Genomic DNA, 57,671 nt, shown 5'->3' with positions numbered 1-57,671 from the left:
GCTTTTATCTGGGCTTGGATTATTCTTTTCCGGCTGGCTTGCAAGTATGGCTATGCTGCTTCCAGGTATTAGTGGCTCGTTTATATTATTGTTGCTCGGTGTTTATTCAACTGTTATTTCTGCTTTATCAGATTTAAACTTTACAATTATTATACTTGTAGGGGCTGGAGCAGTGGTTGGCTTTATTGTGAGCAGTAAAGCAATTAGCTTTTTACTGAGGGCATATCCACATATGACGTTTGCAGTCATAATGGGGTTGATTATTGGATCTATATTTGTAATCGTTCCTGGATTGCCAACAGGAATAGGTACTATACTGCTATGTTGTATAACTTTTGTGGCAGGTCTTTTGGTAACGAAAATTTTTACGAAGTAATAATTGACTAGAAAGTATAAGGATTGTCTCGGACAATCCTTTTTTATTTTGTTTCGACTGCACTGTTAAAACAATTATGTGGGATAGATAGGAAAAGGGCGTTTATGCTTAGAATATTAAGACATAAGCAAATGTATAGATTAACTACAATTTTACAATAAAAAGTATTGGAGGTTGAATCGTGCAAAAGGGACTGAGGTTTATATTTTTGGCATGTCTTATTTTAGGAGTATCAGCATGTGGAAGCGAAAAAGAAGAGACGATAAATAAGGATAATAAAAAGAATCAAACTACAGAAGATGTAAGTACGGATAATAAAGAAGGTACCGAAGATAAAGAAACAAAAAATGGCGTGGCATCAAAAGGAGAAGAGCCATCTGTATCCTCTGAGGTGTATCAAGATCGATTTACTTCTGGCAATATGGGTGTGAAAAAGATACTATATGAAAATTTAAAAATGAATGACACTAAAAATATTGAGGACGTAATCATTACGTTAGAAGGTATACAGTATGCTGAGATAACCCCATCAGAGGAAACTAAATCAAAGTTCAAAAATTTAAATGAAAGAGACCGTATCATACTTACCATGAAAATAAAGCTTGTGAACAATTTCAAACAACCATTAATATTTAAATCCATTCGTTCTTTTTTAAGAGGGAACGATAATCAAATAACCTATCTGCCAGAAACAAATCTGGAGCCGAGCCAACAAGGAGAAATTGCTGCCGGAACATCTAGTGAAAAGCTTCATGTCTTTTTAATAGACAAGGATTTGTTCTTAATTACACGAAATTTAAAATTGGAGTTTGGGCCATTCCTAAACAGTGAAGGTAAAGATTTATTTAATGGTAAAAAGACAGAATTTGAAATCCCATTACCGAAGTAATAGCTATAAAAAGAACCGTAATTCTGCTTGTCAGAATCACGGTTCTATCCCTGTGTTAAACATGTTGCAGATTGTTAAGAATTAATCAAATCTGGAGTCACTAAGAATGCGGCCAATCTCTTCCATATGGCCTGTTTCATCGGAGATAAGATCTTCTAGTTTGACAACTAATTCAGTTAAGCCTAATTCCTCAGCTTGTTTCTTGCGTGTTTCGTAGCGATCTATTGTATCTTTTTCTGCCTGATAGGCAGATTCAAGCATTACCTTAACATCAGTGGTTTGTTTAACTTCTGCTGGTGTTACAGTTGGTGTTCCACCCAATGTACTGATTTTTTCTGCAAGATATAAAGCATGTCCCTGTTCATCGGCTATTTCACCTTCAAAGAAAGGTTTCAGTGTTTGTCTGTATAAACCAGAAACCATTGCCGCATAGCTAGAATACATGATTGATGCAGCATATTCGTTTGCTAGATCTTCATTTAAACCATCTATTAATTCTTTTAATTTTTTTTCCATTCTATAATCCACTCCTTCTATATTCTATAATTCAAATGTACCCTACTTTACTACATATTAAGCATTTTTTTTGTGGCAGGATTTTGAAATGTTCAGGGAATATTTTTACATAATAAAAAGCCTGATCCGATAAAGGACCAAGCTTGGATTATTAAGTCAGATTAATTTTGAGAAATTAATACGTTTATTGAGAGCATACATAATTGGAGCACCAATTGTCATGACTGCTAATTCTCCAGCTGCGGTTGTTGCCCATGCAAACCAGAAAGGAAGTTTCAAAACAATATTTAACTCTATAGCAATTAAGAACATGGTAAAAGTAAAAACGAATGTATTAATAGCCATCCTTGCCCAAATATTGCGGACAAATCGGAAGGTTAGAATGGTGATTGTTAATGCTAGTATGGATTGGCCAACACCAAATATTAAATCATATGCACCCATTGATGAGAAAAAGAGGTTAGAGATAAATACTCCTATCACAATCCCATACATGTATTTTTTATTAAATACAATCAAGTGATTGAACATTTCAGGTACTCGAAACTGAATGTTCGAAAATGCGATTGGCTGTACGATTATAGTGACAGCAATATATAAGGCTGCCAAAACTCCATTTACAGCAAGCGTTCTAATATTCATTTTTTTCTCTCCCTTAGTTTTTTATCGTGGGATGGTTACGAACCACGTTTAGTATTTCCGAAGACACCAAATAATCATAAGCATAATAAGATGCCTAGTCAACAAAGGATTGTAGTTGGATCATGGCCAAAACATCATCGTATAGTTATGATCGACTGGCATAAATCAATAAAAGACGCCGAGAGAAATCTCGGCGTCGTCTCTTATTTAATCGTTAGTTTAATGACTTGGAGTTAATTTTTTTGTATTGATTGGTTTTATGTCATCCTTTTTGAAGATAGTTTTACGAATCCAGGGAAGAACGTAATAGTCTCCACCGAATCGGCCGGCATTTGCACCTGCTACAAGAATAACCATTCCCAGTATGATGTAGAGCGGGTTAGTAGATACTGTTCCGCCAAATAAAAACATAAAATTCATTAATAATCCAAAGAAGGCAGCTGTAGTTGTTAAGACACCAAGCAGTAACCCAAGCCCAACTAGAAATTCTCCCCATGGAATTAAGATGTTGATTAACCCTACGTTAGGAATCGCAAATTTTTCAATGAATGAACCATAAATCGGATACAGTGCCCCTCCGTCTGGCCCAGTTACAGGATTAGCAACAATATTTCCAAGGAATCCGGATGCATCAAATGCTCCGCCTTTAATTTTCTCAAATCCATGAATCATCCATTCATAACCAAGATACAGTCTTATAATCAATAATAGTCCGGAGGCATATTTATTAGTTCGTAACCAATTCATCATTTTAAATCACTCCCATATGGATTTAACTGGCTCTAATCCGCGGTTTTTAGTTCCAGTAACTTTCTATACCTTATTTATATACCATATGCTTGATAATGTGGTGCATTATCCCAGTGTTTCTTTTTTTGTACAAAAATATGTGAACCTTTTAAGTTAATACTAAAAACAACTTTACAAACGTGATATTGTTCGTTCCTTCACAAACTTTTACATAATGAACCAATTAGTGTTGTATTAGAATGAAAAATAACACTCTTAATTAAATGAGCTATTTAAAAATTTATATATAAGAGTAAAATATATTTAATGATAAAAGGTTAGAAAGAGAACATTTAAGGAAAATAATAGTATAGGTGTTTGAAGGAGGAATGGGAATGAGCTTACAATCAGTTATTATTGAAGCATTACATGTTAAACCGGAAATAAACCCTAAAGAAGAAATCAAAGACAGAGTTGGGTTCCTAAAAAGTTACTTAAAGAAGAGCGGAGCAAAAGGATTTGTTCTAGGAATCAGTGGCGGTCAGGATTCTACATTGGCAGGACGTCTGGCTCAGATGGCTGTGGAAGAACTGCGTGAGGAAGGGGTTGCGGCTAAATTTATTGCTGTCAGACTTCCATATGGAGTACAGCAAGATGAAGATGATGCTCAGCGTGCTCTGCAATTTATTAAACCAGATGAAAGTATTACTTTTAATGTCAAGTCTACTGTCGATGTCATTACAGATCAATACAAAGAAGCAACTAATGAAGCATTAACCGATTTTAATAAAGGGAATGTGAAAGCAAGGCTTCGTATGATTGCGCAATATGCCATTGGTGGACAAAATGGACTTCTGGTAATAGGTACAGACCATGCTGCTGAGGCAGTGACAGGTTTTTATACAAAATATGGAGACGGCGGAGCTGATGTTCTTCCTTTATCGGGTCTCTCTAAGCGCCAGGGCAGAGAATTGCTTAAAGAATTGGGAGCTGAGGAAAGACTTTATATGAAAGAGCCGACTGCCGATTTGCTGGATAATAAACCGCAGCAAGCTGATGAAACAGAGCTTGGCTTAAAATATGATACGATTGACGACTATTTGGAAGGCCGTAAAGTCGATGCTGAAGCTGCATTAAAAATTGAAAAACAATATTTAAAAACAGAACACAAACGTCAAATGCCTGCATCCATTCACGATAATTGGTGGAAATAACTAACCAAAAAGTAAGCCTGTGATTTTCATAATCATGGGCTTATTCTATTGTAAGGTGAAATGAATCGTGATTAAGATAACGATATACTGGTATAATTAATTGGAGAAAAATAAAAAACACGAATTGTTTTAGTTAATTTTCTGAGGGTATAGGATATAATCTATTAATATATTTATTTCAAATATGACAAATGTTCCATTTTGCTATCATATTGTATTGAAGATGAAACTTTACCGAAACCGTTTTGCAATCAAATTTTATTACACTATATAAGTTATAAACTATTCTATTGAACAAATTTGTGTGAGAGAACCAGGGAGGGGTCGTATGATGAATAATGAAAATAACTTGATTGAAAAGTCCTTATATAAAACCTTATTAACAAACGATAATGCGGCGAATCCGTTGCTTATAATAAGTGAAGAATTTTTGGCAGAACAACAAAAGGAATTGCCTGAGCTATCAACGCTTAGATTTGCTCAGGGAGAGCTTTATTTCCATTATAAAGACTATGAGACATCCATTTTTAAATGGGAAAAGGTTAGCAATGACCTGGCGCCTTGGGCTATAAAGAATATGGCGGATGCTTACTTTGCAATGGCTATGTATAAAAACGCTGAAGAGCTATATAAATCTATCGAATCAGACTCGATTATATTGAATACCGAAGTTGGATTGCAATTATTTGCTCTATATACGAAATTGGATAAAACTGAACTGGCTGATAAAACGATTAAAAAGGTAGTTAAGTTGAATCCAGATGACTCTCAAGTAACAGAAATAGCACGTTCATTCTTTGAAGAGCAACGTGATTGGAATAGTGCAGTTGAACTTGCAGTAAATGAATCCATCCGTACGGAGTCATTGCTTTGGTATGATGTTCTGCAGTCCTATATTGATCAGGGTGTAACGAAAAATATGGAACCTGGATATTTTTACCAAGTATTACATAAGCTCTATTCCATAGATAGCGGTCAATTTGAACAACTTGCAGTATCTCTTTGGAACAGCTATAAGGGAGAACCGGCATATTTGCAATGGGTTCAGGGATTTAATGATTTACTGCAGGATCTGGAACTTGTTCATCCCGAACCATGGTCAGATTTATCTTTCTTATTTAAAGAGGGTTACTTCGAATTAATTAATGGACATAAATTATTAAAAACATTAAAGGGTTTATTACCAAGTTTATTACGTAACTGGATTCGCATAACAGATAGGAAGCATGCTCTTTTAGCTTCTTCTGCTATATTGGCATGGAACGATAATTTTCCTGGTATGATAGGTCAAATAGATATTGATCATGCAGAGAGAGTATTAATGCAGGCTGAAAATAACCGGAATGGCTTGGAGGATAGCGTTCGATTATTTGAGGAAATTGATCAATGGGCAAATCAAAATAATTTATCTGTCAGCGAAAGACAAAAATGGATTATTGATGAATTATTAGATGTAAATGTACAGCATATTATGATTGCCGGAACTAGCGGTAGCGGTAAATCTGCCTTAATTCATTCTATTTTAGGAGAAGAGTTATTTGATAAACCAACTTCATCGGCTATCATGTTTAAAAATGCCGAAGAAGAAAGCATAATGGAAGTGACAGACTCTTCGATTAATCCACTAAATTTAGAGGAACTTGAAGATAAGGTTTCAAACAGAAACTTTGTTGATAACAAGCCAAGTATCATTGAATACCATCTTCCGAGTCAATTCTTGGCCGAAAATCAAATAGCAATCATCGATACTCCCGGATTCAGTATTGCAAATAATAAAATCCAGGAAGTACGCCGTTATTTGAATATGGCAGATGGTCTTTTACTTGTATTAGATGTAAATGATCCATTTACAAACAAAGAACGCGAAATTGTTATGGCCCTTCATGAACAAGTGCCAGATCTGCCAATTCATTTCTTATTAAATAAAATGGATCTTGTTCACAATGATCAGGAGGCTATTCGTATAGTGGATGAAGCTTGGTCCAGAATCAGTCCTTACCTGCCAAATGCTACAATTTTTGCTCATTCTGCTCATTATAGAAGCAATAGGCAGCTTTCAGATTTTGCTGAATTTATTAAAATGAATCTAACAAGCAAATATAAGGAAAGCGCTCGTACTGCTAAGCTGCTTCACTTTGTACGTGAGACTATATCAAGCTTGCTGGACCAACGATTGGAAAGGGAAGAAAGCTTGATTGAATCCATTCATTGGAATGAGGACCTTTTAGCAAAACTAAATGGTGCGAAGAATCAGATGGAGGATTTGGAGAAAGAAAAAGCAGTATTGTTGCGTAAGACGTTTAAACAAAGGAAGGAAGCCATTCGCCTTGATGTGGAGGCGGCGGTACCTAAAATTCTCCGAGCCAGCAAAGATTTAATTACAGAGGACAGTGATTTCCGCAAGATTCATATAGACTTAAATGAGAAAATGAATGTACGGATTCAGGAATACCTGGAGAATACGATTTTGCCTAAGTATTTTTATTCCTTAAAGGATTGGATTACCGAAGCGGAAGTAGAGTTAAAAGAGAGTCAGGCTTATTTAAAAGAAATGGCTGAAGGCTTCAATGCCATTTATCAGGAAGAACGAATGAAAATGGAATGTGATTTCAGAGTGCTGGATGACTGGCGCAGGGATGCAAACCGAATGACGAGCGGTGTACAAATGGAGACCATTAATATACTGCTTCGCCACACACCGCAACAATTATTATTGAAGAGTGCAGGCATGTTATTCGGATCGATTGCGAATAAAAGTGTTATGTACAATAAATATACAACGTTGATTGAAACACAGGATTATACAGAGGTTGCTCAATTGATTGCAGATAAATTCCTGCTGCAATTTGATATGTTTGAAAAATCGATTACTCGAGATGTTTCAATGTTCTTTGCAGATCCGACAGAAGTAATGAATGGTGCAATGTCAGATACGAATGAGAAAATTGCTGAACATAATGGCGTACTTGAGAAGATGCGTTCTCAGCCAGAATTGTATCGTGACCCATTAAAGCTATACGAATTGCGATTACGACAATACGAATGGATTTTAATTGGCCAAAAAGAAGTTCAAACTATTTCAAGGTAAAAAAAGGTGATTCAGGATGGTGGTTAAGCCATCCTGAATCACCTTTTTTATGTGAAGTTTAGGAGCTTTAAGATGTTCGCAGTTTATAGAATTTAATGAAATTTTTAACAATAACCTTTACTACTGAATAAGTAGGTATAGCTATGAGAATTCCTATAAATCCGTATAAGGAACCCGCTACAAGCAGCAATAATATGACCGTCAGCGGGTGGATATCCAGACGTTTTCCCATTACCTGAGGTGTAACGAGATGACCCTCAAGCTGCTGGACAATGACTAATAATATCAGAACTTTAAAGGCTGTAAATGGGCTGATTAATAGACCTGATATAATCGCAGGGATGGTTCCAAGGAACGGTCCAAGGAAAGGTACAACGGTCAGTAAAGTTGCAAAAATAGCTAAAATTAATGCGTTCTCAAGCCCAATAATTAGATATCCAATATACATAAGGATGCCATCGACTATTGCAACGATAAATTGACCGACGATATAAGTGGATAAGGTTTTATCAACATCCATTAAAATTCTGTTGCCCTCGTCCTCTACATTAGCAGGGATATGCTTTAATAAAAAGGGTCTGAGTTTATGCCCATCCTTAAGAAAATAAAAAACAATAAAGGGAACAATTAAAAGTACAGTGACTATGCTCGTAACTGTCGAAAATATGGTTACAGCATGATCGGATAATACTTTAGGAAAACTATCCGCATATTCTTTCCCGTATTGAGTGAGCTTGTCTACGGAAAAATAGGTTGAGGCGGCATTCTCATTTATAATTTCCTTTGACTGGGATGTGATTGTTTCTATTCTGTCCGGTATTTTATCGATGAGTTCTTCGCTCTGAGAAACAATGACGGGCCCCAAGAAATGGACACCAGCATAACCCATTCCGCCAATTACTGCATAAATGAGAAGTATACTGATAGTAATCGGCATATACTTACTCAAAAAATGAACGACCGGCCTCAATATATAATATAGAAGACCAGCTATTAAAATCGGAAAAAAGATGGTTATAATCAGTTTTTGGAATGGCCATATAAAGTAATCAATCTTCCCTAATAAATAGATAATGATTAGTATTAAAATAGTGCCGGTTGCATACTTATAAAAAGGTTTATTAAACCACATAGAGCACCCCCAAATGTTAAATTAATGTCTTCACATCTATACCCTTAATTGGTTTAGTTATACTCCAATGTCAGGTAAATAAATGGCACCGCATAACCTGAGAAAACAAACAGCGATTATCATAATAATAAAGTGATAATCGCTGTTTAATATTCTAATATATTAATTTGGTGAACCTTTCATCATCGATGATGACAAATTATTGTTCTTTAATTATAATACCTAATTTAGTAAATGCCTGATTTACGCTGCTTTCTGTTTGGATACATGAAAAATCAATTCCAAGCTGTATGCTTGTTTGTGCCACCTCGGCACGAATTCCTGTCATGATTACCTCTACACCGATTAATTTGAGTGCTTCTATCATTTGAAAAAGGCGGTGTGCTACCAAAGTATCAACGATAAAAACCCCTGATAAATCAATAATTAATTTGGAGATTTGATTGTCTGCACTTTGCTGAAGGGTACTTTCGTTTATAGCTCTGGCTCTGGTGGAATCAATATCACCCACTATCGGCAGTAATCCGATATTTTCAGTCAATTTAATCACAGGAGAACTTAACTCATTGATTAGGTTGGATTGTGAGTGGATTCGCTTTATCAATATGTTTGTATAGTTTTCTGTATAGCTATGTGTAAGTTGATCTATTGTAGAATTAAACTTTTCCTCCCAGAAAAAAATATCTTTAAAGGTAATATCCAAGCTGGTAATATCGATAAATTTTTGGGTGTACTTCCATATAACTCTTCTTAAAAGCCCGGCAGCATTAATAGAATTACTTAGAGGTGTACCGGATTCAAGGCGTACCTCTGCAATAGATAATGTGCGTTCTTTTATTATATAATCTCTCTCTTCTTCTGATTGAAACAAGCTGTTTGCTATTAAAAATAAATATTCTTTAAACTGCTTCTTTAATGCATTAATTGTATGGATAGATCCGTTAAGAGAATAATCTGCTTCAGTACTCTTCGGCATTAGTGAATACCAATCTTCAATTATTTCATCTGAATGAGTAATCAAATAATCATATAAGGCTTTTGATTTAGTTTCCATAATGACCTCTTTTCTTTACCATTCTATATTCAATATTTTGCGTGTATTATGAGAAAAACACAATTAATTAATTACTATTTTTGGAAGAAAAACATGGTTTATTTTAAAGGAATTTGTAGTTTTGACTTTTAGTGTCATAAAATACAAAAAATTCAAAATTAAATTGCGTATTCTTGTAAGCAACCTTATAATGTTATTCATAGACTTTTCTGAATATTTAAAATAGAAAACAAGAGGGGGCGTCATTTTGAAAAAGAAATCATTATTTATGTTTATTATGATAGCTATTATTACTGTCATTGCAGCTTGCGGTTCGAAAGAGGAAGAGAGTGCCGGCGGTGAAGGCGGTACAGATAAGACGTTGAGAGTCGTGACTGATGCGGCATATTCACCATTTGAATTCCAGAAGGAAGGTAAATTGGTTGGTTTTGACGTTGATATTGTGAATGCTGTGGCGAAGGAAGCCGGTTTTAAAGTGAATATTGAACATGTAGGATGGGATCCATTATTTGTCGAGATTAAAAACAAAAGGGCAGCGTTTGGGATGTCAGCAATCTCAATAAATGATGAACGGAAAAAAACATATGATTTCTCTGTTCCATATTTTTTATCAACCAATAAAATTCTTGTCCCGGAAGGCAGCGATATTAAATCTGCACAGGATTTAAAAGGGAAGAAAATTGCTGTTCAGGCTGGTACGACAGGTCAATTTGCGGTTGAAAAGGTAGTAGGCAAAAATAATAAAGACATCAAGAAGTTTGAAACAACTGTACTGGCGATTATGGATATGAAAAAAGGCGGTGCAAAAGCTGTTGTAGCTGATAATGGAGTTGTCGAGGAATACGCAAAAAATAATCCTAAGGATAAGTTTGTGGTAGTTAAAGACCCAAATGCATTTGACAATGAATACTATGGCTTAATGTTTCCGAAGGACAGTAAAGATAGGGCTACCGTGGATAAAGCTTTAAAAGCAATTATAGAAAATGGAACATATACTGAGATCTATAAAAAATGGTTTGGAGTCGATCCAGATCTTGAAACATTAAAAGCTCAGCAATCGAAATAATAAAGGTGTGAGAGGACTGCGTATCACAGGTGTTGCTGTGCTACGCAATCTTTGTCTAAGGGGGAACAGATGTGGATTTCAGGTGGGATATTATTGAAATTTATGCTCCATTGTTAATGAAAGGAACACTATATACAATTGGACTCTCAATAGCTGGTATTTTAATAGGTTCGATTCTTGGGTTATTAATCGGTCTTGGTAGATTGACCAAAAGGAAATGGTTATCTATTCCCCTAAATTGCTATATTGCTTTTTTTCGTGGGACTCCAATATTTGTCCAACTCCTATTAGTTCACTTTGGTGTTGTACCAGCATTGACAGGAGAGACAAATGCCATACTCGCAACTATTCTTGCCCTCTCATTAAATTCAGCTGCATACATAGCTGAGATATTTCGAGGAGGCATTCAGTCGATTGATTCGGGACAAATGGAGGGAGCCAGGTCGCTTGGGATGTCTCATGGACAGGCTATGAGGTACGTTATTTTACCACAAGCATTTAAGCGCATTATTCCGCCTCTGGGTAATGAGTTTATTGTATTGATTAAGGAGTCATCTATAGCCGCTGTTATCGCAGCTCCAGAATTAACGTATTGGGGTAGAGCTATGGCGACTGAATATTATCGGGTGTGGGAGCCTTATTTAACATCCGCTGTGATTTATCTCATCCTTACGCTTTCTCTTAGCTTGTTATTAAATCGATTGGAAAGAAGGATGGAGACAAAATGATAGATGTTAGGAATTTGAAAAAAAACTTTGGATCCAATGAGGTATTAAAAGATATATCTATTAGGATTGAACCTCAGGAAGTTGTAGTAGTGATAGGTCCCTCTGGTTCAGGGAAATCCACCTTTCTTCGTTGTTTAAATTTACTGGAGCAAATAACGGACGGACATGTCATTATAAATGGAGTAGATCTTGCCGATAAAAAAATTGATATTAATAAGGTACGAACCAAAACAGGAATGGTATTTCAACATTTCAATTTGTTTCCTCATAAAACGGTACTGGAAAATCTAATGCTGGCACCTACCAAGGTGAAAAAGGTTCCTGATGAAGAAGCAAAAAAACATTGTTTGGAGCTCCTTCGAAAGGTAGGTCTATTAGATAAGGAAAATGCTTATCCAGATTCATTGTCAGGTGGTCAGAAACAAAGGGTCGCCATTGCACGTGCATTGGCAATGGAGCCGGAAATCATGTTATTCGATGAACCAACTTCAGCACTTGATCCGGAAATGGTTGGAGAGGTCCTTGAGGTTATGAAAGAGCTTGCGCACGAAGGAATGACAATGGTGGTTGTTACACACGAAATGGGATTTGCGCGTGAGGTGGGAGATCGGGTTGTTTTTATGGATGATGGATATATCGTTGAAGAAAATGAACCGACCAGTTTATTTGAAAATCCGCAGCACAATCGAACAAAGCTGTTTTTGAGTAAAGTTTTATAATGAAAAAGGGACTGCAATAGCAGTCCCTGAGTCGTTATACACCTGTACGTTTACGTTGGTTGTTTGGTTTCTTTGTCAGTTGGCTTTGCAATTCTTTTGTTTTTTTGACAGGTCCGTTTACATGGCTGCCGGCTTGATTTGATTGTTGCTTAGAAGCAAGTTTTTGTTTAATCGCTTCTTGAAGACTTACTTTTTTAGACATATTATAATGAACTCCTTAAATGGATTTCCTTTATAATATCCCCAATAAGCCATAACATCAAGATTAGAACTCATCCAACTTTCTACCCTTGGTTAATTTTTCGAATTCTTCCATTGATTCTGGTGTTTCATCTTTATTGCTCACATGGTAAGGGTTTTGACTTTGGTTAAATCCGGGCTGCAGGCTGCCGGTGACAACTCCCATTTTAGTAGCTTTAGAATCATTTATGATGGATTCCTGTCTGCCATCTGGATTTGGTTCTGGGTTAACGTGGATTTGATCACTGTTTCTGGGCAATAGGAACATTCCCTTCTTTTTGTGTATTCATTCTATAAGTTCCCTAAACTTCTTTTATTCATACAATTTTATGGAGTAGTCAAGGTTGTTATTTAATGCCATTAACTGAATAATAACCTCAGATTATTGGCATATTATTGGATAAATATTCAGAAGCGAAAGGCAACCTTCAAAATTAGGTTGCCTTTTGATAATTGATATAGTTCAGTAGGTTTTTTAATACTTTATCGTTATAATATTTATATTAGGTTAGATAATGTTTCGGTTGGAGTTGTAGATGAATGGGAATAACTGATAGCTATGTATGGCAATTTTTAATAGCAATCAATTTGATATTTGCTATTACTATAACCTTTTTAGAAAGGCGTAATGTCAGCGCTTCATGGGCGTGGTTAATGGTTTTGAGCTTTTTTCCAATTGGAGGCTTTATTCTGTATATTGTTCTAGGGCAGAATTTAAGTAAAAGGAAAATATTCACATGGGATAAACGGGGCTATGATTACTTAGAGCAGCGTATCGCTGAACAAAAAGAGCACATGAAAAATATGGAAGAACCATTTAATACTTCTATTACACAGAGGTATAAGGATTTAATTTTAATGAATATGAAAACAGACCATGCTGTATATACCAATGATAATGAAGTTGAAATTTTCACAGATGGCAAGGAAAAATTCAATGCCTTATTTCAGGATATTGCTAGTGCCAAAAAACATATTCATGTTTTATATTACATTATCCAAAACGATACATATGGAAACAGGCTTCTAGATGCGTTGATTGAAAAGGCTAAAGAAGGTGTAGAGATACGGCTGATTTATGACGACGCCGGTTCCAGGAGAATCTCTAAAAAGCGAATAAAGAAATTAAGAGAAGCTGGCGGAAATGCAGAAGCGTTCTTTCCTGGGAAATTACCGCTTATTAATCTCAGAATCAACTTCCGAAACCATCGGAAGCTTGTCATCATTGACAGGAAAGTAGGATATCTTGGTGGATTCAATGTAGGTGAAGAGTATTTAGGACTTGATCCGAAGTTTGGTTATTGGAGAGATACCCATTTACGGATCATCGGAGACGCTGTGAATGATTTACAGTCTCGTTTTATGCTCGATTGGGCTCAGGCTTCAGGAGATAAAATGGAATGGACGGAAGATTACTTTAAATATAGCAAGCAACACAACGAAAAAGGGGTTGGGCTTCAAATTGTTACCTCTGGGCCTGATTCTGAGAGGGAACAAATTAAAAAAAGCTATATACGTATGATTTTGGATGCAAAAGAGTATATATATCTGCAGACGCCTTATTTTATACCGGATGACAGTTTGTTGGACGCCATCAGGATTGCATCCATGTCAGGGGTGGACGTCAGAGTAATGATACCAAATAAACCAGATCATTTATTTGTTTATTGGGCCACTTATTCATACGTTGGAGAATTATTAAAGGCTGGTGCAAAGGTGTTTTTATATGAGAATGGGTTCTTGCATGCGAAAACTATGGTGATAGATGATCGATTGGCAACTGTTGGAACAGCCAATATAGATGTACGCAGTTTTCGATTGAATTTTGAAGTGAATGCAATTATATATCATGCAGACACAGCTGTTCGCCTAAGGGATACATTTGCAGATGATTTAAAACAGAGCCATGAACTTACATCAGAAATTTATAATAATCGTTCCCTTTTAATTCGGTTTAAAGAGTCTTTATCCAGATTATTGTCTCCAGTTTTATGAATAGAAGTAAATATGTACTGTTTTTAAAGACACTAGGGCGAGTTAGTGTCTTTTTGTTATGGTAATGCAGTATAATATTGGTATGTTTTTTAAAACATTCTAATCATACTCCTTATTAATAGATAGTAGAGAGTTTGGAACAGGGGGAGGGGTACACACATGACATTTAAGCAAAAAAATTTAGTGGGTTTTGGCTCAATACTAGTGATTATAATTATATTGATGGTCATAATTGACGGTAGATTGAGCAGCTCTAGAGAAGATTTACTTGAAATAGTGGATGATCGCTACCAAAAGGTTAGTTATATTAATGATATTCAAAGAAATTTTGCGGAATCGGAGCGTACTCTTAATTTATTGGGACAGGATTCGCGTACTCCAAGTAAAGAAGAATTGAGCGCAGCCTCTGAAACAATAGATCAAAATCATATATATATCGAAGACCGTTTTAGAAAATTAGAAAGCATTGCTAATACGGAAAAAGGCGAGGCCTTGTTGGCAGAGTTCCGTGCATCATATGAGAACTATACAAAGCTAGAAACACAATTAATCACTGATATGCAAAAAGGGGTATCAAACTATGATGTCGTAAGGGCAGAAAAAGATAAAGCAAGTGATAATGTACTTGCTGTCATTGCAAATTTCGTTGATTTTCAAGAAAACCTTATGGATGACGCACTGGTGCGTGCCGACGGTAAATATGAACAAATGCAGACGATTATTATCAGTTCTCTAATTGTTACAATTGTTCTAACGTTATTTTTGGCTTATTGGGTAATCATGACCTCTTCACGGGAATTAAATAGAATTACAAAGGTGATCACTAATGTCGACCTAAGTGATACCACGACTATGCCGAGGATTGAAGTAAAAGTAGAGGATGAAATTGGCCGAATTGCATCTGCTTTTAATAGGATGTCAGCTTCATTGGAGACATTTAGTAGAAACGAAAAAGAATATACTCGGGAAATTGAGAATCAAAGCTGGGTGCAAACACAAGTTGCCGAAGTTGCGGAGATGTATCAGGGTATCTTTAAAGTTGGACAGCTTGCAGATGAATTCATTAATAAAATTACTCCAATCATGGGAGCAGAACTGGGTGCTTTTTATTTAAAAAGTGAAACTGAGGATGACCATTTTTATAAGGCTGCCTCTTATGGTGACGGAGGACGTGATGGATTTAGTTTTGGAGAAGGCGTAATCGGCCAGGCGGTTGCTAATAAAGAAGTTGTATTACTTGATGATGTTCCGGGAGATTATAAACTTATTACAACAGGGCTTGGAGAAATTAAACCGAAATCTATTGTCATTGCTCCAGTATTATACGAGAATAAAGTTATTGCTGTTTTGGAATTTGCAAGTATTAAAGGCTTTACTGATTTAGAATTAAAAACGATTAATCATATGCTTGATAATCTTGGTATGGCTATTAAGAGTGTACTGAGCCGGATGGAAGTGGAACAATTACTAAATGAATCACAGGCGATGACAGAAGAATTACAGGTTCAGGCAGAAGAATTACAAACACAATCTGAAGAACTTCAGATGCAATCAGAAGAATTACGTATGATTAATGAACAATTAGAAGAACGCAATCAGGAAGCAGAGCAGAAATCGAGGGAACTTGAGATTTCTAAAGAGGAGCTTGAGGTTAAAAATGAACAGCTCCTTCAAAGTTCAAAATACAAATCTGAGTTTCTTGCGAATATGTCTCATGAATTGAGAACGCCTCTGAATAGTATTTTAATATTATCTGAAATGCTGGTCGATAAAGAGCCTGGTGAATATACAGAGGATGAAAGAGAATTTGCAAAAGTGATCCATACATCAGGTAATGATTTAATGGCACTCATTAATGATATTTTGGATTTATCTAAAATTGAGGCTGGTAAGCTGGAAGTCTTCTTTAATGAAACCAATGTTTGTGAGGTTATTGAGAGCTTAGAACGAGTCTTTTCTCCTCAGGCAGAACAAAAAGGTCTGGAACTGGTTATTGGAAAAGAAGATGACCTGCCTTCCATTTTTTATACGGATGAACAAAGAATGCAACAAATACTAAAGAATTTATTATCCAACGCTGTGAAGTTTACGGAAAAAGGTTCGGTTACTATGAAGATGGAAAAAGTGAGAAATACTCGAGAGAAAGAACTTCTTGATGGTATTACGGAAACCGACTTCTGGATGAAAATTGTTGTAACCGATACAGGTCCTGGTATTGCAGATGATAAACAACAAATTATTTTTGAGGCCTTCCAGCAAGCAGATGGAGCAACAGCCCGTAAGTATGGCGGAACTGGATTAGGATTATCGATTTGCCGAGAATTTACAAAGTTACTTGGCGGATATGTAACTCTAGAAAGTGAAGAGGGCAAGGGAAGTACATTTACTGTGTACTTGCCGAATCTGCCGGATGGAATGACTAATAAGAACAGTAAAGTGAACGATGACATTATTCATTTGCCAATTGCAAATGATGTAATGGAGCAAATTGCTGTTCAAAAAGAAGTAATAGATCCTGAGGAAGAAGAATTATTAATTTTGGATGTCTTTAATGGGAAAAAGGTATTAATCACGGATGATGACCATCGTAATATATTTGCTCTACAAAAAGCCCTGGAAAGTAAAGGTGTTCAAATCATTGTTGCCCAAAATGGAATCGAATGTCTTGAAATCATTAAGGAGCAAGATGATTTAGATATGATTCTTATGGACATTATGATGCCTGAACTCGACGGTTATGATACGATGAGACATATACGTGCAAATCCTGAATTTACATCGATTCCTATCATTGCATTAACAGCTAAAGCAATGAAGGGAGATCGAGAAAAATGTTTGGAAGCTGGTGCAACAGACTATATCAGCAAACCAATCAATTTAGAACAGCTATATTCAGTGATGTCTGTTTGGTTAACGAAATAGGAAGAAGGGAGCTGCATAGTGTTGGGTTATCCATCATCTATAGAAGAACGCGAGAATTTAGAAATTGATTTATTGCTAGAGGCAATCTACCGGATGACAGGGTACGATTTCCGTGGTTATATGCGTTCATCAATTGCTCGCCGCATAAAAAATCGACTGAATAAGGATCACCTGACAACTGTTTCCGAGCTTCTAGTACGAGTGATTCATGAAGAAGGGTATGTAAATAATCTTCTGAGTGACTTTTCGATTAATGTTACAGACATGTTTAGAGATCCAGATTTCTTTTATGCTTTTCGCAAGAAGATTGTTCCTAGATTGAAGGACCTCCCAGAAATACGGATATGGCATGCGGGATGTTCGACCGGTGAGGAAGTATATTCGATGGCAATCCTGTTGGAAGAAGAGGGATTGGCTGATAAAACAAAGATTTATGCGACGGATATGAATGAAAAAGTTATTGAAAAAGCTCGCCAAGGGGCATTTCCCTTAAAAAGAATGCAATCTTATACGAAGAATTATTTGCAGGCTGGCGGATTGGATGCTTTTTCTAAATATTATAAGACCGATATGCAATATGCATATTTTCGTCCATCCCTATCAAGAAATATAGTTTTTGCCCAGCATAATTTAGTGACGGATGGATCATTTAATGAATTCCATGTGATTATTTGCAGAAATGTCATCATATACTTCACATTGGAATTGCAGGCGAAAGTATTCCAACTATTTGATGAAAGTTTAAGTCCTGGCGGCTTTTTGGGGCTTGGTAACAAAGAATCCCTAAAGATCATGGAGTTGGCTGATACGTATATGGAACTAGATATTAATCAGCGGCTTTATAGGAAAAAATTATATTCATAATAGGATTTATAAAAGGAAAAGGAGATCTTCAAACTGTTCTGACACAGGTTTTTTAGTGTCAGTCGGGTTTAAGGTCCCCTTTTTATCTATATAGCAGCATATAAAAATCCTTTTATTTTGACAGCCGTGATCTTCTGCTATTGCCTTTAGTTCGATAAGAAACTTTTCCAAACGGTTTTTTCCACCGTAAAGTATTCTTCGTGGGAGCATACAGCTAATATACATTTATCATTATGGTAAAACATAAAGTCTTCTGGTAGCTCAGGACCAATCCAATCAAAAAGGGAATTACAACGTTCTTTCAAAAATTGTCTTGTAGCATTATTCATTTTAAAATAAAAAACGTATGCTGTATCTTCAGAAAGTCTTGTGATTTCTCATTCTTTTTGTATTCTTTTTTCGATTATATGTTCTTCAATGTCGGTTACCAAATTATCAATGAGAGTAAATCTATTTATTGCTTATAATCTTTGCCCTTTATATTTTTATTTACCATTAACATATTAATCTCCCCTAAATACTATATCTGCTTATTTACTACTCTTTACCTCTCTCTTACGGGGTATTTTCGGATGAAGCACTTGATATATTTATCGATTGACATTAATAGTTGGCTTCAAAGCTTGGTGATTTAAAAACAAGTGTGTAAAAAGGTTGATGTTGTCCGTAATCATCAATTAAGCAATAACAATTCCTGTATATGGTCTTGTCATCAATCCAAAAAGAGGACATTTTGATCTTTTGTCAGATGAGAATGCTTATATCAAACAAAAAGATAAAGAACAGACTCCATTAGAATCTGTTCTTTATCTTTTTAGAGAAGTTGATTTTTATCCCCTTACAAGGATGACACACATATCATCATGCTGATTTGCCTGTTTCTCCTCAGGAAGGATAACATTTAAAGGAGCCACTGCTTCTTTTTCTGACCATTGATACTTTCCTATTTCTCGCAAATGTGCCAAGGCTTTAGTTTCATCATTATCAATAGCCTCCGCCACACCGTCAGTATATATTAAAGCCTGAAAACTATCAGTATAAGGAATAGTTATTTTATTTATATGCATTTCCTCGAAAAATCCAATTGCTGTATTTCGCTGTCCCATTTCAATTAAGTCTTTCCCATCGATATAAAGGTAGCCCGGTGGATGGCCGGCATTGACATATTCAATCGTCTTTGATTTCGTATCTATCAATAAATAAATACCTGTTAAGTAGTAGGATGTTAACTTTGTTTTTTCCTCCAGTAAAGTCATACAGCGATTCAATTCGAGAATGACTTTTTCAGGATCAACCACATTCCGTACCGCTTCACGAAGGATAGAGGAGATATACATACATACTAATGATGCAGGTATGCCATGCCCCATCATATCAAACATAAATATGGCATAGCGATCCTGATCAATCTGCTGCCAATAATACATATCACCTGCGAGATTAGAGGATGGCTTATAGGACCTCGTTATTTTGATTTGATTATTTAATATGGGCTCACTTAACAAGCTTCTCTGCACCTTTGTAGCGAGATCAAGCTCATAGCTTATTTTTTCATCCTGATTTTTATGCCAATCTTTCTCCTCTTTTAAACGGAGAGCAGCACGTATCCGAGCCAATAGCTCTACCTTATTAATAGGCTTCATTAGATAATCTGATCCACCGGCATCCAGTGCTTCCGCGAGTTTATGGGTATCACCTAATGCGGTCACAAAAATAACAGGTATATCTTTATATTCCTCCGTTGCAGTGATTCGCCTGCAGGCTTCGATTCCATCAATTTCTGGCATCATAATATCCAAAAGAATTAAATTAAAGGAGCTTCTGCCGTGATTTTTACTTAAATCTTCTTCTAAAATATGAATCATTTCATTTGCTGATTTAGCCAGCTTAATAGACCTGTATCCTGCCTGCTTTAAGATGGTCTCAATTACAAATAAATTCACTTTATTATCATCTACCACAAGTATTGACATACTTTCTTTCACCCATCTTCTAAAATACTAAATCTTATATTAATTATGGTATGTCACTTTAACTTAAAATACAAATAGTTGAAACTAGGGAGTAAATGGTTAGGTTATTACACTATTAAAAATGATAAATTAAAGTCTGCAATTAAAGAATGAATAGAAAAAAGGACTTATCGCCAATGGATAGGATTCTATTCAAAAATAATTATGTCACCGGTGTTAATTTTTTGTTTTTTTTCAATAAACCCATTAATCCTGCTATCAGTAAAAGGATTCCCGGAGGTATATAGAAAGCCGAAGTGCAAATAAATCCACCAATAGCCGCAATAAGCATAAAGGAGCTTCCTAATTTAGGGTTGCTTTTGACAACAACTAATCCAATGATCGCAAGAATAGAACAGTTAACCATCCAAGATTGATGGTTGTACAGAATCTAAACCCCAACAAATAATGCTATACCAGCTGCGAAAATCCCCAAAATACCATCAAGTAAACCAAGAAAAAATTCTGTAGTTCTGCTCTTTTTGGAAACCTCCATTTTTTACCCACTACCTGATATTCTGAAATATTATTTGAAAGAATTAGATTGTTGATTTTTTTGGATACTGAAAACTCTGTTAAACAATTAAATGTACTAAATCAGTTTGTATGCTCATAGCCTGAAAGGAAAATGAATTTTAAAAAGGATGGTGTAGCTATGACTGAGCAAAATCGGCCTGAAAAATCGCACATGAAATCTTATACACCTTTTCACAGTCGATTTGATCCGTGCAGACCAATTGGTAAGAAGTATTATTCTACTCCTCCTAATCTATTTCTCGGATTTCAACCGCCTAATTTGCCTCAATTTTCACCAAAGGAGGCATTATTCAAGGGCACACTCTGGCCTGTATTTTATGACTTTTATGAAAACCCCTATGAACATAAAAGGAGGGATTCTCAGTGAAGCCCCAATTACCTGATGAATATTATCAGCTATTAGAGGAAATTCAGGCAATCGACTTTGCTTTAGTGGAGCTAACCCTTTATTTAGATACTCATCCCAATGATTTAGAAGCCATGCAGCAATTTAACGAATTCTCTCATCAGAGCAGGCAGCTTAAACAGCAGTTCGAAAAGAAATTCGGCCCACTTCAACAATTTGGTAATAGTTATACAGATGCCAATTGGAGTTGGGGAACTACTCCGTGGCCTTGGCAAATATAAAAGATGAGGTGATTAAAGAATGTGGTTTTATGAAAAGAAATTGCAATACCCTGTTAGAGTCAGTACCTGTAACCCGACTTTAGCCAAATATTTAATTGAACAGTATGGAGGGGCAGATGGAGAGTTAGCAGCCGCTCTTAGATACCTGAATCAACGATATACCATTCCTGATAAAGTGGTAGGCTTGCTAAATGACATAGGCACAGAAGAATTTGCGCATTTGGAAATGATTGCCACAATGATATATAAACTCACAAAAGATGCTACTCCAGAGCAGATGAGAGACGCTGGTTTGGCAGACCACTATGTTGATCATGATTCTGCTCTTTTTTACCATAATGCAGCAGGTGTACCCTTTACAACTGCATACATTCAGACAAAGGGAGATCCTATCGCAGATTTATATGAAGATATTGCCGCTGAGGAAAAAGCAAGGGCTACCTACCAATGGATTATCAATATGTCAGATGATCCAGATTTAAATGATGGCTTACGATTTTTAAGAGAAAGAGAAATCGTCCACTCTCAGCGATTCCGTGAGGCCGTACAAATTATTACAGATGATAGGGAAAAGAAGAAGATATTTTAAACGATTTATCAATAATAAAAAAACCTGTGTTGGCTGTACAACACAGGTTTTTCTTGAGGCCAACAGGATGTTGGTCACAAAGACGTTGCCACACGACGTGGCGTCTTTAGTAATACAGTCGCCTCAGCCTTTTAGTCAATCCAGCTTCAACGGCTAGAAGCTCAGGACATAAGCATGACCACTTCGGGAGGAAAAAGCGCCTCCCTACATGCCCCTGTCTTATGCTCCTCACGGGCCAACAGGATGTTGGTCATGAAGACGTTGCCACATGACGTGGCGATTTTAGTCTTCGTTCTTTAATCGAGCCCTTCAGCCTTTTAGTTAATCCAGCTTTAACTCCTAGTCCCTCGAGTCATAAGGAAAGCCACTGCGGGAGGTTAGGGCGCCTCCCTGCGTGCCTTTCCTTATGCTTGTCGGGCCTGACCAGTCGTCTCAGCCTTTTAATCAATCTAGCTTCAGGGCCTAGGAGTTCGGGACATAAGCATAGCCTCTGCGGGGGAGGAACGTCCCCTACGAGTCTCTGTCTTATGCTCCTCACTCCTGACCAAGGCCCTTCAGCTTTTTAGTGGGCGTGGCCCCAGATCATGGTTAGGATGGTTCCGAAGATGACTGCGTGTGCGACGAATAGAGCATAGATAATGTTTAGATAGATTGTTCTTTTTTCTTTAGATTCATTAACATGCATGAATAAAAAGAGTTGTACAGCTGTTTGAATAATGGCGGTTATGGATAAGATCACCATTCCGGCCGTAAAGGATATATCATAAAAGGCTACGGATAACGCAATGATGGTTAGAATTAATGATATGACATAACCCAAAACATGTTTAAGTGGAAATAGTTGTTTTATCATCCTATATCAACTCCTTCAAATAAACGAAGCTAAAGATGAGAATCCAGATTACGTCAAGGAAATGCCAGTATAGGGAATAGATAAAAGATTTATTGGCTGTTTCTGCCGTAAATCCTTCTCGTATGACTTGAATGAGTATACATAATCCCCAGAATAACCCGAATGTTACGTGGGCTCCATGCGTACCGAGCAGCATGAATAAGCTTGATAAAAATCCGCTTGTTTGCATGGTTGCGCCTTCTTCGATATAGGTCATAAATTCAAAAATCTCTACACCTAGGAAGACAAGACCAAGCAGCATGGTAATAATAAAAAATGTAATCATCGGTTTTTTCAAATTAAGTCTCATACTATGAATAGCTAGCCCGCAAGTAAAGCTACTTGTTAAAAGGACAATCGTTTCAATAATGACGCCTTTAATTTCAAAAATTTCTTTTGCTGTAGGACCATCGCCCGTACCATTAAAGAGGGTATAATAGGTTGCGAATAACATAGAAAACAATGCAATCTCAGCTCCAAGGAATAACCAGAAACCAAAGATTCTTAATTGATTTTGTTCTGTACTGTATTCCAGTGGAAGGGAAGAGTCTATCTTCATAGTTTTTCACCTCGCAGTACTTTTTCAGTTCCTTCTATTTCCTCTACAGAAACATAATAGCCAGGATCTCGTTCAAAGGATTTAGCAGCCATTGTGATAAATACACCAATCCCAAATATAATAGCTGGAATCCACCAACTGAATACTAGGCAAAAACCAGAGAGAAAGAAGAATATACCCATAATGGCTGGTTTTCCTGTATTGCTTGGCATGTGAATAGGCTTTATTTCATCTTCGTAAAGCGGTTCATTATTAATTTTGGAATACCATAAAGGGTCGACGTCCTTAACGTTTGGCATAACCGCAAAATTATAGAATGGTGCCGGACTTGGAATTGACCATTCCAATGTACGTGCATCCCATGGATCCGCATGTTTGTCACGAGGACTTTTGAATGCACTATAGATGATATTATAGATAATTAATCCAAAGCCGATTGCTAACCCTACGGCTCCAATACTTGCAGTGAGATTCAGTGGGCCATAGCCTGTCGCTTCAGAATAGGTATACATCCGGCGCGCCATACCATCCAGACCTAAATAGAATAGAGGCAGGAATGTTACATTAAAGAATATCGCAATCAGCCAAAAACTAATTTTTCCGATTTTTTCATTTAAGCGGAAACCGAAAACTTTCGGGAACCAATAATAAGTACCTGCAACCATTCCAAAGACAGTACCCGGAATTAATACATAATGGAAATGGGCGACTAGGAACATTGTATTATGGTACTGGTAATCCGCACTTGACATTGCGAGCATAACGCCCGTTACACCACCGATTGTAAAAATCGGTATAAAGGCCAGCGAGAATAGCATGGCTGTAGGGAATACAATTTTCCCTTTTCGTAGAGTAAACAGCCAGTTGAAAATCTTAATACCGGTTGGTACAGAAATAGCCATCGTAGCAATCGCAAATATGCTATTAACCGTTGCATTGTGGCCCATTGTATAGAAGTGATGGGTCCATACAAGGAATGATAGCAATGAGATGGCAATCATACTGTAGACCATTGATTTATAGCCGTATAGATTTTTACGTGCGAAAGTAGAAATGACATCGCTGAAAATACCGAAAGCTGGCAATATAACAATGTATACTTCAGGATGTCCCCAAATCCAAAAGTTGTTTGCCCAAAGCATATCCATACCGCCATTGGTGGTTGAGAAAAATTGTGTTCCAAAAAGTCGGTCAAACATCATTTGTGCAAGTGACACAGTAAATGTCGGGAACGCAAACAAAATAATGATACATGTGATTAATGCAGACCAAGTGAACATTGGCATTTTCCAAATAGACATACCCGGAGCTCTCATTTTGATAATGGTTACGATAAAATTAATGCCCGTCATCAATGTACCAAGACCGGATAATTGAAGAGCAATTGCATAATAATTGTGTCCGACAGTCGGACTGAATTCATTACTTGCCAAAGGGAAGTAGGCACTCCAACCTGCATCTGGAGATCCGCCAATAACAAACGATAGATTGTAAAGCATAGCTCCGACAAAGAATAACCAAAAGCTGATAGCGTTGAGTGCCGGAAAGGCAACGTCACGAGCTCCAATTTGTAAAGGAACAACGATATTCATGACTCCCAATACAAATGGCATAGCCATAAAAAGAATCATAATAACTCCGTGAGTAGAGAAAACTTCATTGTAATGCTGTGACTCCAGGAATGTCATATTTGGAGTTGCAAGCTGCAAACGCAGCATTAATGCGTCAACGCCACCGCGAAATAACATAAGGAACGCAGCAAGGATATACATGATCCCAATACGTTTGTGGTCTACTGTAGTTAACCATTCACGCCACAGCCATCCATATCTTTTGGTATAGGTCAGATAGATAATGATTGCCAACATGGCAACAACAATGCTAACCATAGCACCATAGATAAGCGGATCGCCTGTAACAAAGAATTCATCCCATTTCATGGTCTAATCCCCTTTCCTGATTTATTCATGATTATGTTCGTTCGTTTCTGTATCTGTTCCATCTGTAGCATCATCATTGCTTTCATGGAATGGCCATACAGGAGCCGGACTGAAATCAAGGTGTGTGGAAGAGTAAGTGGCTCTGCCCATTACTTCCATATCAAGCAGTTTGTTAAATTCCTTCTCAGTTAAAGGTTCGGCAGTTTTTTGGACCTCATTTACCCAGCTATCAAATTCTTCTGGAGACATGGCTAATGTTTCGAACTCCATTTGTGCAAAGCCTTCTCCACTAAAGTTGGCGTTTCTTCCAAAATAGGAACCTGGTTCGTCTGCAACGATTCGTAATGTAGTTACCATATCGCTCATTGCGTATTTTTGACCTGCCAGCTGGGGAACCCAAAAGCTAGTGATTGGTCCAAAAGAATATAAACGGAATTCAATCTCCCGATCTGTTGGAATGTTGACATAATTGACTGTTTCGATTCCTTCTTCGGGATAGCTGAAATGCCATTTCCAGTTGGAAGAAGATGCATAAATCACTAAAGGCTCTTCGTCTTCATATCCAGCTGGTGTACTTTCCACCTGAAAAGTGGTGATGACCGTAACAACTGAAAGTACGACTACTATAACGATAGGAATGGCAGTCCATATAATTTCAAGCCACTTATTTCCTTTTTCATATGGTGGTACATAGTCTACTGGCTGTTTGGATGCTCGATATTTCACAATCATATAGATAAAAAGAGCATAAACAACCACTAAAATAACAGCCATCACGATCATTGAAAAAATAATCGTATCGGATTGAATTTTTGCTTGTGGCCCTTTTGGATTCAGTACCATTAAAGGGTTACAACCTGCCAGTGCGAATAAAGCAGCAAAAGACATACTGAATAAAGTCCATTTCTTCTTCATGATAGTCTCCTTTCTTGAAAATTATTTATATTATATAAATAAAGTATTATACTATTATGATAAAATTTAAAATAATGAAAATTCAACTGATAACCCTCGTTTTTAATAAGTTTTTATATGAATTTTTGATATGAAATAGAAGTTATATAGAATATTATATTTTTTTGATATAGTGATGGGAAAGAGAGGGTTAAAAGGTAGGTTTTGGCCTTGGAGTGTTTAAGTGAATGCTGATTCCGATAAAGAATAAATGGGTAAATATAAAAAGAACAAAAAAATAAGCTACCAATCGGGAATCGGTAGCTCGGATAATTGAGTCAATTATTTAGTTTCCGGTGTCCATTGCTTACGGACTTGTTCATAGGCTAACTGTCTGATTTCTGATTCATCAGTGTCTCTTGGTGCAAGGACATTTGTTTGATAGTTTTTCCCCATGAAATCTATTAATACTGTAACATTTACCATATAAATCTACTCCTTTTGTTCGTTTAATCAATAGTTAATAGACGCATTAAATGCATCATTTTTGTTCATCTAAAATTGGTTTTCCAAGGTTTTAGAGTAAAAGTGAAGTGATGTTTTTCTAATGGACGGTATGTTGTTGAGAGGATGAATGTACTATTCCCGTTTTTTGAAAAATATAAACTTAGCAATTGGCAATTGGAATAAATTGAGAGGTTAAAGGAATTATATAATAAAATTGGCAATAATTCCATATGTTTTTTGTTTATAAATAAAAATAAAAATAAAAAAATTGGAGGGATTTTTTTGTCTGTATTGTTATTTGATCTCGATGGTACATTAGTTGAGACAACGAGATTAAGTATACCTATTATTCAAGCGGAAATCAAGAATTATCCACACCTAAAGGTCCCTAATCCTAAAAAGATTCAATCTGCGTTTGGTTTACCTCATAAAGAGTTTTGGGAGCTTTTAACACCTGATGCCACCGAACAGGAAGTAAGAATGATTTCTGAGCGTTCAGAGAAAGAATTACTGGAAAGCTTAAAAACTGAAAATGTACTGCTTCCCTATGCCAGAGAAGTGTTAACTGAACTAAAAAGAAGAGGGCATATTTTATCAACAGCAAGTAATTGTTCAACTGCATATTTAAATGAAATACTAAATTCACAGCAAATTAAAGATTTATTTTATGAGCCTTTGTGTATTGAAAGGGTCGGCGGCCGTAAGAAAAAGGATATTTTGTTAGCGCACTTTCAACATTTAAATAAATCGGATGCTTTTATGATAGGAGATCGTTCGTCTGACATTGAGGCGGCAAAAGCCCATCATATACCAGCTATAGCTTGTCACTTTGGATATGCTGAGGATGGTGAACTGGATAGAGCGGATTATCATATTTATTCCTTGAAAGATTTATTAGAGATATTCAACTAAACATTTATAAGGCCAGTTTATTAAAAACCAATTCGCCGTATTCATTTGATACGAAAAGCTTAAGTGACTTGACTTTAAGCTTTTCGTATATTAAAACTCATCATAATTCTTGAATCAGTTCTATCCTGTTCCCAAACGGATCTCTAAATTCAAATCGTTCAAAGCCTGGTATGGGTATACCCTTTATTAGTTGAATGTTTTGTTCATGTAACACCTGTTCCCAATATGATAAATCCTCGACTTGATAGGCTAAATGAGCCTTTGTTTTTAATCGGTCAATTCCATCTTCCGTACCTACATGTACATCCTGATCTCCAACGGATACCCAAAACCCGCCGCGTCCCTTTAGTGAATTAGGCTTTTCTTTTTCAACCAGACCGAGAATCCCACAATAAAAATGTTTTCCTTCTTCTTCATATCCTTTTGGAATGGTTATCTGAGCATGGTGTAATCCCAAAATCATAAAATCGTCCCCCTTTTGCAATAAACATTTCACCTTTCATTTTGTATCTTCAATTACGAGCTTGGAAATTCGGAGTCATTATCGTTTCTGATAAGCTTTACTTCATGCTAAAAATAATTAAAAAACGCATTGAAATTCGGATGGAATTCAAATGCGTTTCATGGTCAATCTAATATGAGCTTTTTTATTTATTTGAGATTAGTTTTGCCACAGGTGTACTTTTCCATAATCTTTTTGCAGAAGGGAGAATTCCCTTTGCCTGATTGATTGGATAATTAATGGCGCTTTTTTTATATTCAACATCACTCATGATTGCTTGTTGCTTTCCTGTTAAACGATCTGTTTCATGTTTAATGCTATCCGTTTGTTGTTGTATTCGCGTAACAGTTGCTTGTATCTCATTAATTGTAGGTGTTGATTCTTTGAACGTTCGAAAAGCATATATACCGAGATATACAATTGATCCAACGATAATAGCTAAACTAATCCAAACGATGATCATGCACAGTCCTCCTTTGAAATATTCCCTTATCATAACTATATCTTACCCATTATTGAGCGTTTAGTAACTAATGACTTAGAAAGAAAAAGGATTAATAAGTGCTTAAGCGGGTATTGAACCCATATATTAACTTTTAGAGAGGGGATGATGGGAATGGATAAAAAAGTAATTGGTGTTTATGATAATGGTCAGGATGCTGTACGGGAAGTGGAAAGATTACAGAAGCAAGGGTATCAAAAAGAAGATATTTCCGTAGTAGTGAAGGACAAAGAAAAGGCAGATAAAATCACATCTAAGACTAATACAAATGTTGACAGTGGTCTTGCAGCTGGGGCAACTACAGGTGGAATCTTAGGAGGATTAACAGGATTATTGGCAGGTGTCGGTGCACTGATAATCCCTGGTATTGGGCCAATTGTTGCAGCAGGGCCGATTGCTACAACATTGGGAGGAATTGCAGCAGGCGCTGGAGCTGGTGGATTGACCGGTGCGCTGGTTGGATTGGGTATTCCTAAAGATACAGCTGATAAATATGCTACTGATGTAGAAAAGGGGAAGATTCTTATATTAGTCGACTCCGAATCACAAAAGAAATATGCAGCTCGCGATACGTATGAAAGATCTGATGATCCATTAGTGGGAGCACAGCGCGAAGTGAAAGTAACAATAAATCCAGCCACGGGTGGAGATCCCAATTTAAGAGGAAAAGATAGTTATAAATAATATATCTATAAGTGGAAGTCATCGATTCCTTGATGGCTTCTTTCTTTTTATGCATTGAAAAACGAACCAAGCATCTGCCTGATTCGTTTTAAAATAATTTTGAAATGTAAGTAACAACTTCTCATTTATTAGTATTCGTTTATGTGTGTGATGTAAATTGCCGCGGTTATCTATTCCACTTGGACGTTTTTACTTAGACGATATAAGCCCTACCTCTCTTATATCCTTACGGCTCCGAAGCCGTTCCAGTGTGAATAAGTGTTCCGAAAAACATAAATTGCAGAATGCCATATTTATTTACATATCTATGTGTAAGTCACTACTTTAAAATTATATCTTCTAAGTATATACTTTATAATTTCGTTTGTCAAATATGTTTTTTACAGAACGACGTCCGAAGATAACCACGATACTTGTTTAACCGCTATTTCTCATATACCCAAATAAAAATGATAAAAAACCTGTAGGTTATCTTACTTAGGTAGAAATTGTTCAAAGGAAACACGCATAGGATAGGTCATAAGGAAAAATGGGGAGGTTACATAATTGAGACAACAATCGATGAATGATTTAGTGAAACAAACCCAAAGGGCTATTAATGGAGAGTACAGTGCTATACAGTGTTATGAAAAATTAGCCCGACTAGCACCAACAGAAGATGAACGGCAGCGAATATTGGAAATCAGAGAGGATGAGATTAAACATTTTAAACAACTGGTACTACTATATACAGGCATAACAGGGAGAGATCCAAAGCCAAAACAGACAGAACCTTGTGAGGATGATTATTTACGGGGGCTTGAAGCGGCTTTAAAAGATGAGCAGCGTACCGTGGATTTTTATCTTTCAGTTGCAGACGGAACCATTAATTTAGCGGCAAAGAAGTTGTTTAATCGTGCAGCTAAGGATGAACAACAGCATGCAGTATGGTTTCTTTATTATTATATGAAGAATAAATGAAAAGGGCTAAATTGGAATTAGAACACATAATTTAAAAATGTCCTGCATAAGAGTCCTCCTATTCGGGAATAAGGTAACTGTACTAAACTGAATGGGAGGATGAAATATGAAAGCAGTCACATACCAAGGGGCCAAAAAAATTGAGGTTAAAGAGGTTGAAGATCCGAAGCTTGAAAAGAATGATGATATAATCGTCAGAATTACTTCTACGGCCATATGTGGTTCTGATCTTCATATCTATCAAGGGAATATGCCGATTAGAGAAGGATATATAATTGGACATGAACCAATGGGAATCGTAGAAGAAGTCGGTCCTGAGGTGACAAAAGTCAAAAAAGGCGACCGGGTAGTTATCCCTTTCAACGTATCCTGCGGGCAATGCTATTACTGTCAGCATGAGATGGAAAGTCAATGTGATCATACCGAATCCAATCCACATCAGGATACAGGCGGATATTTTGGATATACAGAGCGATATGGGAATCATCCCGGCGGACAAGCAGAATATTTAAAGGTTCCATTTGCGAACTATATGCCGTTTGTCATACCGGAATCCTGTGAATTAGAGGATGAGTCATTATTATTTATGTCTGATGTTTTGCCTACAGCTCTTTGGAGTGTGGAGCATGCGGGGGTAAAACCGGATGATACTGTGGTCGTACTTGGCTGTGGCCCAATTGGTTTAATGACACAAAAATTTGCTTATATGGCTGGTGCTAAAAGGGTTATAGCTGTTGATCACTTGGATTATCGATTAAAACAAGCTGAGAAAATGAATAAAGTAGAGACGATTAATCTTAATAATTATGATGATACAGGGAGCTATATAAAAGAAATTACACAGGGTGGAGCTGATGTGGTCATCGATTGTGTTGGAATGGATGGTAAGAAATCAGCTATTGAAAAAATTGAGCAAAAACTAAAATTGCAGGGAGGAACGTTAAGTGCTATTCAAATTGCCACGAAGGCGATAAGGAAATTTGGTACTTTGCAGCTTACCGGTGTTTACGGATCTGTTTATAATATGTTCCCGCTAGAGAAATTTTTTTCACGCAATATTACGATGAAGATGGGACAAGCTCCTGTTGTTCATTATATGCCTCGATTATATAAAATGATTGAAGAAGGAAAGCTCGACCCTACTGAAATTGTAACTCATAAGTTACCACTTCTGGACGCAGCGAAAGGGTATTCGTTATTTAATGAACATGAAGATAATTGTACGAAGGTTATATTAAAACCATAACTAAGATAAAACAAAGCATTCCTCCAGCAGTAATAGAATGCTTTGTTTTATTTTAAGGTATAATTTTACATAAAAAGGGAGACTGACATGAAAATTGGAGTGATTGCTGATATTCACGGGAATGAGCCTGCCTTAAAAGCGGTACTATCTAAGCTTGATTGAAGGAGGGATATTGAACATATCTATTGTCTGGGAGATATGATTGGAATCGGACCGAATACCAATGACGTTTTGGATATTCTATTTACAAGAAATGATGTATCCATGATTACGGGAAACCATGATGAAGCGGTTTTAGCACTTCTAAAAGGAGAGGAACATCCACAAAGCCACTCCCATGTAAAAGAGCATCATCAATGGATAGCAGAGAGGATGGATAAGCAATTCATCCGGAAGTTGGAAGGGTTGCCTAGGGCAATCAATTTAACTGTCGAAGGGAATTCAATTTTGTTTATTCATTATCAGATTGAGCCAACGAAGCTAAATGACCATATAAGCCAAGACCCTTTTAGCAGAATTGTTGAACCAAGTCTTAGGAATATAAGGACTTTATTTAAAGGATGGGAAGAAAAGTTAATCTGTTTTGGTCATCATCATCCACTTCATTTCTTCAGAAGTGAACGTACTGTCTTTCTAAATCCAGGCTCTTTAGGTTGCAATTCAAAGCCTACTGCCTAGATATAGCGGGAGACAAGGTGGTTATCTCTAACGAAGATGCTACCTATGATAATACAAAATATTTAGCTTCATATGAACGGCTTCAGGTCCCGGATCGTGATTTTATTCTTAAAATTTTTCATGGCAATCAATTAAAACAATAACTCTTAATTGCTAATCTGAGATTATTAAACAACTCCATTTCTATATCCTAGGTTACTGGAATTATTTCCGACTAATTCCTTGCCTATGCCAAGGCTAAGGCAGGGGGTAAAGAGTATAAAGTAAATAAAAAACCCGTTAACCAGGATGTAAATATCCAAAGCTAACGGGTGTTTAAGGTATAGCGTCGTTACATTAAAATACTTTAGTTGTCCAAGATTCACAGTTCCAAACATCTGTAGCTATGTCCTGATAGAAGTCAGGTTCATGGCTGATCAGTAGAATACTTCCCTTAAAGGCCTTTAATGCGCGTTTTAATTCTTCTTTAGCATCCACATCAAGGTGGTTGGTTGGTTCATCGAGAACAAGTAAATTGTTTTCACGATTGATTAGTTTACATAAACGAACCTTCGCTTTTTCTCCACCGCTAAGTACTTCAACTTTACTTTCAATATGCTTGGTAGTAAGGCCGCACTTCGCCAGAGCAGCACGAATTTCTGCCTGATTATAGGAAGGGAACTCCTGCCAAATTTCTTCGATACAGGTATTATTGGATGTTTGTTTTACTTCTTGTTCAAAATATCCCATATACAAATGTTCGCCAAGCTCAACCTGGCCAGAGATTGGTTTAATTTCACCGAGAATACTTCTGAGCAAGGTAGTTTTTCCAATCCCATTGGCACCGACGAAAGCAATTTTTTGTCCACGCTCCATACGTAAATTTAATGGTCTGGATAGAGGCTCATTATACCCAATGACAAGATCCTTTGTTTCGAATATAAGTTTACCGGATGTACGTGCTTCGCGGAAATGGAATTCTGGTTTCGGTTTTTCTTTCGCCAGTTCAATGATATCCATTTTTTCAAGCTTTTTCTGACGGGACATGGCCATGTTTCGAGTAGATACACGAGCTTTATTACGTGCAACGAAATCCTTGAGGCCGGCAATCTCTTGTTGCTGTCTTTTATAGGCGGCTTCAAGCTGTTGCTTTTTCACCTCATACACTTTCATAAAATCATCATAATTTCCAACATAACGGGTCAATTCCTGGTTCTCCATATGATAAACAAGATTGATAACACTGTTTAAGAATGGAATATCATGTGAAATTAAAATAAAGGCATTTTCATAATTTTGAAGATAACGTTTGAGCCACTCGATATGCTGCTCGTCAAGATAGTTGGTCGGCTCATCTAAAAGTAATATATCGGGTTTTTCAAGTAATAATTTTGCGAGAAGGACTTTTGTACGCTGGCCACCGCTTAAGTCCTGAACATCGCGCTCAAGCCCAATTTCATCGAGGCCCAATCCTCTTGCTATTTCCTCAACCTTTGCATCAATGACATAAAAGTCGTTGTTAGTGAGGACGTCCTGCAGTACACCTGATTCCTCAAGTAAGACTTCTAATTCCTCAGGAGAAGCTTCCCCCATCTTAGCAAAAATTTCGTTCATTTCATTTTCCATATCAAAAAGATACTGAAATGCTGTTTTCAGTACATCGCGTATGGTCATACCTTTTTCAAGAACAGCATGCTGGTCAAGGTAACCAGTACGAACTTTCTTAGACCATTCAACTTTCCCCTCATCAGGCTCCAGCTGTCCGGTTACAATATTCATAAATGTAGACTTTCCTTCCCCATTTGCTCCGACAAGGCCAATATGTTCGCCTTTTAATAAGCGGAAGGAAACTTTGTTAAAAATGGCTCGGTCACCAAAGCCATGGCTTAAATCTTTAACGGATAATATCATTTATCTATACTCCTGCCTCTTAATTGTTTGTAATTAATGGGTCTATACGCATTTAATAGTACAATATTTCACGATAAAAGCATAGATAATCAATTGATTAACAGTAATTGTAAAATTAATGGGTTCATACTTAGAAGGGGCAGTATTTACGAATGCTCACATAAGTTGTATGATGTTTAATGCAACAATTAGAATAATTCGAAAATAGCGAAAAGAGGGTAAGAGAGTATGAAAAAGGGATTGTGGTTATGCAGTATTATGGCCTTGATGCTTGTTATCGTCATGGGTTGTTCATCAAAAGAAGAGACAAAAGAGGAAGTGGGCACTAAAGAATCAGCGGATGTAAAAAGTGACTTATTAGATTTCTATCTTTCCATAGTGAATGTGATTAATGGAAGTGATCGTGATTTAAATACCTATGAGGGAGCAGAGAATCCTTCTGTCTTAACAGAGGAAGATAAACAAAAAGCTGCTGCTTCAGCAAATTCTGTTGTGGATGCTTTGGAAGATGTGAAAGTTCCTGATAGTTTAGAAAAATATAGCAAGGATTTTGAAAAGGCTATAAAGACTATTTCTGATTCATATAGAGAAAAAGGAATTCAATTGTCCGGTACAGCTGAACCCAATATGGATAAAGCAAATGAGCACTTTAATGCTGGAAGTGAAAAAGTTAACGATATTTTTAAAGCAGAGGATCTTATCGCGCCTAATTTAGCTGCTGAAGTAAATGGTTAATAAACGCAGGCACCCAGTCGATTGTTTAATCGGTTGTTTTTTTGATTCGCTTGGGAGTGAAAATTCCCAAGCGAATCAGTTTATTTCCTGGATTTAGCGCGTGCATCAGCTGCTTTTGATCTGGCTTGTGCAACGAGATCATCATGATCAGCTAATGCCTCAGAAAATTCTACATCTAATCCGTCAGATTTTATGGAAGGCGGCGTGTTTCCACTTGCCATCCTGTTTCTGCCGTGAAGTAAGTTATGGTTATATCTGCCCATTTTTGATTACCTCCCAAATGAAGAATATCTTCCTGATTAGATTGCAACAAAATCCAAGCCATTATTCTGGTAAATAAAAGGTTAGTTTATGGACGAATTCCTTTAGATCCTGTAAACCCAGCCGCTCGATCTGCTGCTTTAAATTCCCTTTTGTAACGAACTTCTTGAGTAGAGGTCAGGCGATTTTTCATTTGATCTCGCTTTTTCTTATCCATGAACATTCTCCTTTTCAAAGTAGTGTCATTCCTATAATTTCCATAATTAAATGTTTTAATTCATTTTCTAAAATCAAAGAAAGGACTAAGATAAGGATATATGCTACATTAAAAGAGGAGGCGAGCTAACGATGCCACTTATCTCAAAAATTGAACAACAAAAAAAGAATAAAAATCGTTTTAATATATACATAACAGAAGAAGGACAGCCTGAAAGATACGCATTTAGTGTGGATGATGACTTACTTGTCCGCATGCGGCTATCGAAGGGGATGGAAGTCGATGAATTATCCATTATGGAAATTCAGTACCGTGACCATATCCAAAAAGCATTTCAGTCTGCTGTCAATTATCTATCTTATCGTATTCGTTCAGAGCATGAGGTTATTTCCTATTTGAGTGAAAAGGAATGGGAACAGGCGGTTATTGATGAAGTAATTCATAAACTGCGTGAGTATAGATATGTTGACGATGAGGAATATGCGAATGCATTTGTACGAACCCAAATGAATGTCAGTAAAAAAGGACCTGATGTCATCCGGACAGAGCTGCTCAATAAGGGAATCTCAGAAAAGGATCAGCAGACTGCATTAAGTCAGTATACGAATGATTTGCAAAGAGAAAATGCTGAAGAATGGGCCAGTAAGACATTAAAAAAAAGTAAGGGTTCCATGAAAGAAGCAAAACAGAAAACAATCCAATTTCTTGTACGGAAGGGTTTTTCAATGAGCCTGGCCAAATTGGTGACTGAAGAGTTAGCGGTTGATGATAAGAATGCTGAATGGGAAAGTCTTGTAAAAACAGCGACTAAATTTCACAGAAAGTATGCTCAACTGGATGACTATTCGTATAGTCAAAAAATGAAAACAGCTCTATTTAGAAAAGGTTTTGATATGGACTTAATTTCTCGTTTTGTAGAACTGGGCAAAGAGCGAATTGATAACGGAGATTTTGAATTGTACTGAGAGGGGTAAAGAAATGCAGGAGAAAAAATTCAGTGAGATGTCAGAGCATGAGCTTAGACAAACAATCGCAGATTTAAATGAAAAAGCAAGAAAGGCTGAGCAGCTTGGGATGGTTAATGAGTTTGCCGTACATAAAAGGAGAGCCGTTATGGCAAAGGCTTATACATTAGACCCGGCTGATATTATAGTCGGTGAAATGTATGGTATAGATGGAGCGCCTGGAGAATATTTTAAGGTGGAGTATTTAAAAGGTGTGTTTGCCTGGGGGTATCGTCTTCAACAAAATGAAGAAGAAGGGCTGCCTATTTCCTTGCTAATGAAATTAAAATAAAACGAGAAAAAAAGAGCTTTCTGTAGAAAGCTCTTTTTGAATTTATTTAGAATCCCGTTCTCCAGAGGCATGCATTCGCTCCTGTGGACGAGTATTTGTAGTGCCATCTGCTCGTTTTGAAGCATACTCTGGTTTGGCTCGGGGTTCCCCATTAAATTTATTATCATGCTCATAAGGAAAGCCTTTTGCTTTATTTCTCAAGATTCTCTCACCTTTCATTCTGGGATGATGGATGCCTTATTAGTATTCTAAAATGGCTCCCACCCATTCATGAGAAAGCTTTCCTGATTATCCAGTAATCATATTTAGTTTCTTTTGAAGCTTTTCTTCTGTAAAAACCCATCCAGTAAATGAGTTGATAATAGTTAAATCATCATCTAAATGAACGACAGCCACAAAGGGATATCGTCCTCTGCTCCGATAACGTAAATCAATGAATCGGACAATGTGCATTCCCTCCTGATAGTCCATTTCCCATCGGTATACCGGAGAAAAAGATACAAAGGCAGAGAGATTCACATCCTTTAGAGCAGCATCCAGAATTGGACTTTCCGGTAAAGGAATACGATCAAATGTATCGTAAAATTGTATTTCACGATTTTCAGCTACCCCAACATAATATTTATCAGGCGTTGTAACAGCTACCTTCCAGCGGTGATAACGCATGGTTGGGGAAAGCGTAATTCGCCGAGCGTCAGGGATTTGTAAACGAATTCGAGCTTTTAAGCTTCTAGATTCTGTAATCCGAGCGATATAATAACCGATAATAATTACATACATTATTAAGAATATAGTTCCTGGATTAAAGCCGAATGTCCATAAAATAAGACCTACAATATGAATTCCAAAGATAAAGGGATCAAATGTATTAATAATCCCGAGCGCGACCCATCTTGAGGACAGGGGGCTTAGAGCCTGTGTACCATAGGCATTAAATATATCTACAAATACATGCAAAAATACAGCGAAAAAGGTCCACAACCATAAATGTAAGGTATTCGCTTCAGGAATAATAAGGGCAATAAGAGCCGTAATTAATATAGGCCAGAGAATTACAAATGGTATGGAATGTGTCCTTCCGCGATGATTGCGTATATATACTGCATTATTTTTCATTTTTAGAACTGTATCTATATCAGGTGCCTGGGAACCAAGGATTGTACCGATCATAACGGCCGTTGCTGTTCCTGTGTGGGAGGCGACCTCAGGATCCAAGGTGGCTAACCCGCCAAGTGCTATACCCATTACAAGATGAGTACCGGTATCCATAATACATCCTCCTTTTCTACTGACTTATAAAGGAAACCACTATTTTTATCCAATATTAATTACTTTTCATACCAGTCATGTTGTTTTAAAATGAAGGGAATCAAAAAATCATGGGTAAACCTACTCAGTATGATTACTTAATTTATTCCCTATTCCATTAATTTTTAACATAAACAGGAGGAAACGTGAAGACACTTGTAAGTTGCAATATAGAACAATTCAGAAAAGATCTTATAGATTGGTTTATTCAGGAACAAAGACAGCTCCCATGGCGATTAAATAAAGATCCCTATCGTGTCTGGGTTTCTGAAATTATGCTTCAGCAAACTCGTGTTGATACTGTTATTCCTTATTACGAACGTTTTATGGAATGGTTTCCGACGCTTGATGATTTTGCTGATGCTGATGAGGAAAAATATTTAAAAGCATGGGAAGGTCTAGGCTACTATTCTCGGGTTCGTAATTTGCATAGTGCAGTTAAAGAGGTAAAGGAAAACTACGGCGGAATTGTGCCAAACACTCCTGAAGAAATTAAAAAATTAAAAGGTGTCGGTCCATACACTGCCGGTGCAATATTAAGCATTGCTTATGGTGTTCCGGAGCCTGCAGTTGATGGAAATGTCATGAGAGTCATTTCCAGGATATTAGAAATATATGATGACATAGCAAAGCCTGCCACCCGCAAACTATTTGAGTCAGCTGTACGTGAATTAATTGATCCCGAACATACGTCAGAATTTAATCAGGCATTGATGGAACTTGGCGCTCTTATATGTGTTCCCGGTAAACCTGCATGCTTATTATGTCCGGTAAGAGAGCACTGCTGGGCATTTGATAAAGGAATCCAACAGGAGCTTCCGGTAAAAACGAAAGCTAAAAAGACCAAAATTGTTCATTTATCGGCAATTGTGATAAACGATGAAAGTGGAAGAATCCTGATTAGGAAGCGGCCGGAGACAGGTCTTCTCGCGGGATTGTGGGAATTCCCAAGCTATGAAACAACAGGAGATGTTAAAGTACTTAAAGAAATGGTTGCGGAACAGAATCAAGTTGAATTAAATCAATTAACTCCAATCGGTCATATCAATCATGTATTTTCACATTTGACATGGGAAATTGATATCTATACAGCCACTGTGAATAATTTGGAGAACTTTAAAAGCAATACACATAAATTAGCATATGTGAAAGATCATGATTTTCAACAGTATGCTTTACCTGTATCTCATCAAAAAATTTATGAAACATATGTATTTAATGGTTAAAAAATAACCCGGCATCAGCTACCTGCGAAAAGATAATAATCTTCAGGTATAGCTGATGCCGGTTCTATTTTAATTAATCGTAGGAAACACGCGTTCCTTTTGTCCAGGTTGCTTCCTGTCTCTTCAGGCCGCCTCTTCTTTCAATTTCCTCAATAATTTCTCTTTGAATGGTATGTCCCTCTATATTTAAATAGGGCATAATCTGCTGAAATGAATGATGGTAAAATTCCAGTTCATCTTCCTTCCATTCACTTTTAGGAATCATGGATAACTCTGACATATCTCTTCCTACAAACATAATAAAGCCTCCTCTTTTCCTGTTTTAAATTTCTATATAGGATGCCGCTATATAGTGAAGCAAAAACAAGGAAAAAAATAGAAACACTCTTTTTGTATATGAAAACCTCTGTTGGATACATTAATAGGTGTGGAGGTGATATTAATGGCTAACAACAGTTCAAAAACAAATGCAAATCAAGTGAGACAACAAAACGCACAATCTGCAGGTCAAAGCCAAGGTCAATTTGGTTCTGAATTTGCAAGTGAAACTGATGTGCAATCTGTGAAACAAGCAAACGCGAAAGCAGAGAAAAACAAAGCTAAAAACTCCGGTAACTCCGGACAACAATAATGTAAAACCTTTAATTAAAGCACTTGCCCGTAGCGGGCGAGTGCTTTTTAACGGCTCGACAAAACCTCTTAGAAGGCTACAGAAAAAGTCAAAGGTATTTTCTGCTTATTAGAGAAATGTATTATTATACTGATTTTGGGTGGTGTAGAGCATGAAGAGTTTTGAAGAGTTAGTTAATGAACAAATGGTCATTATGGATAAGCTTTTACATATGCAAACAGAACTTGACCGTTATATGGAGCTAGAGGAGGAACTGAGGAATCGAAAGAATGATGAAGATTTACTATGTGTCCAGGACGATATAAGTGAGATGAAAAGAGAATTAGATACAATCCAAACGATATTTATGCAATTAACAGAAAAAGTGATTGAAAGCTATCAGTCAAAATCTGCCCCGAAACTATAAAATATAAATACAATTCATCATTATTTAGGGCATCTCTATAGGTGTTCTTTTATTTTTATTCTCCGCTTCTGTTTCCTTCATTCATTATGACTCATGTTTGTAAACGATTAATTTTGGTTATAGGATTAATATTTCATTCTAAAAAAGAGCTGGTTAATGGCGATTTGTTTAACAATTTATAGCTTATCCGCTTTTCATGGTGGCTCTTTGTTTTAAAATTGTATGTGAATCGTTATAATAATAGAAGAATACGGAAAAAAGCATCTTAATTTAACGGTTAATATATTGTCAATTTGAACACAGAGACGGTATATAAGTGCCCTGCCCTATAGGGAGAGAAAGTAGGTAATACAACGTGCGAGTACCGAGAGAAGGAGAAGAAATCCAAATACACAGTTACAAACATAATGGACATATACACCGGGTTTGGCAAGAGACGACCATATTAAAGGGTACCCAATTTATTGTAATTGGTTGCAATGATCGGACTCTTGTAACCGAATCTGATGGTAGGACATGGCTCACAAGAGAGCCAGCTATTACCTACTTTCACTCACAGTATTGGTTTAATATCATCGGCATGCTTCGTGATGACGGTATTTACTACTACTGTAATTTAAGTTCTCCATTTGTATTTGATGGGGAAGCGGTTAAATATATCGATTATGATCTTGATATAAAGGTATATCCCGATATGACATATAACCTGTTAGATGAAGATGAGTACGAAGAGCATAAACTTCAAATGGGTTATCCGAATGTCATTGACCATATTCTCAGGAGAAATGTGGAAAAGCTGATTAGTATGATTCGAGCGAAAAAAGGGCCGTTTTCTCAGGAGTTCGTTCATAATTGGTATAACCGATATTTAACAATTAAAAGTTGAAAAGAAGCCTGTCTCTTTTATGGACAGGTTTTTATGCTTGATGGGAGAGACATTTGATGAATAGTATAAAAAGATATATGAGGTTTGTAAGGCCTTATAAGTGGCAAATCATTGTGACAATCCTAATCGGGATAGTTAAATTTGCGATTCCTTTGCTGACTCCTGCCTTATTGGCATATGTGATTGATGATATAATCGGTGCCAATGCTTTGCAAAAAGGAGAGCAATTAAGGAAGCTCTATATGTTAATGGCAATCATGTTTTTCATTTTTGTGGTAGTTCGGCCTCCAGTAGAATATTACCGTCAATATTTTGCCCAATGGACAGCAAGTAAAATCTTATTTGATATCCGCGATAAAATGTTCAGTCATATACAAAAGTTAAGCTTTAAATATTACTCTAATGCAAAAGCAGGAGAAATTATCTCCAGAGTGATTAATGATGTTGAAGAAACTAAGAATTTTGTTATAACCGGCCTTATGAATGTTTGGTTGGATCTAGTTACAATTTTAATAGCAGTTGGAATTATGCTTACCTTTGACGTAAAATTGACCATTGTATCGTTGCTTCTGTTACCGCTCTACTCATTCTCCATTAAATATTTCTTTGGTAAATTAAGAGAATTAACCCGAGATAGATCACAGGCGCTTGCTCAAGTACAGGGCTATTTGCATGAACGTGTACAAGGGATGGCCGTGATTAAGAGCTTTGCGATTGAAGATCATGAGCAAAAGCAATTTAATAAAGTGAATGGAAACTTCTTAAAAAAAGCGTTAGCTCACACAAGCTGGAACGCTAAATCGTTTGCAGCAGTCAATACAATTACAGATATTGCTCCTCTAGTTGTCATCCTATTTGCCGGATACCAGGTCATTAATGGGAATATGACATTAGGGACTATGGTTGCCTTTGTCGGCTATATCGATTTATTGTATGGACCTTTGCGTAGATTGATGAACTCATCTACCACATTAACGCAATCACTGGCATCAATGGACCGTGTGTTTGAATTTTTGGATGTTCCGTATGATATTGAGGACAAGCCTGATGCACGTCCATGTAAAGATGTACAAGGGACCATTACGTTTGATCATGTATCATTCTCTTATGGAGAAGATGAGACTCAGGCACTGAAGGATATTAATCTTGAAGTGAAAAGGGGAGAAACAATTGCGCTTGTCGGGATGAGCGGAGGAGGTAAATCTACTCTGGTTAGCTTGATTCCACGATTTTATGATGTGACACAAGGGCGTATACTATTGGACGGAGTGGATATCCGAGATGTTCAGGTACGCTCACTTCGGGACAATATTGGAATGGTGATGCAAGACAGTATTTTATTTAGTGAATCGGTTCGTGAAAATATTTTACTGGGTAGGCCAGATGCGACAGATAAAGAAATCTATGAAGCTGCCAAAGCAGCAAATGCTCATGATTTTATCTGCAAATTACCAAGTGGATATGAGACAAAAGTAGGCGAGAGGGGCGTCAAATTATCAGGAGGTCAAAAGCAGCGTATTTCTATTGCACGTGTGTTTTTGAAGAATCCATCCATTATTGTGTTGGATGAAGCAACCTCTGCTCTTGATTTGGAAAGTGAGCATCTTATTCAGGAAGCACTTGAAAAGCTCTCCCGTGACCGTACTACATTTATAGTGGCTCACAGATTATCTACCATTACACATGCTGATCGAATTGTTATGGTTGAACATGGCCGTATAATAGAAGTGGGAACACACCAAGAATTAATGGCTAAACAAGGAGCTTATTATAGACTCTTTCAGGTTCAACAGTTGGATGCCTAACGGCTCGTTGGAAACTGATCGCTTGCGGGCTAACGAAATTGGATAAAAATATATTTACAGGTTACACAGGAGGTTTCTTCAAATTGAGGAACCTCCTTTTTGAATTTCATGTAAGGTGCTGTCATCAAGAATGCAAGAACAAATAAGCTTTTATGAGAGAAGTGATTAGTGGATAGATGAAAAGTGATCCAGTAAGGTTTTATAGAAGGAGAGGAAATGGGAGAAATGAAGAATGTAGGTGAAATAAAGATTAACAAGCAGGTTTTTACTTAATAAGAAAGGGCATCCTAAAGCCTTTTTACTGGCTTTGGAATACCCTTTAAACGATTTTTTATAATTGATCATCATCATTTATCTTGATCGATTTGTTCTCTGATTTGTGATAAGAGTGAAAACTGTTAACAAGCATTTCTAGATGCTCTAAGTAGTCACCATATTCAAGCATAGATGAAATTAGTGTAACCATATGGTAGTGGACGGGAGAATCCTCGTCTGTATTTAATCGAAAACCTTTAACAATATCAATCAGCAATTGTTTGTTATAAGTGTCCGTAGATTCCTCAAGCATTAGTCCCGGCTTTACTTTACCTATAAATTTCAGATGAATATGTTCATGTTTTCTCAACAACAAATCCAGTTGATGATGAACCTGGATTTGAAAATCCTCAGGCATTTGATGGAATTCGTTTTCAAAGCGATGTAATCTTTTTAAGATATCCAATGATCGTTTGTTTGTTGCTATCATATAACGGTAGATTACGAGTTTACGGGATTTGGCAACCGTATTTTTCCTGAAAGTTTCACGCTCTTCTTTATATAGAGCGTACAAGCTATCGGCCTTTGTGACATTCTCTTTAATACGATTAATGTCCTTTTTCATCATAATATGTTCAGTTGAGCTTCTAGAACCAATTCTGATCCATTGTAGAATATCGTCTGTGGTTGTGCTAATTCGTTTATAAAGCTTTGTCTCATACTTTGGAGGAAGAAAGACAAGGTTAACAATAAACGCTGATAGAATACCGATTAAAATGGCAGCAACTCTCCAAAAGGCGAATTCAGTAAAATTACCGTCTTGTTGCTCCATAATCAAGATTAAAGTTACAAGCGAAATTGTCAGTTGATTTTCATTTTTCAGCTGTAAGTTGATTACAATTGTTATAATGGCTGCCAAACCAATTAATAAGGGATCATTACCAAATAATAATACAAACGATATCGCGATTAGAAATCCGATAATATTCGCTTGTATTTGATCAATTAATGTCCTGTACGAACGGTATATGGTAGGCTGAACGGCAAATACAGCCGAAATCCCGGCTAGTACGGGAGCCGGTATATTAAATGCTGTCGCAACATAGATGGCTATCACAATGGCTATTCCCGTTTTAAAGACTCGGGCACCAACCTTCATAAATAATACCTCTTCCTTTTATTCATAGTTGTTTACGAATATTTATCTATTTTTATCTCGAACATGACTGTACTATACAGGGTTTCGTCTTCATGTTCAAGATATACAGGCAAAATACTTCTTTTGTTTACTTTCCCCTTTAGACTAAAAGGCATGCATTGAATACGATTTTTTCAAGATTCATCAGGTATACGCTATATGGAGAGAAGGAATATATAGATTTTTCAATGAAAGGTTTATGTGTTCATAAAATATAAAGAAGAATTGAGAACGGCTTAATAGAAAGTTAAGAAATGAAAAGAAAAGAGGCCGCCGCTTTAATAAAGCGAAACGGTCTCTTGAGGTTCGAAAATAATGTATCATCCTGATATAAATTGATATATGGCCCATAACTGACCACCAGTCGCCTCAGCTTTACTCGTGTATTCTAGCTTCAACTCCTAGCCCCTCGAGTCATAAGGAATAGTCACTACGGGAGAAAAGCACTCCCTACGTGCCTCTTCTCTTATGCTTGTCGGGTCTGGGCAGTCGTTTCAGCCTTATTCTGTAGATACAGATGGGTCGGCTTGGGTTTTAACTGGGACGATTTGGAGGAAGTGCTGGCTTGGGTTGCCTAGCAATTGGGCCAGTTCTTCCGCTTCAGCCTGTTGACCATTTTCTCTAAGAATAGTTGTATAGCGTGTAAGTAGTTCAGTTACATCATTTATACCTGTTTCATTTAATTTTTCAACAGAGACGAGGGCTCCTTTTGCAATTCTGCGTTGGAGCGCATCTTTTGTAAGGCCTCGTTCAGGCAAATGACGTTGATAAATGACACCGCCTGTCATTCCTGCGCAAATCCATGGACCTGGGTCTCCAAGAACAAGTCCTCGGCCGTTTGTCATATATTCGAAGGCAAAGCCCTTAATATTTGAATAAACGCCAATGTTTCCATGTTCTTGTACAGGAATATCCCGTTTTAAAGAACCTCCGACAATCATGTCAGCACCAGACAGACGGATACCTGCGCGCGCATCAGCGTCACCCTGAGCAATTAATAGACCTTTTTGTGCACCATATCCAAAGCCTTTTCCGACGGAACCATTATAGAATTTGTCATCCTTGCCGATTCCTTTAAGAATTGCAATTGTTCCTCCAAATGAGGTTTTGCCGGTGCCATCCTGAGAACCGCCATCAACTGTTATCGTAATGCCTTCTGTATTGTATGCACCAAGTCCATTTCCAGGTATGGAACCTTTATAGGTTAGATTAACAGGATCCATTTTGACATAGGAACCATCTAATCTGCCTCTTACCCGGTGGCAGGAAACACGGCTTCCAAGTACGCGCTGAATAGAATTGATATTTTTAAATTGTCTGGATTGAAGCAGATCATTTACACTTGCATCCAGATATTCTGCACCGACTGCGGCCATTTGGACGATTAATTCGTCCTTTGTAGCAGCAGCTTCGAGATGTGTGATCTGGCCAAGCTCAATCGTTTTAAGTAAGTATTTTAAATCCAGCATTTCTTTTCCTTTTGTTTGTACTAATAAATCGGAACGCCCGACAGCTTCCTGGAGATTTGTGATTCCAAGTTCAGCCGCAAGTGTTTTTAATTCATTGCCAAAAGCACTGAATAGGTTGATGATTCCCTGGACGGCTAAATCAAATTGTCTAGGAACAAATCTCCTTAGCCCATGTTCCTTTGCTTCCACTTCAGAATCAATTTGAGTAGCAATCCCTACATGGCATGTATCCAGGTGGCAGCCTCGACATGTTGTACAGCCAATAGCAATCATAGAGAGGGTTCCAAAACCTACACGGTTTGCTCCAAGTAGCATAACCTTCAGTACATCCTTTGCACTTTTGAGGCCACCGTCAGCCCAAAGCTCAACATCCTGTCTTAGACCGGCTTCAAGCAAGGCATTATGAGCAGCTTTAACACCAATCTCCACTGGTAATCCAACGTTTTGAAGGGCATGGATACGAGCGGCTCCGGTACCGCCGTCAAATCCACTTAGCGTGATAATATCAGCACCAGCTTTTGCTATCCCGACAGAAATTGTCCCAATATTTGGAACAACAGGTACTTTAACAGCCACCCTTGCCTGATCATTGGCTGTCTTTAACTCATGGATCATTTGAGCTAAATCTTCAATAGAATAAATATCATGGTTGTTTGAAGGTGATATTAAATCGGATCCAATCGTTGCATTACGTGCTTCGGCAATTTTTGATGTTACTTTGGATCCAGGAAGATGACCGCCTTCACCCGGTTTAGCGCCCTGTCCGATTTTGATTTCAAGTAAATTAGAGGAATTCAGCAATTCCGCATTTACACCAAAACGACCGGAGGCAATTTGCTGACCGCGAGTTCGCGGGTATTTACCAAGCATATCTTTAATTTCTCCGCCTTCACCATTCATGCTAATCATATTAAGGCGATCGGCACCTTCTGCATATGCGCGAAAGGCTGTTTCATTTTGTGAGCCGAACGACATTGATGCAATTACAAATGGTAGACTGTGATCGCCAACACCAATATTCACTGTTTCTGGATCAACTTTTTGTTCGGTTTTCTTGAAATCTGTTAAATGGCGAATAGTTGTGGGATTTTGTTCTTCCTGTTCAGAGATTTTTTCTCCAAAGGCCTGATAATCTCCAGTTGAAGCCACCTCACCAATTGCTTTCCAGATTCGCGGGAACAGATGAAAGGTCTTGCCGACACGTTCTTTTTCATTGGCATAATCAATTGCACGCTGTTTCGCATCTTCCTTCAATTTATCAAAATTATAGATTAATTGATTGGATCCAAAGAAGTTCACGATTTGAAGGATGTCTGCTATTTCTTCCTGTAGTCCAATCGAAGAGAATAGTCGTCCATATCCGCGAAGTTCATGAATTCCAAGTGTTGAAATGACCTTTTCTAATCCTTTAGATAAAGAGTTATATAAATTAATTACTGGTTTCGACTGCTCATCTGATACGGTACGGAACATATAATATGGATTAATCAAATTAGCTCCTAATCCGTAAATCACCACAATGTCATGCAAGTTACGAATGGCAGCAGAGCGAACTAAAATGGAACAGTCTCTTCGTTTTTCTGCTTTTACTAATGCTCTATCGACTGCTGCGACTACAAGGGCAGGATCCAACCATAATTGCTCAGCCTGATGGGATAGTTCATCATCTAGGCAAAGTAATCCACAGCCGTCAGTAACAAAGGTAAGAGCCTCTTTACTGATACGATCTAGAGCTTCCTTAATCGTTTCACCCTCCGTGAATGTCATGGATATCGTTTTCAATTCTTCTGTATCCATAAAAAATTGGTGAATTTGTTCATAAGAAGGTTGTTTTGCAAACTGTGCACAAGTGTGTCCAGCTTTTCCTTCAGCTAATAGAGGCGTTAATAGCTCAATCACTGTGTTTACAGATTTTTCATCTGTAAACAGAGAAGGGCGTTTACCGATAATGGTTCGGGTCGAAAAATGTTCCATTTCTCGGTCGCGATCTATCGCAGGGTTTGTAACAACTGCAACACTTTCTTTAATAAAGTCTGCAATATTCTTACGCTCAGGATTGAGTGCTGCCAGTGGAGCATCGTGACCAAGTGAACGGATTGGTTCAGCACCTTTTTCAGCCATTTGTTCAATTAGTTGAATATGGTCACGTTCCCATCCGAAAGCTTTATATTGTCCGTTTTGGATTTTGTCCTCTTCCTGTGCAAAAGTATGCTCTTTTACATCAGGAGGATTTAAGCGATTACGAGATTCTGTAAAGTTAAGTCTCTTGTTAAATCTTTTGAATACTTCTTCCTGATAAGTGATATATTCATATAGTTCTATTGAATCGCCATTCCACTTTAATCCGACCTTTTCTCCTGGACCAATTGGTTTAGGATTGGCTACATATTCTGTTGGTGAAATAACACCTGGTTCAGAGCCAAACAAATAAGAGGTTGAAGTTTCCATCATCCATAAAGGACGTAGACCAAGTGCATCTACAGAGAAAGCAGCTTCATTGCCGTGGCGGGAAATGATTCCTGCCGGACCTTGAGCGAAATGGCCCCAGCTTTCACGCAAATACGTATATAGATCCTGAAGATGATCGGGATATTCCTTCATTTCATTAATGATTGGAGGGAAGACAATATCAAGTGCTTCAAATAGAGAATACCCCTCACGGTAGATGAATGTTTCCAATGTACGACTTAAATCCTGTGAGTCACTGCCGCCGTTTACTAATGGAACACCAACCATTTGCGCTTCATCGCGTAATTTGGCGATTGTATTGATTTCACCATTATGTCCAAGGACGCTAAATGGTTGTACGCGAAAAAAGCTGGATAGTGTATTAGTGCAATAGCGGTTATGTCCAAGTGTCATCGTTGATGCGACGAGTGGACTTGCAAGGTCTGGATAGTACTTAGGTAGAATATCGCCGGCTCCCATCACTTTGTAGATGGCATGATATTGGCTAAGCGAAGATACGTGGATGTGGTCATTTTTCTCAATTGTAATTGTGAGATCAAATAACAGAGATGAAAGGTCAGTTTGTTTTAAATCTTCTTTTGCTATAAAAGCAACTTGAAGAAATACAGGGTTTTCCTGTAATGCTATTGGTCCCAATGCATCGGTGGAATAAGCTTCATCAGATACATAAATTTCTTTTAAGTCTTTTTCGTTTGCCAGTTTGATTATTTCCTCAATAGTTTGTTGTTTCTCAGCCTCACGTTTAATAAAAAAGTGGCCCACTACAAAATGGTTATGATCCGCAAGGTCTGTATCAGCACCAGAGTTCTTTAGCTTCTCCTTCCATAATTGACGGGGGATATCTATGTGAATGCCGACACCATCGCCTTCGCCGTTAATAAAACCGGCCCGATGGTTCATGGTAACCAGGGCATCAATACACGCAAAAATATTATCACGGGTAGGTATTTTTTTCTTTTCAATACATGCAATAATTCCGCAAGCATCATGTTCTGATTCGTGGTAATTCATAAACGTACTAGGATTCCATCTTTTGTTCATACGTTGGGCAACTATAAGCTTGCGCCTATTCGATGCCGGTTCACCTCCTGCTTTAAACTTGTGGTTTTTTAGATTACTTTGGAAAACGAACGAGGAAGGAAATACAGTTTTGAGGGTAATAAATAATCAATACTAGTATGATTTATATTATCATTAGAATTTTCAGAAATCAATTAAATATACATTTTAGTTTTTTTGGAAAATAAACATTATCTGGTTATTAAAATCAAAATATCTTAATGTAAACGCTTTCAACAACGTTAAAACATCAATTCTACCGTGATTAGTAGAATTGATGATATGCATAAATATTCAAAAATTTGTATTTATAATAATTTGAATGCTTGATTTACAGCTTTAATAGTAGTTTCTATGTCTTCTTCTGTATGGGCTGTCGTTAAGAACCAGGCTTCATATTTTGATGGAGCCAAGTTAATCCCTTGTTCCAGCATAAGCTTAAAGAATCGGCCGAACACTTCGCCATTCGTAGCTTCAGCTTGAGCATAGTTACTGATATCTTCCTTAGCATCAGTAAAATAAACCGTTAATGCACCTTTTAATCGATTTACTTTAATAGAAACATGATGGTCTTCCGCTGCCTGAAGGATTCCTTGTTCCAGCATCGCCCCAAGTTGATCTAGTCGTTCATATACTCCTTCTTCCTTCAATACTTCAAGGCAAGCAATACCAGCTAGCATGGAAGCGGGATTTCCGGCCATCGTCCCTGCTTGATAGGCTGGGCCGAGGGGTGCGACTGTTTCCATAACCTCTTTTTTGCCACCGTAAGCACCAATCGGTAAGCCGCCGCCGATGATTTTTCCGAGCGCCGTCATATCAGGCTCAACACCAAGAAGGTTTTGTGCACCACCGTACATAAAACGGAAGGCTGTAATTACCTCATCATAGATAACAAGTGCCCCTGCTGCATGAGTAATGTCATTAATTGCTTCAAGAAAACCAGGGTTTGGTTCAACAATCCCGAAATTACCGACAATCGGTTCAACTAAAACGGCCGCGATTTCATTTCCCCATTTATTGATTGCTTCCTTATAGGCATCTATATCATTGAACGGCACTGTAATGACTTCCTGAGCAATGCTTTTTGGTACACCGGCGGAATCGGGAGTTCCAAGTGTGGAAGGGCCTGATCCGGCAGCGACTAAAACAAGATCGGAATGTCCGTGATAACAGCCAGCGAACTTAATAATTTTATCCCGTCCTGTATACGCTCGTGCTACACGAATCGTGGTCATAACCGATTCAGTTCCGGAATTTGTAAACCGTACTTTGTCCATGGATGGGATGGCTTCCTTAAGCATCTTGGCAAATTTAACTTCAAAAGGAGTAGGTGTTCCATAAAGAACGCCGTTTTCAGCTGCCTTTGTAATTGCTTTGGTAATATGCGGATGGGCATGCCCGGTAATTATAGGTCCGTAAGCGGCAAGATAATCAATATATCGATTGCCGTCAACATCCCAAAAATACGCGCCTTTTGCTCTTTCCATTGCAACTGGAGAACCCCCTCCAACGGCTTTGTATGATCTAGATGGTGAATTGACACCGCCGACGATGTGCTGCATAGCTTCAGCATGCAAACTTTCAGATTGAGCGTGGTTCATTTTATTTCTCCTCCTTCGTATGTAACTGCTTCATTTTAGCACTGGAATTCTTTGTTTGTACAACATGGTCACCTAAGCAATGGATTCGTGTACAAGCAATCATAGGTATGCCTGTAAGAGCGTATATATTACAAATGCGGTTGTAATAAAAAGGGGTGTTACCTTTGTTTTATATTATCCTTGCTGCGGTTGTTATCACGTTACTAATGAGTTTGAGAGGATTATTGATGCCAACAGACCCAACCCGGGCTGAACGGATATCACTCGATTATCTTTATTGGATCATTACGGTGTACTTCACTTTTTTAATAGGTTTCGGAATCCTATACGTATTGGTTGAAATGAAATTTGGAACGGTTATTCATTTGAATGGTTTACCTATTGAGGGAGGTTTGTTTCAAAAGCTTGCCTCTTCCTTCTATTTCAGTACTATGACTCTTCTCTCGGTAGGGTATGGAGATATGGTACCTGTAGGATTTGGCAGATGGATTGCATCAATGGAAGCTTTAATTGGATATGCGTTACCGGCAGCTTTTGTCGTAAGGACTGCCATAGACTTTGAACATGCAAAAACAACCCGAAATTAGGTATAGTAATAATAGAACGAGCTGTTCTTAATTATTTTTATCTAACAGGGGAGTGAGCTTTATGAGTAGTATAGTTGGTGAGAAGGCGCAGGATTTTAAGCTTCAGGCAAGTAATGGAAAAGAGGTTACATTAGCTGATTTTAAGGGGAAAAATGTAGTTCTCTATTTTTATCCAAAGGATATGACACCGGGATGCACGACTGAAGCATGTGACTTCAAGGAAAATCACACATCATTTGCAGAATTGGATACAATTATTGTTGGCGTTAGTCCAGATCCGGTTGAAAAGCATGAAAAATTTAAAACGAAATATGATCTTCCTTTTATCTTGTTGTCAGACCCAGAACATACATTGTCAAAAGCGTATGGAGTATGGGTATTAAAAAACAATTTTGGAAATGAATATATGGGTACGGAACGTTCTACATTCGTTATCAACAAAGAGGGTATAGTGGTAAAAGAGTGGCGTAAGGTGAGAGTGAAAGGGCATGTGGAAGATGCCTTAGCATTTATTAAAAATGAATTATCATAATTTAGATTGTGAGCAGGCATGGAATAATGCCTGCTTTCTTTATAAATAAAAAGCTCTCTGGAGGAAAAATATGTATATTGATAGTAGGTGTTTAATAAAGAGAACAGGGGAGATGACGTATGAAAGATCCACGAATTAAAAAAATGGCAAGACAACTGCTAACCCATTCTGTACGGTTAGAGAAGGGGCAAAAAGTGTTGATTGAAGGTCACTACATAACGAAACCTTTGTTGGTAGAACTTGTCAATCAAACGTATGAGCTAGGAGCATACCCATTTGTACAAATGCTCGATGATGAGATTCAAAAATATATGGCAAAAGGGTATAGCCGGGAACAGTTGGAAATCATGGCTAATTGGGATTTGAAAAAATTTGAAGACATGGATGCTGTCATTATTGTAATCGGAGAAGAGAATGATGCGGAATTTGCTGAGATTCCGTCAGAGAAATTTCAGCTGAGCGGAGAAGTAATGAAGCCAGTCGTTGATTACTATATTAATAATTGCCGTTGGGTATTATTGAACTATCCGACTAAATCACTTGCTCAAAAAGCAGGGATGAGCACAAGTCAATTTGAAGATTTTCTGCTTGATGTTTGTACAATTGATTATGCCAAAATGCAGAAGGCAATGGAGCCATTGAAATCTCTAATGGAGCAAACAGATCAGGTCAGAATCACGTCACCGGGTACAGATCTTTCTTTTTCTATAAAGGGAATTCCGGCAGTGATGTGTTTCGGAGAAAGAAATTTACCTGATGGAGAAGTATATACAGCCCCCGTTAAAAATAGTGTAAACGGAACGATTACCTTTAATACGCCTTGTCCTTATCAAGGGACTACCTTCAGAGATGTCAGTTTAACGTTTAAAGATGGAAAAATAATTGATGCAAGAGCAGATCAAGCGGATAAAATCAATAAAATATTTGATATAGATGAAGGTGCCCGTTATATTGGAGAATTTGCCTTAGGCGTAAACCCGTTAATAACAAATCCAATGGGAGATATTTTATTCGATGAGAAAATCTGTGGAAGCCTGCATTTCACACCGGGATTAGCCTATAAAGCAGCCGACAATGGAAATATATCTTCTATTCACTGGGACATGGTGCTTATCCAGCGAACTGAATTTGGCGGAGGAGAAATCTATTTTGATGGTCAATTGATTCGAAAGGATGGATTATTTGTACTACCGGAGTTAAAAGGATTAAATCCTGAATCACTTTTATAGTGATTGTTTTTAAAATCTATGGCAAAAGACCAAGCATAACAAGCTATTTTGAATAAGATAGAATCAGGGAATACCTCCTCATACAACTATTAGAAGGACAGCCGGAACTGGCTGTCCGTTTTTTTATTTAGTTTCTGCTTTTATGTGAGCTAGCTTAAAACGCTCGAGACATAAGTGGAGTTGCTGCGGATGCCAACAGGATGTAGGTCACAAAGGCGTTGTCACAGGACGTGGCGAATTTAGTCTTCGTTCATTGAACTAAACCGTTTCAGCTTTTTATGTAATCCGGCTTCGACTCCTAGCTCCTCGAGACATAAGTGTAGGCATTACGAGAGGAAAGAACGCCTCCCTTCGTGCCTCCTCTTATGCTTTTCGAAGCTGAACAGTCGTCTCAGCACTTTATACTGGTAAAAGATGTTATTATGTTAGTGATGTGTGGATGAAGGGGGTATTTGGATGAAGGTTGTTTCTGCAATTTATCCTCCGGGGGAAATTAGGAAACGTTTGATTGAGTCATACAAAGAGCATGAGTTTCATTTTTGTAAAGGTATCAAAAATGCAGGTTCTGTTATTAAGGATATGGATGTGCTCATAACATATGGAGAAGATGTGGATGAGGAAACAATCGACCAGGCGTTACGCTTGAAATGGATTAGTGTAATGTCAGCTGGGATTGAAAAATTGCCTTTCGAAAAAATTAGAGAAAGAAATATCCTGGTAACAAATGCGAGAGGGATTCATGTGATACCTATGGCAGAGTACGCCATGGGGATGATGCTTTCATATATAAAGCAATTCCCGATCATGGCAGAGAATAAAGATAAACGTATATGGGACAAGAGGCTACCTTTCGGTGAGCTGAATGGGAAAAATCTTCTTATATTAGGTACTGGCGCAATTGGAGAAGAGATAGCTAGATTAGGAAAAGCCTTTCGGATGAAAACGATTGGGATGAATCGCAGCGGGGTTTCCGCCAGTTCATATTTTGATGATATTATTACGATGTCTCAAATTGAGGATGCTCTCCCGAATGCAGATTTTATTATATCTGTACTACCTAGTACATCAGAAACTAAGGACCTCTTGAAATACAAACATTTTGAAATGATGAAAAATATAGCTATGTTTATCAATATTGGTCGTGGAGATTTAATTAAAGAAGACACGATACATGAGGTGTTAGAAAATCAAGTTATAGGTCATATGGTGCTTGATGTTTTTCCGAATGAACCGTTAAATGAAGATAATAAGCTATGGTTATATCCTAATTTGACTATCACACCGCATATTTCTAGCGTTTCAAAAAATTACTTGCCACGCGCATTTGATATATTTGAGCAGAATTTTCAGCGGTTTGTTAATCATAAGGATGATAACTATGTGAATAAAATTGATGTAGGAAAGGGGTATTAGAATGAAAATTTATACAAAAACCGGAGATAAGGGTCAAACCTCTCTTGTTTATGGTACGCGTGTATCCAAAACTGACCAACGTGTAGAGGCGTATGGAACATGTGATGAAGGGAATTCTATGATTGGACTTGGGATAAGCTATTTAAATGATGTAGAGTTCTCAGGGAAAGATAAGTTATTAGAGGAGTTCCATAAAATACAAACTGATTTATTTCACGTTGGTGCAGAACTAGCTACTCCATACGGCAAAAAAGTTGGCTGGGTTATAAAAGAAGAGTCGATTGATGAATTGGAAGCCTATATTGATGAACTTAATGAGGAATTACCTCCATTCAAGAATTTTATACTTCCAGGTGGACACCCAGCTGGAGCAGCTTTTCATGTGGCGAGAACAGTGATACGTAGAGCTGAACGAAATTCAGTTGCTCTCGGAGAAGAGGTAAATCCTTTAGTTATAAAATATTTGAATAGGTTATCCGATTTCTTGTTTATTGTTGCCAGATATGTAAACTATAAATTAGGAAAAATGGAACCAACTTTACATAATTCTTGAGACAAGAGTTTCCAACACCCTGGATATAATATATCTGAATGAGGTGCTGGAAATATTGACAACTCAACCAATCATCAAGTAAACTTATTGTAACAATTACAAAGTGAGAATAATATAAAAAAGGAGTGCATGACGGTGTCTCAACCACAACTTAAAGAAGCGTTAGATACTTTGAAACAAACTGGTGTCCGCATGACTCCGCAACGTCATGCCATACTCGAGTATATAATAACTGCCCATGCGCATCCAACAGCTGATGATATATATAAGGCGTTGGAAGGCAAGTTTCCTAATATGAGCGTAGCGACAGTATATAATAATTTACGTGTGTTTAAAGAGGTTGGCTTAGTAAAAGAGTTGACGTACGGAGACTCATCCAGTCGATTTGATTTTGTGTCATCAGATCACTATCATATAATTTGTGAAAAGTGCGGAAAAATAGTTGATTTTCATTATCCAGGTCTTGATGAAGTGGAACATCTTGCATCGCATGTTGCGGGATTTAAAGTAACACATCACCGAATGGAGATTTATGGTGATTGTCCGGAATGTTCTGCTAAAGAAGTTCATTAAACCAGATAGGGAAGTTAAATAAAAAGAAAAAGCTGGACGTTTGCCAGCTTTTTCTTTTTATTTATTTTTTAACTTTTTCTTATTGTAATCCTCGTTAAATTCTTTACCTTCCAAGTCTTTATCAAGTGTTAATGGTTCTTTACAGTACATACACATATCCACTCTGCCTAATATTTTTGTATATTTATTACAATTTGGACAAACAACTTGAACAGCTTTTGTGGAGAGCATACCTATCCAGAAATAGACGGCCATACTTGCAAAAATAGCTAATAGCCCGAGTACCATAAAAATAGTCATAACCAGTGGTGAGTTTCTAAAGAAAATACCTCCGTACATTATGATAAAGCCTATAAAAATTAAGCTGAGTGCAAATGTTCGTATTTTATTTATCTTACTTGAATACTTTGCCACCGTTTTTCCCCCTTTTATCTTCTATAATATACCATAATATCCAAAGAATTTAATAACAATAGATATTAAAATAGTGGCAGGAGTCTGTCGAATATTGTTGAATAGATAAGGAGAGCGAATTAAATTGTGGAGGAATGGAACATGGAGGATATCCTAAGACCCGTTTATCAAGAAAGAGCCAGCAACCCGGATACAAAAGGAGTTTTATTAATTGAGAAGAACTCTCCTGAGAGTTCAATTACAGATACATTTGATTACATTTTATTAATCATTACAGATAGTAAGGATAAGCAACCGGTCTTTATTAAACATTATGCTTACGAAAATAAAAAATCAGCACTCCACATCGTAACAGATGAAAAGTTAAACGAGTGGAGGTTATTAGGATCCAATAAAAAAATTATTGATTGGATATACCATGGGAAAATTGTTTTTGACCGTAATGATTATCTTGCCTCATTAAAAAGAGAATTAAATGAATTCCCTTTCTATGGAAGGAAAGTAAAAAAAGGTATAGAGTTTGCGCGTTTAATTAGAAGTTATATGGAAGGTAAAGAATTGTTTGATCAAGGGAACTCTCTAGATGCGTATAATCAAATAATCCATGCACTCCACCACCTTGCAAGATTAGAGATCATTGAAAAAGGGTTTCACCCAGAAGTAACTGTATGGAATCAGGTGAAGCAAATTGGTCCTGATATTTATAAATTATATGAAGAGCTGGTTTTTAGCGAAGAAAGTCTTAATCAAAGACTAGAACTTCTTTTCCTTGTTAGTGACTTTTTTATTCATACAAGAACAGAATCCGGGTCTGGGCATATATTAGAAATTATAGGTGAAAGAGGAGAAGAGTACTGGTCATTTGATGAGCTGTATGGACATCAAGAGTTATGCTATTACGGAGAGGACTTAAGGATATTAATTGAGTACTTGATTGATCGTGGCTATATTGATGTTGTACTAGAAAACACTAAGGGAGCAAAGCTTTTTCATAGGTTTTATAAAATTCATAAAGAAATTTAAAAAATTATATTGACCAAATGATTTTAGGGTGGTATATTAATAAACGTCGCCGCTGAGGTAAACAAAACGAAGCGAGACGGCAAAGAAAAAATGAAAAAAGTTGTTGACTTACGATTCTAACGATGATAAGATAAGAAAGTCGCTCTTTTACAAACGAGCTTGAAATGTTAGTAAATTACATTAAAAGAAATGCTTGACAACAAAAAGTTATCTTGATATAATGTAAAAGTCGCTAACACGACAGATTGTTCTTTGAAAACTAAACAAAACGAAACGCCAAGCAAGTCTAAAAAAAGAGATTTTTAAAATCTCGTCAATTTGCTTTAAAATTTAGCTAGATCAAACATCTTTCGGAGAGTTTGATCCTGGCTCAGGACGAACGCTGGCGGCGTGCCTAATACATGCAAGTCGAGCGAATCT

At 37.2% G+C, this 57,671-nt stretch carries 59 protein-coding genes, 1 rRNA gene, 1 pseudogene and 1 riboswitch (1 of these 62 running past the window's edge); of the genes and pseudogenes, 35 read left to right on the top strand and 26 right to left on the bottom strand.

The genetic code is table 11. The features are described from left to right. Positions 1–376 carry the final stretch of a DUF368 domain-containing protein gene (locus FHY47_RS15560; protein WP_066108029.1) on the top strand. 425 nt of this gene lie to the left of the window's left edge, so only the last 376 of its 801 coding nucleotides appear in the window; its start codon lies off the left edge, out of view; it ends in the stop codon at positions 374–376. Positions 377–557: 181 nt separating this feature from the next. After that, positions 558–1,265: a DUF4352 domain-containing protein gene (locus tag FHY47_RS15555; RefSeq protein ID WP_148631077.1), complete on the top strand. Its 708-nt coding sequence runs from the start codon at positions 558–560 to the stop codon at positions 1,263–1,265. A gap of 81 nt (positions 1,266–1,346) precedes the next feature. Here FHY47_RS15555 and FHY47_RS15550 read toward each other — a convergent pair whose 3' ends face one another. The 3 genes from FHY47_RS15550 to FHY47_RS15540 all read right to left on the bottom strand — a co-directional run bounded on the left by FHY47_RS15550 (position 1,347) and on the right by FHY47_RS15540 (position 3,173). Then, positions 1,347–1,781: a ferritin-like domain-containing protein gene (locus FHY47_RS15550; RefSeq protein WP_066108023.1), complete on the bottom strand. Its 435-nt coding sequence runs from the start codon at positions 1,779–1,781 to the stop codon at positions 1,347–1,349. Positions 1,782–1,937: 156 nt separating this feature from the next. Further along, positions 1,938–2,423, bottom strand: coding sequence for a QueT transporter family protein (locus tag FHY47_RS15545; RefSeq protein WP_066108019.1), 486 nt, complete (start codon positions 2,421–2,423; stop codon positions 1,938–1,940). A 7-nt stretch (positions 2,424–2,430) separates the two neighbouring features. Then, positions 2,431–2,475: riboswitch (PreQ1 riboswitch) on the bottom strand. A 167-nt stretch (positions 2,476–2,642) separates the two neighbouring features. Further along, complete coding sequence (locus FHY47_RS15540; protein ID WP_148631075.1) at positions 2,643–3,173, bottom strand: DoxX family membrane protein; 531 nt, start codon at positions 3,171–3,173, stop codon at positions 2,643–2,645. 374 nt (positions 3,174–3,547) lie between these two features. Here FHY47_RS15540 and nadE point away from each other — a divergent pair, with 374 nt between their 5' ends. After that, the gene (nadE, locus tag FHY47_RS15535) at positions 3,548–4,366 is read left to right on the top strand and encodes an ammonia-dependent NAD(+) synthetase (protein ID WP_066108014.1); all 819 of its coding nucleotides are present in this window, start codon (positions 3,548–3,550) and stop codon (positions 4,364–4,366) included. 328 nt (positions 4,367–4,694) lie between these two features. Beyond that, positions 4,695–7,454, top strand: a complete 2,760-nt coding sequence (locus FHY47_RS15530; RefSeq protein ID WP_139892676.1) for a GTP-binding protein — start codon at positions 4,695–4,697, stop codon at positions 7,452–7,454. A gap of 67 nt (positions 7,455–7,521) precedes the next feature. Here FHY47_RS15530 and FHY47_RS15525 read toward each other — a convergent pair whose 3' ends face one another. Together FHY47_RS15525 and FHY47_RS15520 are read right to left on the bottom strand one after the other, a co-directional pair. After that, positions 7,522–8,586, bottom strand: coding sequence for an AI-2E family transporter (locus FHY47_RS15525; protein ID WP_140462191.1), 1,065 nt, complete (start codon positions 8,584–8,586; stop codon positions 7,522–7,524). 199 nt (positions 8,587–8,785) lie between these two features. Beyond that, positions 8,786–9,640, bottom strand: coding sequence for an STAS domain-containing protein (locus FHY47_RS15520; protein WP_066108008.1), 855 nt, complete (start codon positions 9,638–9,640; stop codon positions 8,786–8,788). Between the two features lie 247 nt (positions 9,641–9,887). Between FHY47_RS15520 and FHY47_RS15515 the strand changes: the two genes are divergently transcribed. The 3 genes from FHY47_RS15515 (at position 9,888) to FHY47_RS15505 (ending at position 12,153) form a co-directional block, all read left to right on the top strand. Next, entirely contained in the window at positions 9,888–10,706 is an 819-nt protein-coding gene (locus FHY47_RS15515; RefSeq protein ID WP_066108005.1) for a basic amino acid ABC transporter substrate-binding protein, read from the top strand. Positions 10,707–10,777: 71 nt separating this feature from the next. Continuing rightward, positions 10,778–11,434: an amino acid ABC transporter permease gene (locus FHY47_RS15510; protein WP_066108002.1), complete on the top strand. Its 657-nt coding sequence runs from the start codon at positions 10,778–10,780 to the stop codon at positions 11,432–11,434. Next, complete coding sequence (locus FHY47_RS15505; RefSeq protein WP_148631073.1) at positions 11,431–12,153, top strand: amino acid ABC transporter ATP-binding protein; 723 nt, start codon at positions 11,431–11,433, stop codon at positions 12,151–12,153. The genes FHY47_RS15510 and FHY47_RS15505 overlap by 4 nt, the downstream gene beginning before the upstream one ends. Before the next feature lie 34 nt (positions 12,154–12,187). On the opposite strand, the gene FHY47_RS19010 is transcribed toward FHY47_RS15505, so the two are convergent. After that, positions 12,188–12,355, bottom strand: a complete 168-nt coding sequence (locus FHY47_RS19010; protein WP_175354307.1) for a hypothetical protein — start codon at positions 12,353–12,355, stop codon at positions 12,188–12,190. Positions 12,356–12,418: 63 nt separating this feature from the next. Next, the gene (locus FHY47_RS15500; protein WP_066107998.1) at positions 12,419–12,652 is read right to left on the bottom strand and encodes a hypothetical protein; all 234 of its coding nucleotides are present in this window, start codon (positions 12,650–12,652) and stop codon (positions 12,419–12,421) included. Between the two features lie 281 nt (positions 12,653–12,933). Here FHY47_RS15500 and cls point away from each other — a divergent pair, with 281 nt between their 5' ends. From cls to FHY47_RS15485, 3 genes are all read left to right on the top strand, one after another. Beyond that, on the top strand, positions 12,934–14,388 hold the full coding sequence (gene cls / locus FHY47_RS15495; RefSeq protein WP_066107992.1) for a cardiolipin synthase: 1,455 nt from the start codon (positions 12,934–12,936) through the stop codon (positions 14,386–14,388). 159 nt (positions 14,389–14,547) lie between these two features. Beyond that, the gene (locus FHY47_RS15490; protein WP_148631071.1) at positions 14,548–17,310 is read left to right on the top strand and encodes an ATP-binding protein; all 2,763 of its coding nucleotides are present in this window, start codon (positions 14,548–14,550) and stop codon (positions 17,308–17,310) included. A gap of 21 nt (positions 17,311–17,331) precedes the next feature. After that, positions 17,332–18,174 (top strand): CheR family methyltransferase, encoded by an 843-nt coding sequence (locus FHY47_RS15485; protein WP_257469175.1) that lies wholly within the window; start codon positions 17,332–17,334, stop codon positions 18,172–18,174. 830 nt (positions 18,175–19,004) lie between these two features. Here FHY47_RS15485 and FHY47_RS15475 read toward each other — a convergent pair. Together FHY47_RS15475 and FHY47_RS15470 are read right to left on the bottom strand one after the other, a co-directional pair. Further along, entirely contained in the window at positions 19,005–20,147 is a 1,143-nt protein-coding gene (locus FHY47_RS15475; protein ID WP_148631069.1) for a SpoIIE family protein phosphatase, read from the bottom strand. 202 nt (positions 20,148–20,349) lie between these two features. Continuing rightward, positions 20,350–20,682: pseudogene (locus FHY47_RS15470) on the bottom strand (hypothetical protein). Positions 20,683–20,841: 159 nt separating this feature from the next. Between FHY47_RS15470 and FHY47_RS15465 the strand changes: the two are divergent. Genes FHY47_RS15465 through FHY47_RS15455 form a run of 3 tightly spaced genes read left to right on the top strand, consistent with a single transcriptional unit; the run spans position 20,842 to position 21,939 of the window. Next, complete coding sequence (locus FHY47_RS15465; RefSeq protein WP_066107980.1) at positions 20,842–21,090, top strand: spore coat associated protein CotJA; 249 nt, start codon at positions 20,842–20,844, stop codon at positions 21,088–21,090. Next, positions 21,087–21,350, top strand: a complete 264-nt coding sequence (locus FHY47_RS15460; RefSeq protein ID WP_066107978.1) for a spore coat protein CotJB — start codon at positions 21,087–21,089, stop codon at positions 21,348–21,350. The genes FHY47_RS15465 and FHY47_RS15460 overlap by 4 nt, the downstream gene beginning before the upstream one ends. A 19-nt stretch (positions 21,351–21,369) precedes the next feature. Then, the gene (locus FHY47_RS15455) at positions 21,370–21,939 is read left to right on the top strand and encodes a manganese catalase family protein (protein ID WP_066107973.1); all 570 of its coding nucleotides are present in this window, start codon (positions 21,370–21,372) and stop codon (positions 21,937–21,939) included. A 562-nt stretch (positions 21,940–22,501) separates the two neighbouring features. On the opposite strand, the gene qoxD is transcribed toward FHY47_RS15455, so the two are convergent. From qoxD to FHY47_RS15430, 5 genes are all read right to left on the bottom strand, one after another. Beyond that, positions 22,502–22,789, bottom strand: coding sequence for a cytochrome aa3 quinol oxidase subunit IV (gene qoxD / locus FHY47_RS15450; RefSeq protein WP_066108542.1), 288 nt, complete (start codon positions 22,787–22,789; stop codon positions 22,502–22,504). A 4-nt stretch (positions 22,790–22,793) separates the two neighbouring features. After that, positions 22,794–23,390 carry a cytochrome aa3 quinol oxidase subunit III gene (qoxC, locus tag FHY47_RS15445; protein WP_139892674.1) on the bottom strand — a complete coding sequence of 199 codons (597 nt, stop codon included), beginning with the start codon at positions 23,388–23,390 and terminating at the stop codon, positions 22,794–22,796. Then, the gene (qoxB, locus tag FHY47_RS15440) at positions 23,387–25,330 is read right to left on the bottom strand and encodes a cytochrome aa3 quinol oxidase subunit I (protein ID WP_140462192.1); all 1,944 of its coding nucleotides are present in this window, start codon (positions 25,328–25,330) and stop codon (positions 23,387–23,389) included. The genes qoxC and qoxB overlap by 4 nt, the downstream gene beginning before the upstream one ends. 21 nt (positions 25,331–25,351) lie before the next feature. Continuing rightward, on the bottom strand, positions 25,352–26,245 hold the full coding sequence (gene qoxA / locus FHY47_RS15435) for a cytochrome aa3 quinol oxidase subunit II (protein ID WP_148631066.1): 894 nt from the start codon (positions 26,243–26,245) through the stop codon (positions 25,352–25,354). Positions 26,246–26,566: 321 nt separating this feature from the next. Then, complete coding sequence (locus FHY47_RS15430; RefSeq protein ID WP_066107964.1) at positions 26,567–26,710, bottom strand: BA3454 family stress response protein; 144 nt, start codon at positions 26,708–26,710, stop codon at positions 26,567–26,569. A gap of 303 nt (positions 26,711–27,013) precedes the next feature. Between FHY47_RS15430 and FHY47_RS15425 the strand changes: the two genes are divergently transcribed. Next, positions 27,014–27,643, top strand: coding sequence for an HAD family hydrolase (locus FHY47_RS15425; protein WP_187393499.1), 630 nt, complete (start codon positions 27,014–27,016; stop codon positions 27,641–27,643). Between the two features lie 100 nt (positions 27,644–27,743). Here the strand turns inward: FHY47_RS15425 and FHY47_RS15420 are convergent, their stop codons facing one another. Together FHY47_RS15420 and FHY47_RS15415 are read right to left on the bottom strand one after the other, a co-directional pair. Beyond that, positions 27,744–28,106, bottom strand: a complete 363-nt coding sequence (locus FHY47_RS15420) for a VOC family protein (RefSeq protein ID WP_148631062.1) — start codon at positions 28,104–28,106, stop codon at positions 27,744–27,746. A gap of 184 nt (positions 28,107–28,290) precedes the next feature. Further along, on the bottom strand, positions 28,291–28,608 hold the full coding sequence (locus tag FHY47_RS15415; RefSeq protein ID WP_066107955.1) for a DUF948 domain-containing protein: 318 nt from the start codon (positions 28,606–28,608) through the stop codon (positions 28,291–28,293). Positions 28,609–28,761: 153 nt separating this feature from the next. On the opposite strand from FHY47_RS15415, the gene FHY47_RS15410 reads away from it, so the two are divergent. From FHY47_RS15410 to FHY47_RS19340, 5 genes are all read left to right on the top strand, one after another. Beyond that, a complete protein-coding gene (locus FHY47_RS15410) occupies positions 28,762–29,331 on the top strand; it encodes a general stress protein (RefSeq protein ID WP_225983649.1) in 570 nt (189 codons plus the stop codon). Between the two features lie 561 nt (positions 29,332–29,892). Further along, positions 29,893–30,291, top strand: coding sequence for a ferritin-like domain-containing protein (locus tag FHY47_RS15405; protein WP_066108539.1), 399 nt, complete (start codon positions 29,893–29,895; stop codon positions 30,289–30,291). A 106-nt stretch (positions 30,292–30,397) separates the two neighbouring features. After that, positions 30,398–31,537 carry a zinc-dependent alcohol dehydrogenase gene (locus FHY47_RS15400; RefSeq protein WP_066107947.1) on the top strand — a complete coding sequence of 380 codons (1,140 nt, stop codon included), beginning with the start codon at positions 30,398–30,400 and terminating at the stop codon, positions 31,535–31,537. A gap of 198 nt (positions 31,538–31,735) precedes the next feature. Beyond that, entirely contained in the window at positions 31,736–32,215 is a 480-nt protein-coding gene (locus FHY47_RS15395) for a metallophosphoesterase family protein (protein WP_262366030.1), read from the top strand. A 17-nt stretch (positions 32,216–32,232) separates the two neighbouring features. Further along, the gene (locus tag FHY47_RS19340) at positions 32,233–32,358 is read left to right on the top strand and encodes a hypothetical protein (RefSeq protein WP_258188260.1); all 126 of its coding nucleotides are present in this window, start codon (positions 32,233–32,235) and stop codon (positions 32,356–32,358) included. A 193-nt stretch (positions 32,359–32,551) separates the two neighbouring features. Here FHY47_RS19340 and FHY47_RS15390 read toward each other — a convergent pair whose 3' ends face one another. Beyond that, positions 32,552–34,105: an ABC-F family ATP-binding cassette domain-containing protein gene (locus FHY47_RS15390; protein WP_139892669.1), complete on the bottom strand. Its 1,554-nt coding sequence runs from the start codon at positions 34,103–34,105 to the stop codon at positions 32,552–32,554. A 228-nt stretch (positions 34,106–34,333) separates the two neighbouring features. On the opposite strand from FHY47_RS15390, the gene FHY47_RS15385 reads away from it, so the two are divergent. Next, positions 34,334–34,840 (top strand): hypothetical protein, encoded by a 507-nt coding sequence (locus tag FHY47_RS15385; RefSeq protein ID WP_139892668.1) that lies wholly within the window; start codon positions 34,334–34,336, stop codon positions 34,838–34,840. Positions 34,841–34,920: 80 nt separating this feature from the next. On the opposite strand, the gene FHY47_RS15380 is transcribed toward FHY47_RS15385, so the two are convergent. Then, positions 34,921–35,103, bottom strand: coding sequence for a YfhD family protein (locus FHY47_RS15380; RefSeq protein WP_139892667.1), 183 nt, complete (start codon positions 35,101–35,103; stop codon positions 34,921–34,923). A gap of 86 nt (positions 35,104–35,189) precedes the next feature. Beyond that, positions 35,190–35,318, bottom strand: coding sequence for a YfhE family protein (locus FHY47_RS15375; protein ID WP_139892666.1), 129 nt, complete (start codon positions 35,316–35,318; stop codon positions 35,190–35,192). 131 nt (positions 35,319–35,449) lie between these two features. On the opposite strand from FHY47_RS15375, the gene recX reads away from it, so the two are divergent. Continuing rightward, the gene (gene recX, locus FHY47_RS15370; protein WP_139892665.1) at positions 35,450–36,283 is read left to right on the top strand and encodes a recombination regulator RecX; all 834 of its coding nucleotides are present in this window, start codon (positions 35,450–35,452) and stop codon (positions 36,281–36,283) included. Positions 36,284–36,296: 13 nt separating this feature from the next. Beyond that, a complete protein-coding gene (locus tag FHY47_RS15365) occupies positions 36,297–36,614 on the top strand; it encodes a YfhH family protein (RefSeq protein WP_066107926.1) in 318 nt (105 codons plus the stop codon). Between the two features lie 42 nt (positions 36,615–36,656). Here the strand turns inward: FHY47_RS15365 and FHY47_RS15360 are convergent, their stop codons facing one another. Next, entirely contained in the window at positions 36,657–36,818 is a 162-nt protein-coding gene (locus tag FHY47_RS15360) for a small, acid-soluble spore protein K (protein ID WP_306821562.1), read from the bottom strand. An 84-nt stretch (positions 36,819–36,902) separates the two neighbouring features. Beyond that, on the bottom strand, positions 36,903–37,883 hold the full coding sequence (locus tag FHY47_RS15355) for a metal-dependent hydrolase (protein ID WP_139892663.1): 981 nt from the start codon (positions 37,881–37,883) through the stop codon (positions 36,903–36,905). Between the two features lie 185 nt (positions 37,884–38,068). Here FHY47_RS15355 and mutY point away from each other — a divergent pair, with 185 nt between their 5' ends. After that, positions 38,069–39,148, top strand: coding sequence for an A/G-specific adenine glycosylase (mutY, locus tag FHY47_RS15350; protein ID WP_148631060.1), 1,080 nt, complete (start codon positions 38,069–38,071; stop codon positions 39,146–39,148). A 73-nt stretch (positions 39,149–39,221) separates the two neighbouring features. Here the strand turns inward: mutY and FHY47_RS15345 are convergent, their stop codons facing one another. Next, positions 39,222–39,446 carry a hypothetical protein gene (locus FHY47_RS15345; RefSeq protein WP_066107915.1) on the bottom strand — a complete coding sequence of 75 codons (225 nt, stop codon included), beginning with the start codon at positions 39,444–39,446 and terminating at the stop codon, positions 39,222–39,224. 138 nt (positions 39,447–39,584) lie between these two features. Between FHY47_RS15345 and FHY47_RS15340 the strand changes: the two genes are divergently transcribed. The 4 genes from FHY47_RS15340 (at position 39,585) to FHY47_RS15325 (ending at position 42,876) form a co-directional block, all read left to right on the top strand. Then, a complete protein-coding gene (locus FHY47_RS15340) occupies positions 39,585–39,779 on the top strand; it encodes a gamma-type small acid-soluble spore protein (RefSeq protein WP_225983705.1) in 195 nt (64 codons plus the stop codon). 151 nt (positions 39,780–39,930) lie between these two features. Continuing rightward, positions 39,931–40,185: a YgaB family protein gene (locus tag FHY47_RS15335; RefSeq protein WP_066107909.1), complete on the top strand. Its 255-nt coding sequence runs from the start codon at positions 39,931–39,933 to the stop codon at positions 40,183–40,185. A 355-nt stretch (positions 40,186–40,540) separates the two neighbouring features. Next, on the top strand, positions 40,541–41,071 hold the full coding sequence (gene ntdP / locus FHY47_RS15330; RefSeq protein WP_066107906.1) for a nucleoside tri-diphosphate phosphatase: 531 nt from the start codon (positions 40,541–40,543) through the stop codon (positions 41,069–41,071). Between the two features lie 56 nt (positions 41,072–41,127). Next, entirely contained in the window at positions 41,128–42,876 is a 1,749-nt protein-coding gene (locus tag FHY47_RS15325; protein ID WP_148631058.1) for an ABC transporter ATP-binding protein, read from the top strand. Between the two features lie 331 nt (positions 42,877–43,207). Here the strand turns inward: FHY47_RS15325 and FHY47_RS15320 are convergent, their stop codons facing one another. The 3 genes from FHY47_RS15320 to FHY47_RS15310 form a co-directional block, all read right to left on the bottom strand. After that, entirely contained in the window at positions 43,208–44,290 is a 1,083-nt protein-coding gene (locus FHY47_RS15320; protein ID WP_139892660.1) for an FUSC family protein, read from the bottom strand. 539 nt (positions 44,291–44,829) lie between these two features. Next, positions 44,830–49,308: a glutamate synthase-related protein gene (locus FHY47_RS15315; protein ID WP_148631056.1), complete on the bottom strand. Its 4,479-nt coding sequence runs from the start codon at positions 49,306–49,308 to the stop codon at positions 44,830–44,832. Between the two features lie 326 nt (positions 49,309–49,634). Further along, positions 49,635–50,927 (bottom strand): glutamate-1-semialdehyde 2,1-aminomutase, encoded by a 1,293-nt coding sequence (locus tag FHY47_RS15310; RefSeq protein WP_140462200.1) that lies wholly within the window; start codon positions 50,925–50,927, stop codon positions 49,635–49,637. A gap of 164 nt (positions 50,928–51,091) precedes the next feature. On the opposite strand from FHY47_RS15310, the gene FHY47_RS15305 reads away from it, so the two are divergent. The 6 genes from FHY47_RS15305 to perR all read left to right on the top strand — a co-directional run bounded on the left by FHY47_RS15305 (position 51,092) and on the right by perR (position 55,814). After that, on the top strand, positions 51,092–51,514 hold the full coding sequence (locus tag FHY47_RS15305; RefSeq protein ID WP_140462201.1) for a potassium channel family protein: 423 nt from the start codon (positions 51,092–51,094) through the stop codon (positions 51,512–51,514). A gap of 61 nt (positions 51,515–51,575) precedes the next feature. Beyond that, positions 51,576–52,046: a thioredoxin-dependent thiol peroxidase gene (bcp, locus tag FHY47_RS15300; protein WP_139892656.1), complete on the top strand. Its 471-nt coding sequence runs from the start codon at positions 51,576–51,578 to the stop codon at positions 52,044–52,046. A 119-nt stretch (positions 52,047–52,165) separates the two neighbouring features. Beyond that, complete coding sequence (locus FHY47_RS15295; RefSeq protein ID WP_148631054.1) at positions 52,166–53,275, top strand: aminopeptidase; 1,110 nt, start codon at positions 52,166–52,168, stop codon at positions 53,273–53,275. Positions 53,276–53,731: 456 nt separating this feature from the next. Beyond that, the gene (locus FHY47_RS15290; RefSeq protein ID WP_148631052.1) at positions 53,732–54,688 is read left to right on the top strand and encodes a D-2-hydroxyacid dehydrogenase; all 957 of its coding nucleotides are present in this window, start codon (positions 53,732–53,734) and stop codon (positions 54,686–54,688) included. 1 nt (position 54,689) lies between these two features. Next, the gene (locus FHY47_RS15285) at positions 54,690–55,241 is read left to right on the top strand and encodes a cob(I)yrinic acid a,c-diamide adenosyltransferase (protein ID WP_066107883.1); all 552 of its coding nucleotides are present in this window, start codon (positions 54,690–54,692) and stop codon (positions 55,239–55,241) included. A 129-nt stretch (positions 55,242–55,370) separates the two neighbouring features. Continuing rightward, positions 55,371–55,814, top strand: coding sequence for a peroxide-responsive transcriptional repressor PerR (gene perR / locus FHY47_RS15280; RefSeq protein WP_066107879.1), 444 nt, complete (start codon positions 55,371–55,373; stop codon positions 55,812–55,814). A gap of 57 nt (positions 55,815–55,871) precedes the next feature. On the opposite strand, the gene FHY47_RS15275 is transcribed toward perR, so the two are convergent. Then, the gene (locus FHY47_RS15275; protein WP_066107876.1) at positions 55,872–56,228 is read right to left on the bottom strand and encodes a YgzB family protein; all 357 of its coding nucleotides are present in this window, start codon (positions 56,226–56,228) and stop codon (positions 55,872–55,874) included. Positions 56,229–56,369: 141 nt separating this feature from the next. On the opposite strand from FHY47_RS15275, the gene FHY47_RS15270 reads away from it, so the two are divergent. Next, positions 56,370–57,251 carry a nucleotidyltransferase-like protein gene (locus FHY47_RS15270; protein WP_066107873.1) on the top strand — a complete coding sequence of 294 codons (882 nt, stop codon included), beginning with the start codon at positions 56,370–56,372 and terminating at the stop codon, positions 57,249–57,251. Between the two features lie 347 nt (positions 57,252–57,598). Further along, a 16S ribosomal RNA gene (locus tag FHY47_RS15265) occupies positions 57,599–57,671 on the top strand; the annotation flags it as partial.

The sequence above is a fragment of the Bacillus sp. E214 genome (assembly GCF_008087365.1).
Taxonomy (GTDB): Bacteria; Bacillota; Bacilli; order Bacillales; family Pradoshiaceae; genus Pradoshia.
This window is presented reverse-complemented; position numbering and strand designations above follow the sequence as displayed.

What these genes read in the sequence shown, in the direction of transcription:
- FHY47_RS15285 (WP_066107883.1), top strand. Translation starts at nt 54,690, where the DNA reads ATGAAAATTTATACAAAAACCGGAGATAAGGGTCAAACCTCTCTTGTT.
- cls (WP_066107992.1), top strand. Translation starts at nt 12,934, where the DNA reads ATGGGAATAACTGATAGCTATGTATGGCAATTTTTAATAGCAATCAAT.
- FHY47_RS15530 (WP_139892676.1), top strand. Translation starts at nt 4,695, where the DNA reads ATGATGAATAATGAAAATAACTTGATTGAAAAGTCCTTATATAAAACC.
- FHY47_RS15410 (WP_225983649.1), top strand. Translation starts at nt 28,762, where the DNA reads ATGGATAAAAAAGTAATTGGTGTTTATGATAATGGTCAGGATGCTGTA.
- FHY47_RS19010 (WP_175354307.1), bottom strand. Translation starts at nt 12,355, where the DNA reads ATGTCTAAAAAAGTAAGTCTTCAAGAAGCGATTAAACAAAAACTTGCT.
- FHY47_RS15415 (WP_066107955.1), bottom strand. Translation starts at nt 28,608, where the DNA reads ATGATCATCGTTTGGATTAGTTTAGCTATTATCGTTGGATCAATTGTA.
- FHY47_RS15505 (WP_148631073.1), top strand. Translation starts at nt 11,431, where the DNA reads ATGATAGATGTTAGGAATTTGAAAAAAAACTTTGGATCCAATGAGGTA.
- FHY47_RS15545 (WP_066108019.1), bottom strand. Translation starts at nt 2,423, where the DNA reads ATGAATATTAGAACGCTTGCTGTAAATGGAGTTTTGGCAGCCTTATAT.
- perR (WP_066107879.1), top strand. Translation starts at nt 55,371, where the DNA reads ATGACGGTGTCTCAACCACAACTTAAAGAAGCGTTAGATACTTTGAAA.
- qoxC (WP_139892674.1), bottom strand. Translation starts at nt 23,390, where the DNA reads ATGAAGATAGACTCTTCCCTTCCACTGGAATACAGTACAGAACAAAAT.
- FHY47_RS15295 (WP_148631054.1), top strand. Translation starts at nt 52,166, where the DNA reads ATGAAAGATCCACGAATTAAAAAAATGGCAAGACAACTGCTAACCCAT.
- bcp (WP_139892656.1), top strand. Translation starts at nt 51,576, where the DNA reads ATGAGTAGTATAGTTGGTGAGAAGGCGCAGGATTTTAAGCTTCAGGCA.
- FHY47_RS15315 (WP_148631056.1), bottom strand. Translation starts at nt 49,308, where the DNA reads ATGAACAAAAGATGGAATCCTAGTACGTTTATGAATTACCACGAATCA.
- FHY47_RS15540 (WP_148631075.1), bottom strand. Translation starts at nt 3,173, where the DNA reads ATGATGAATTGGTTACGAACTAATAAATATGCCTCCGGACTATTATTG.
- FHY47_RS15335 (WP_066107909.1), top strand. Translation starts at nt 39,931, where the DNA reads ATGAAGAGTTTTGAAGAGTTAGTTAATGAACAAATGGTCATTATGGAT.
- qoxA (WP_148631066.1), bottom strand. Translation starts at nt 26,245, where the DNA reads ATGAAGAAGAAATGGACTTTATTCAGTATGTCTTTTGCTGCTTTATTC.
- FHY47_RS15550 (WP_066108023.1), bottom strand. Translation starts at nt 1,781, where the DNA reads ATGGAAAAAAAATTAAAAGAATTAATAGATGGTTTAAATGAAGATCTA.
- FHY47_RS15345 (WP_066107915.1), bottom strand. Translation starts at nt 39,446, where the DNA reads ATGTTTGTAGGAAGAGATATGTCAGAGTTATCCATGATTCCTAAAAGT.
- FHY47_RS15475 (WP_148631069.1), bottom strand. Translation starts at nt 20,147, where the DNA reads ATGTCAATACTTGTGGTAGATGATAATAAAGTGAATTTATTTGTAATT.
- FHY47_RS15325 (WP_148631058.1), top strand. Translation starts at nt 41,128, where the DNA reads ATGAATAGTATAAAAAGATATATGAGGTTTGTAAGGCCTTATAAGTGG.
- recX (WP_139892665.1), top strand. Translation starts at nt 35,450, where the DNA reads ATGCCACTTATCTCAAAAATTGAACAACAAAAAAAGAATAAAAATCGT.
- FHY47_RS15380 (WP_139892667.1), bottom strand. Translation starts at nt 35,103, where the DNA reads ATGGGCAGATATAACCATAACTTACTTCACGGCAGAAACAGGATGGCA.
- FHY47_RS15490 (WP_148631071.1), top strand. Translation starts at nt 14,548, where the DNA reads ATGACATTTAAGCAAAAAAATTTAGTGGGTTTTGGCTCAATACTAGTG.
- FHY47_RS15455 (WP_066107973.1), top strand. Translation starts at nt 21,370, where the DNA reads ATGTGGTTTTATGAAAAGAAATTGCAATACCCTGTTAGAGTCAGTACC.
- FHY47_RS15405 (WP_066108539.1), top strand. Translation starts at nt 29,893, where the DNA reads ATGAATGATTTAGTGAAACAAACCCAAAGGGCTATTAATGGAGAGTAC.
- FHY47_RS15270 (WP_066107873.1), top strand. Translation starts at nt 56,370, where the DNA reads ATGGAGGATATCCTAAGACCCGTTTATCAAGAAAGAGCCAGCAACCCG.
- FHY47_RS15465 (WP_066107980.1), top strand. Translation starts at nt 20,842, where the DNA reads ATGACTGAGCAAAATCGGCCTGAAAAATCGCACATGAAATCTTATACA.
- nadE (WP_066108014.1), top strand. Translation starts at nt 3,548, where the DNA reads ATGAGCTTACAATCAGTTATTATTGAAGCATTACATGTTAAACCGGAA.
- FHY47_RS15290 (WP_148631052.1), top strand. Translation starts at nt 53,732, where the DNA reads ATGAAGGTTGTTTCTGCAATTTATCCTCCGGGGGAAATTAGGAAACGT.
- FHY47_RS15320 (WP_139892660.1), bottom strand. Translation starts at nt 44,290, where the DNA reads ATGAAGGTTGGTGCCCGAGTCTTTAAAACGGGAATAGCCATTGTGATA.
- FHY47_RS15400 (WP_066107947.1), top strand. Translation starts at nt 30,398, where the DNA reads ATGAAAGCAGTCACATACCAAGGGGCCAAAAAAATTGAGGTTAAAGAG.
- FHY47_RS15385 (WP_139892668.1), top strand. Translation starts at nt 34,334, where the DNA reads ATGAAAAAGGGATTGTGGTTATGCAGTATTATGGCCTTGATGCTTGTT.
- FHY47_RS15525 (WP_140462191.1), bottom strand. Translation starts at nt 8,586, where the DNA reads ATGTGGTTTAATAAACCTTTTTATAAGTATGCAACCGGCACTATTTTA.
- FHY47_RS15395 (WP_262366030.1), top strand. Translation starts at nt 31,736, where the DNA reads ATGATTGGAATCGGACCGAATACCAATGACGTTTTGGATATTCTATTT.
- FHY47_RS15375 (WP_139892666.1), bottom strand. Translation starts at nt 35,318, where the DNA reads ATGGATAAGAAAAAGCGAGATCAAATGAAAAATCGCCTGACCTCTACT.
- FHY47_RS15390 (WP_139892669.1), bottom strand. Translation starts at nt 34,105, where the DNA reads ATGATATTATCCGTTAAAGATTTAAGCCATGGCTTTGGTGACCGAGCC.
- FHY47_RS15420 (WP_148631062.1), bottom strand. Translation starts at nt 28,106, where the DNA reads ATGATTTTGGGATTACACCATGCTCAGATAACCATTCCAAAAGGATAT.
- FHY47_RS15365 (WP_066107926.1), top strand. Translation starts at nt 36,297, where the DNA reads ATGCAGGAGAAAAAATTCAGTGAGATGTCAGAGCATGAGCTTAGACAA.
- FHY47_RS15355 (WP_139892663.1), bottom strand. Translation starts at nt 37,883, where the DNA reads ATGGATACCGGTACTCATCTTGTAATGGGTATAGCACTTGGCGGGTTA.
- FHY47_RS15520 (WP_066108008.1), bottom strand. Translation starts at nt 9,640, where the DNA reads ATGGAAACTAAATCAAAAGCCTTATATGATTATTTGATTACTCATTCA.
- FHY47_RS15430 (WP_066107964.1), bottom strand. Translation starts at nt 26,710, where the DNA reads ATGGTAAATGTTACAGTATTAATAGATTTCATGGGGAAAAACTATCAA.
- FHY47_RS15310 (WP_140462200.1), bottom strand. Translation starts at nt 50,927, where the DNA reads ATGAACCACGCTCAATCTGAAAGTTTGCATGCTGAAGCTATGCAGCAC.
- qoxB (WP_140462192.1), bottom strand. Translation starts at nt 25,330, where the DNA reads ATGAAATGGGATGAATTCTTTGTTACAGGCGATCCGCTTATCTATGGT.